The organism is Stenotrophomonas sp. C9D9, from assembly GCF_056491205.1.
This window is the reverse complement of the sequence record NZ_JBSZIF010000002.1, coordinates 225827-281746: the sequence shown is the minus strand read 5'-3', so window position 1 is coordinate 281746 and position 55920 is coordinate 225827. Positions and strand designations below refer to the sequence as shown.

54 protein-coding genes, 4 tRNA genes and 1 pseudogene (2 of these 59 only partly in view) are annotated in these 55920 nt (G+C 67.1%); 30 read left to right on the top strand and 29 right to left on the bottom strand.

The genetic code is table 11. The features are described 5' to 3' along the window. Positions 1–990, top strand: partial view of a molecular chaperone HtpG gene (gene htpG, locus ACXI0D_RS01445; RefSeq protein WP_101765274.1) — the 3' portion only. 903 nt of this gene lie to the left of the window's left edge; 990 of the gene's 1893 nt are visible here — the last part of the coding sequence; its start codon lies off the left edge, out of view; it ends in the stop codon at positions 988–990. 139 nt (positions 991–1129) lie between these two features. Here htpG and ACXI0D_RS01440 read toward each other — a convergent pair whose 3' ends face one another. Next, a complete protein-coding gene (locus tag ACXI0D_RS01440; protein WP_049445474.1) occupies positions 1130–1429 on the bottom strand; it encodes a hypothetical protein in 300 nt (99 codons plus the stop codon). Between the two features lie 129 nt (positions 1430–1558). Here ACXI0D_RS01440 and ftsY point away from each other — a divergent pair, with 129 nt between their 5' ends. The 3 genes from ftsY to ACXI0D_RS01425 all read left to right on the top strand — a co-directional run bounded on the left by ftsY (position 1559) and on the right by ACXI0D_RS01425 (position 4378). Further along, the gene (ftsY, locus tag ACXI0D_RS01435) at positions 1559–2896 is read left to right on the top strand and encodes a signal recognition particle-docking protein FtsY (RefSeq protein ID WP_479642156.1); all 1338 of its coding nucleotides are present in this window, start codon (positions 1559–1561) and stop codon (positions 2894–2896) included. 82 nt (positions 2897–2978) lie between these two features. Further along, positions 2979–4103, top strand: coding sequence for an A/G-specific adenine glycosylase (mutY, locus tag ACXI0D_RS01430; protein ID WP_119007678.1), 1125 nt, complete (start codon positions 2979–2981; stop codon positions 4101–4103). A 5-nt stretch (positions 4104–4108) separates the two neighbouring features. Next, positions 4109–4378 carry an oxidative damage protection protein gene (locus ACXI0D_RS01425; protein ID WP_119007677.1) on the top strand — a complete coding sequence of 90 codons (270 nt, stop codon included), beginning with the start codon at positions 4109–4111 and terminating at the stop codon, positions 4376–4378. 75 nt (positions 4379–4453) lie between these two features. Here the strand turns inward: ACXI0D_RS01425 and ACXI0D_RS01420 are convergent, their stop codons facing one another. From ACXI0D_RS01420 to ACXI0D_RS01375, 10 genes are all read right to left on the bottom strand, one after another. Next, the gene (locus tag ACXI0D_RS01420) at positions 4454–4912 is read right to left on the bottom strand and encodes a DUF6491 family protein (protein WP_119007676.1); all 459 of its coding nucleotides are present in this window, start codon (positions 4910–4912) and stop codon (positions 4454–4456) included. Between the two features lie 107 nt (positions 4913–5019). Beyond that, positions 5020–5733 (bottom strand): lipoprotein-releasing ABC transporter ATP-binding protein LolD, encoded by a 714-nt coding sequence (lolD, locus tag ACXI0D_RS01415; protein ID WP_014036806.1) that lies wholly within the window; start codon positions 5731–5733, stop codon positions 5020–5022. Beyond that, entirely contained in the window at positions 5726–6967 is a 1242-nt protein-coding gene (locus ACXI0D_RS01410; protein WP_014036805.1) for a lipoprotein-releasing ABC transporter permease subunit, read from the bottom strand. The genes lolD and ACXI0D_RS01410 overlap by 8 nt, the downstream gene beginning before the upstream one ends. Before the next feature lie 23 nt (positions 6968–6990). Next, positions 6991–7440 (bottom strand): hypothetical protein, encoded by a 450-nt coding sequence (locus ACXI0D_RS01405; RefSeq protein ID WP_119007675.1) that lies wholly within the window; start codon positions 7438–7440, stop codon positions 6991–6993. Further along, the gene (locus tag ACXI0D_RS01400) at positions 7391–7639 is read right to left on the bottom strand and encodes an FAD assembly factor SdhE (RefSeq protein WP_005409080.1); all 249 of its coding nucleotides are present in this window, start codon (positions 7637–7639) and stop codon (positions 7391–7393) included. The genes ACXI0D_RS01405 and ACXI0D_RS01400 overlap by 50 nt, the downstream gene beginning before the upstream one ends. 98 nt (positions 7640–7737) lie before the next feature. Next, a complete protein-coding gene (locus ACXI0D_RS01395; RefSeq protein ID WP_479642155.1) occupies positions 7738–8523 on the bottom strand; it encodes a succinate dehydrogenase iron-sulfur subunit in 786 nt (261 codons plus the stop codon). A 66-nt stretch (positions 8524–8589) separates the two neighbouring features. Next, positions 8590–10380 (bottom strand): succinate dehydrogenase flavoprotein subunit, encoded by a 1791-nt coding sequence (gene sdhA / locus ACXI0D_RS01390; RefSeq protein ID WP_049445482.1) that lies wholly within the window; start codon positions 10378–10380, stop codon positions 8590–8592. Between the two features lie 31 nt (positions 10381–10411). Continuing rightward, entirely contained in the window at positions 10412–10798 is a 387-nt protein-coding gene (gene sdhD / locus ACXI0D_RS01385; RefSeq protein WP_049400952.1) for a succinate dehydrogenase, hydrophobic membrane anchor protein, read from the bottom strand. Beyond that, positions 10795–11187, bottom strand: coding sequence for a succinate dehydrogenase, cytochrome b556 subunit (gene sdhC, locus ACXI0D_RS01380; RefSeq protein WP_024958620.1), 393 nt, complete (start codon positions 11185–11187; stop codon positions 10795–10797). Before sdhC ends, sdhD begins: the two co-directional genes overlap by 4 nt. A gap of 56 nt (positions 11188–11243) precedes the next feature. Then, on the bottom strand, positions 11244–11414 hold the full coding sequence (locus ACXI0D_RS01375; protein ID WP_005409075.1) for a DUF1674 domain-containing protein: 171 nt from the start codon (positions 11412–11414) through the stop codon (positions 11244–11246). Positions 11415–11453: 39 nt separating this feature from the next. Here ACXI0D_RS01375 and ygfZ point away from each other — a divergent pair, with 39 nt between their 5' ends. Continuing rightward, a complete protein-coding gene (gene ygfZ, locus ACXI0D_RS01370) occupies positions 11454–12329 on the top strand; it encodes a CAF17-like 4Fe-4S cluster assembly/insertion protein YgfZ (protein WP_119007674.1) in 876 nt (291 codons plus the stop codon). A gap of 205 nt (positions 12330–12534) precedes the next feature. Here ygfZ and ACXI0D_RS01365 read toward each other — a convergent pair whose 3' ends face one another. Continuing rightward, on the bottom strand, positions 12535–13617 hold the full coding sequence (locus ACXI0D_RS01365) for an ABC transporter ATP-binding protein (RefSeq protein ID WP_119007673.1): 1083 nt from the start codon (positions 13615–13617) through the stop codon (positions 12535–12537). A gap of 352 nt (positions 13618–13969) precedes the next feature. Between ACXI0D_RS01365 and zwf the strand changes: the two genes are divergently transcribed. The 5 genes from zwf (at position 13970) to eda (ending at position 20005) form a co-directional block, all read left to right on the top strand. Next, the gene (zwf, locus tag ACXI0D_RS01360) at positions 13970–15406 is read left to right on the top strand and encodes a glucose-6-phosphate dehydrogenase (RefSeq protein ID WP_049445486.1); all 1437 of its coding nucleotides are present in this window, start codon (positions 13970–13972) and stop codon (positions 15404–15406) included. Continuing rightward, the gene (glk, locus tag ACXI0D_RS01355) at positions 15403–16410 is read left to right on the top strand and encodes a glucokinase (RefSeq protein ID WP_119007672.1); all 1008 of its coding nucleotides are present in this window, start codon (positions 15403–15405) and stop codon (positions 16408–16410) included. Before zwf ends, glk begins: the two co-directional genes overlap by 4 nt. After that, the gene (gene pgl / locus ACXI0D_RS01350; protein ID WP_049445490.1) at positions 16407–17132 is read left to right on the top strand and encodes a 6-phosphogluconolactonase; all 726 of its coding nucleotides are present in this window, start codon (positions 16407–16409) and stop codon (positions 17130–17132) included. Before glk ends, pgl begins: the two co-directional genes overlap by 4 nt. Before the next feature lie 58 nt (positions 17133–17190). Continuing rightward, positions 17191–19107: a phosphogluconate dehydratase gene (edd, locus tag ACXI0D_RS01345; RefSeq protein WP_049445492.1), complete on the top strand. Its 1917-nt coding sequence runs from the start codon at positions 17191–17193 to the stop codon at positions 19105–19107. Positions 19108–19345: 238 nt separating this feature from the next. After that, a complete protein-coding gene (eda, locus tag ACXI0D_RS01340) occupies positions 19346–20005 on the top strand; it encodes a bifunctional 4-hydroxy-2-oxoglutarate aldolase/2-dehydro-3-deoxy-phosphogluconate aldolase (protein WP_119007671.1) in 660 nt (219 codons plus the stop codon). A gap of 309 nt (positions 20006–20314) precedes the next feature. Here the strand turns inward: eda and ACXI0D_RS01335 are convergent, their stop codons facing one another. From ACXI0D_RS01335 to ispG, 3 genes are all read right to left on the bottom strand, one after another. Beyond that, positions 20315–20962, bottom strand: a complete 648-nt coding sequence (locus tag ACXI0D_RS01335; protein ID WP_005416124.1) for a response regulator — start codon at positions 20960–20962, stop codon at positions 20315–20317. Between the two features lie 201 nt (positions 20963–21163). Then, positions 21164–21913 carry a phosphatase PAP2 family protein gene (locus tag ACXI0D_RS01330; protein ID WP_119007670.1) on the bottom strand — a complete coding sequence of 250 codons (750 nt, stop codon included), beginning with the start codon at positions 21911–21913 and terminating at the stop codon, positions 21164–21166. Next, positions 21894–23159 carry a flavodoxin-dependent (E)-4-hydroxy-3-methylbut-2-enyl-diphosphate synthase gene (gene ispG, locus ACXI0D_RS01325; RefSeq protein WP_087922229.1) on the bottom strand — a complete coding sequence of 422 codons (1266 nt, stop codon included), beginning with the start codon at positions 23157–23159 and terminating at the stop codon, positions 21894–21896. Before ispG ends, ACXI0D_RS01330 begins: the two co-directional genes overlap by 20 nt. A gap of 114 nt (positions 23160–23273) precedes the next feature. Between ispG and ACXI0D_RS01320 the strand changes: the two genes are divergently transcribed. Then, a complete protein-coding gene (locus tag ACXI0D_RS01320; protein WP_119007669.1) occupies positions 23274–24500 on the top strand; it encodes an ATP-binding protein in 1227 nt (408 codons plus the stop codon). After that, the gene (locus ACXI0D_RS01315) at positions 24497–25066 is read left to right on the top strand and encodes a response regulator transcription factor (protein ID WP_049447255.1); all 570 of its coding nucleotides are present in this window, start codon (positions 24497–24499) and stop codon (positions 25064–25066) included. The genes ACXI0D_RS01320 and ACXI0D_RS01315 overlap by 4 nt, the downstream gene beginning before the upstream one ends. A gap of 35 nt (positions 25067–25101) precedes the next feature. On the opposite strand, the gene pgi is transcribed toward ACXI0D_RS01315, so the two are convergent. From pgi to pcnB, 7 genes are all read right to left on the bottom strand, one after another. Then, entirely contained in the window at positions 25102–26616 is a 1515-nt protein-coding gene (gene pgi / locus ACXI0D_RS01310; RefSeq protein WP_119007668.1) for a glucose-6-phosphate isomerase, read from the bottom strand. Further along, positions 26613–26993 carry an aspartate 1-decarboxylase gene (panD, locus tag ACXI0D_RS01305; RefSeq protein WP_006432456.1) on the bottom strand — a complete coding sequence of 127 codons (381 nt, stop codon included), beginning with the start codon at positions 26991–26993 and terminating at the stop codon, positions 26613–26615. Before panD ends, pgi begins: the two co-directional genes overlap by 4 nt. 87 nt (positions 26994–27080) lie before the next feature. Then, complete coding sequence (locus ACXI0D_RS01300) at positions 27081–27578, bottom strand: hypothetical protein (protein WP_049447199.1); 498 nt, start codon at positions 27576–27578, stop codon at positions 27081–27083. 65 nt (positions 27579–27643) lie between these two features. Further along, positions 27644–28483 carry a pantoate--beta-alanine ligase gene (gene panC, locus ACXI0D_RS01295; RefSeq protein WP_479642154.1) on the bottom strand — a complete coding sequence of 280 codons (840 nt, stop codon included), beginning with the start codon at positions 28481–28483 and terminating at the stop codon, positions 27644–27646. Further along, complete coding sequence (gene panB, locus ACXI0D_RS01290) at positions 28480–29295, bottom strand: 3-methyl-2-oxobutanoate hydroxymethyltransferase (protein WP_004153072.1); 816 nt, start codon at positions 29293–29295, stop codon at positions 28480–28482. Before panB ends, panC begins: the two co-directional genes overlap by 4 nt. Positions 29296–29329: 34 nt before the next feature. Then, the gene (gene folK, locus ACXI0D_RS01285) at positions 29330–29815 is read right to left on the bottom strand and encodes a 2-amino-4-hydroxy-6-hydroxymethyldihydropteridine diphosphokinase (RefSeq protein ID WP_014036788.1); all 486 of its coding nucleotides are present in this window, start codon (positions 29813–29815) and stop codon (positions 29330–29332) included. Between the two features lie 3 nt (positions 29816–29818). Beyond that, entirely contained in the window at positions 29819–31198 is a 1380-nt protein-coding gene (gene pcnB, locus ACXI0D_RS01280; protein WP_432591503.1) for a polynucleotide adenylyltransferase PcnB, read from the bottom strand. Between the two features lie 52 nt (positions 31199–31250). Between pcnB and ACXI0D_RS01275 the strand changes: the two genes are divergently transcribed. Then, a tRNA-Glu gene (locus ACXI0D_RS01275) sits at positions 31251–31325 on the top strand. A 526-nt stretch (positions 31326–31851) separates the two neighbouring features. Here the strand turns inward: ACXI0D_RS01275 and ACXI0D_RS01270 are convergent. Next, positions 31852–33276: a sugar porter family MFS transporter gene (locus tag ACXI0D_RS01270; RefSeq protein ID WP_479642153.1), complete on the bottom strand. Its 1425-nt coding sequence runs from the start codon at positions 33274–33276 to the stop codon at positions 31852–31854. 190 nt (positions 33277–33466) lie between these two features. On the opposite strand from ACXI0D_RS01270, the gene fdxA reads away from it, so the two are divergent. Further along, the gene (gene fdxA, locus ACXI0D_RS01265; RefSeq protein WP_005409054.1) at positions 33467–33790 is read left to right on the top strand and encodes a ferredoxin FdxA; all 324 of its coding nucleotides are present in this window, start codon (positions 33467–33469) and stop codon (positions 33788–33790) included. 220 nt (positions 33791–34010) lie between these two features. Here fdxA and ACXI0D_RS01260 read toward each other — a convergent pair whose 3' ends face one another. Further along, entirely contained in the window at positions 34011–34526 is a 516-nt protein-coding gene (locus tag ACXI0D_RS01260; RefSeq protein ID WP_479642152.1) for a hypothetical protein, read from the bottom strand. A 32-nt stretch (positions 34527–34558) separates the two neighbouring features. Beyond that, complete coding sequence (dapA, locus tag ACXI0D_RS01255) at positions 34559–35452, bottom strand: 4-hydroxy-tetrahydrodipicolinate synthase (RefSeq protein WP_479642151.1); 894 nt, start codon at positions 35450–35452, stop codon at positions 34559–34561. 163 nt (positions 35453–35615) lie between these two features. On the opposite strand from dapA, the gene ACXI0D_RS01250 reads away from it, so the two are divergent. From ACXI0D_RS01250 to ACXI0D_RS01205, 10 genes are all read left to right on the top strand, one after another. Further along, entirely contained in the window at positions 35616–36176 is a 561-nt protein-coding gene (locus ACXI0D_RS01250) for a glycine cleavage system transcriptional repressor (protein ID WP_005409051.1), read from the top strand. Between the two features lie 92 nt (positions 36177–36268). After that, positions 36269–36748, top strand: a complete 480-nt coding sequence (locus ACXI0D_RS01245) for a peroxiredoxin (protein WP_479642150.1) — start codon at positions 36269–36271, stop codon at positions 36746–36748. An 84-nt stretch (positions 36749–36832) separates the two neighbouring features. Further along, positions 36833–38233 (top strand): PhoH family protein, encoded by a 1401-nt coding sequence (locus tag ACXI0D_RS01240; protein ID WP_010484287.1) that lies wholly within the window; start codon positions 36833–36835, stop codon positions 38231–38233. Beyond that, positions 38230–38736, top strand: a complete 507-nt coding sequence (locus ACXI0D_RS01235; RefSeq protein ID WP_479642149.1) for a hypothetical protein — start codon at positions 38230–38232, stop codon at positions 38734–38736. The genes ACXI0D_RS01240 and ACXI0D_RS01235 overlap by 4 nt, the downstream gene beginning before the upstream one ends. A 12-nt stretch (positions 38737–38748) precedes the next feature. Next, positions 38749–39417, top strand: a complete 669-nt coding sequence (locus tag ACXI0D_RS01230; RefSeq protein ID WP_049447181.1) for a YoaK family protein — start codon at positions 38749–38751, stop codon at positions 39415–39417. A gap of 64 nt (positions 39418–39481) precedes the next feature. Next, positions 39482–40291, top strand: a complete 810-nt coding sequence (gene thiD / locus ACXI0D_RS01225; protein WP_479642148.1) for a bifunctional hydroxymethylpyrimidine kinase/phosphomethylpyrimidine kinase — start codon at positions 39482–39484, stop codon at positions 40289–40291. Then, positions 40288–41214, top strand: coding sequence for an alpha/beta hydrolase family protein (locus ACXI0D_RS01220; RefSeq protein ID WP_062946277.1), 927 nt, complete (start codon positions 40288–40290; stop codon positions 41212–41214). The genes thiD and ACXI0D_RS01220 overlap by 4 nt, the downstream gene beginning before the upstream one ends. After that, positions 41205–41281 (top strand) — tRNA-Arg (locus ACXI0D_RS01215). Before ACXI0D_RS01220 ends, ACXI0D_RS01215 begins: the two co-directional genes overlap by 10 nt. Before the next feature lie 69 nt (positions 41282–41350). After that, positions 41351–41427, top strand: a tRNA-Arg gene (locus ACXI0D_RS01210). A gap of 32 nt (positions 41428–41459) precedes the next feature. Next, positions 41460–41536: transfer RNA gene (locus tag ACXI0D_RS01205), tRNA-Arg, on the top strand. Between the two features lie 580 nt (positions 41537–42116). Here ACXI0D_RS01205 and ACXI0D_RS01200 read toward each other — a convergent pair. Next, entirely contained in the window at positions 42117–43037 is a 921-nt protein-coding gene (locus tag ACXI0D_RS01200) for a LysR family transcriptional regulator (protein WP_049445626.1), read from the bottom strand. A 140-nt stretch (positions 43038–43177) separates the two neighbouring features. On the opposite strand from ACXI0D_RS01200, the gene ACXI0D_RS01195 reads away from it, so the two are divergent. Next, positions 43178–43879, top strand: coding sequence for a pirin family protein (locus ACXI0D_RS01195; protein ID WP_049445628.1), 702 nt, complete (start codon positions 43178–43180; stop codon positions 43877–43879). 56 nt (positions 43880–43935) lie between these two features. Here the strand turns inward: ACXI0D_RS01195 and ACXI0D_RS01190 are convergent. After that, positions 43936–46139: pseudogene (locus ACXI0D_RS01190) on the bottom strand (TonB-dependent siderophore receptor). Positions 46140–46286: 147 nt separating this feature from the next. Further along, positions 46287–46982: an alpha/beta hydrolase gene (locus tag ACXI0D_RS01185; RefSeq protein WP_049445631.1), complete on the bottom strand. Its 696-nt coding sequence runs from the start codon at positions 46980–46982 to the stop codon at positions 46287–46289. A 184-nt stretch (positions 46983–47166) separates the two neighbouring features. On the opposite strand from ACXI0D_RS01185, the gene ACXI0D_RS01180 reads away from it, so the two are divergent. Beyond that, a complete protein-coding gene (locus ACXI0D_RS01180; protein ID WP_479642147.1) occupies positions 47167–48306 on the top strand; it encodes an MFS transporter in 1140 nt (379 codons plus the stop codon). An 81-nt stretch (positions 48307–48387) separates the two neighbouring features. Here ACXI0D_RS01180 and ACXI0D_RS01175 read toward each other — a convergent pair whose 3' ends face one another. Then, positions 48388–49506: an alpha/beta fold hydrolase gene (locus ACXI0D_RS01175; protein WP_049445635.1), complete on the bottom strand. Its 1119-nt coding sequence runs from the start codon at positions 49504–49506 to the stop codon at positions 48388–48390. A 185-nt stretch (positions 49507–49691) separates the two neighbouring features. Here ACXI0D_RS01175 and ACXI0D_RS01170 point away from each other — a divergent pair, with 185 nt between their 5' ends. The 4 genes from ACXI0D_RS01170 to ACXI0D_RS01155 all read left to right on the top strand — a co-directional run. Beyond that, positions 49692–51038 carry a c-type cytochrome gene (locus ACXI0D_RS01170; RefSeq protein WP_119007662.1) on the top strand — a complete coding sequence of 449 codons (1347 nt, stop codon included), beginning with the start codon at positions 49692–49694 and terminating at the stop codon, positions 51036–51038. Beyond that, a complete protein-coding gene (locus tag ACXI0D_RS01165; RefSeq protein WP_119007661.1) occupies positions 51035–51961 on the top strand; it encodes a c-type cytochrome in 927 nt (308 codons plus the stop codon). Before ACXI0D_RS01170 ends, ACXI0D_RS01165 begins: the two co-directional genes overlap by 4 nt. 115 nt (positions 51962–52076) lie before the next feature. Next, positions 52077–54455 (top strand): TonB-dependent receptor, encoded by a 2379-nt coding sequence (locus ACXI0D_RS01160; protein ID WP_479642146.1) that lies wholly within the window; start codon positions 52077–52079, stop codon positions 54453–54455. An 8-nt stretch (positions 54456–54463) separates the two neighbouring features. Beyond that, positions 54464–55920, top strand: the 5' portion of a protein-coding gene (locus ACXI0D_RS01155) for a phosphocholine-specific phospholipase C (RefSeq protein ID WP_119007659.1). The gene runs 652 nt beyond the window's last position; 1457 of the gene's 2109 nt are visible here — the first part of the coding sequence; it begins with the start codon at positions 54464–54466; its stop codon lies off the right edge, out of view.

Sequence of the window (55920 nt, the reverse complement as noted above, 5' to 3'; positions counted from 1 at the left end):
TACGTGCAGCGCGTGTTCGTGATGGACCAGGCCGAGCAGTTCCTGCCGCTGTACCTGCGTTTCATCAAGGGCGTGGTCGACTCCAACGACCTGTCGCTGAACGTCTCGCGCGAGATCCTGCAGTCCGGCCCGGTCATCGATTCGATGAAGGCGGCGCTGACCAAGCGCTCGCTGGACATGCTGGAGAAGCTGGCCGCCGACAAGCCGGAGCAGTACGCCACGTTCTGGAAGGAATTCGGCCAGGTGCTGAAGGAAGGCCCGGCCGAGGACTACAACAACCGCGAGAAGGTGGCCGGCCTGCTGCGCTTCGCTTCCACCCGTGGCGACGGCGATGCGCAGAGCGTGTCGCTGGCCGATTACCTCGGCCGCATGACCGAAGGCCAGGACAAGATCTACTACCTGACCGGCGAGAGCTACAGCCAGGTACGCAACAGCCCGCACCTGGAAGTGTTCCGCAAGAAGGGCGTGGAAGTGCTGCTGCTGACCGACCGCATCGACGAGTGGCTGATGGGCTACCTGACCGATTTCGACGGCAAGGGCTTCGTCGACATCGCCCGCGGCGACCTCGACCTGGGCGCGCTGGAGAGCGAGGCCGACAAGCAGGAGCAGGAAGCGGCGGCGAAGGACAAGCAGGGCCTGGTCGAGCGCCTGAAGACGGTGCTGGGCGATGACGTGGCCGAAGTGCGCGTCTCGCACCGCCTGACCGATTCGCCGGCGGTGCTGGCCATCGGCGAGCAGGACCTGGGCCTGCAGATGCGCCAGATCCTGGAAGCCAGCGGGCAGAAGGTGCCGGACAGCAAGCCGGTGCTGGAGATCAATCCGGGCCACCCGCTGATTGCCAAGCTCGATGCCGAAGCCGATGGCGCGCGTTTCGACGACCTCGGCCGGGTCCTGTTCGACCAGGCCGCACTGGCCGCTGGTGACAGCCTGAAGGACCCGGGTGCCTACGTGGCGCGCCTGAACAAGCTGCTGCTGGAACTGTCGGCCTGATCGACAGATCGGGTGCCGGGCAAGGCTTGGCGATGCTCTGGTAGGTGCCAACCTTGGTTGGCACTGCTGCCCTGGTAGAGGCCAACCTTGGTTGGCGCCCACCAGGGGCAGCGGTTGGCACCTGCCAAAGCGGTGTTGCTCAGGCTTCCCGATCCAACAGCGAGCCCAGCATCTGGTCGTGGCGGCGGATCACCGCAGCATTGGCAGCGAAGGCCACCACCTCGGCTTTCGCGGCCAGCAGATCACCCAGCGGCGCGGGGGCATTGGCGCCGGTGGACGTCACCGAAGCCTGCACCCCACCCTGCTCGGTGGTATTGCGCTGCAACTGCAGGCGCTGGGCGTCCGGGGTCACCAGGTTGGCCACGTTGTGCGCGGCCACCTGCACGCCCTGCTGGGCCGCACGCATCCCGCTGAGGGCGATTCCCATCACGTTGTCCATGGCGGTCTCCGGGCCGCACGACGCAGCCCTCCGGACCGATTAACGGCCGGTGGGCCGCGACCTTGAGTCCACATCGGCCGGACAGGCCCGAGTGGTAGCATATCCCTCTGATTTCAGCGCCTTTTGCCAATGCTCAGTTTTTTCCGCCGCAAGAAGCCCCAGGATGCCCCCGCAGCGGAGGCACCCAAGACCCAGCACTACTCGGCTGAAGAGCTGGCGGCGGCATTCCCGTCGGCCGCGCCGGTCGAGGACAAGGAACCCGCGCCGGTAGCTGCGCCGGCCGCACCTGCCCTCGTTGAGCCGCCCCCGGCAGCGGTCGCCCCGGTAACGGTCGAGCCCACCCAGGCGGCTCCCGCTCCGGTGGTCCCGGCCGTCCCGGCACCCATTGCCCCGGCCCCGATCGCGCAGATCGACGTCGCCCCTGTCGCTGCGCCGGCCATCGAGCCGATGCCTGCGCCACTGCCGGAACCTGCGCCTGCACCGACCCCAGCAGCGGTCTCCGACGACCTGCCTGCCGCCGCCTCGGTCGATGCCGCCCCGGCGCCTGCCGGCAAGCCCGGCTGGCGCGAACGCTTGCGCAACAGCGTCATCGCGCGCAGCTTCGGCGGCCTGTTCTCGCGCAATCCCAAGCTCGATGACGACCTGCTGGACGAGCTGGAAACCGCGCTGATCACCGCCGACGTCGGCGTGGGCGCCACCACCGACCTGGTCGAGGGCCTGCGCAAGCGCATGAAGTCGCGCGAGTTCGCCGACGCCAATGCACTACTGGCCGCGCTGCGCGCCGAGCTGATCGCGATCCTGCAGCCGGTCGCCAAGCCGCTGGTGATCGACCGCAATGCCAAGCCCTTCGTGGTGCTCACTGTCGGCGTCAACGGCGTCGGCAAGACCACCACCATTGGCAAGCTGGCCAAGCGCTTCAAGGATGACGGCCACAGCCTGATGCTGGCCGCCGGCGATACCTTCCGCGCCGCCGCCGTGGCCCAGCTGCAGGCCTGGGGCGAGCGCAACGGCGTGGCCGTGGTCGCGCAGGGCCAGAACGCGGACGCCGCCTCGGTGGCATTCGATGCACTGCAGGCCGGCAAGGCCCGCGGCACCTCGGTGCTGATCGCCGACACCGCCGGCCGCCTGCACACCCAGTCAGGCCTGATGAACGAGCTGTGCAAGATCCGCCGCGTGCTCGGCAAGATCGATCCCACCGCGCCGCACGAAGTGCTGATGGTGATCGACGGCACCACCGGCCAGAACGCGCTGTCGCAGCTGCGCCAGTTCAATGCCGCGGTGAACGTGACCGGCCTGGTAGTGACCAAGCTGGACGGCACGGCCAAGGGCGGCGTGGTGTTCGCACTGGCCCGCGAGTTCGGCATTCCGATTCGTTTCGCCGGCATCGGCGAGCGCCCGGAAGACCTGCGCGTGTTCGATCCGGAAGCCTTCGTCGACGCCCTGCTGCCCGAAGCACTGGGCGCCTGATACACCGTGCAGCCACGCATGGCGTGGCTCTACTGCAATCCGGTAGAGCCACCCCACGGGTGGCTGCCTCTCTGGAATTCCAATGCCCCGCCAGCCGCACGCCAGCGCCGAGACTGCAGAACGGGACGGTTTCGTCGCCCGCCTGCTGCACTGGTTCGACGACCACGGCCGCCACGACCTGCCCTGGCAGCACCCGCGCAGCCCCTATCGGGTCTGGCTGTCGGAAATCATGCTGCAGCAGACCCAGGTGGCCACGGTCATCCCGTACTTCCAGCGGTTCCTGCAGCACTTCCCGACCCTGCCCGACCTCGCCGCCGCCAGCAATGACGCGGTGATGGCGCAGTGGGCCGGGCTCGGCTACTACGCCCGCGCACGCAACCTGCATGCCGCCGCGAAGCGCTGCGTGGAACTGCACGACGGCGATCTGCCACGTGACTTCGATGCACTGCATGCACTGCCCGGCATTGGCCGCAGCACCGCAGGTGCGATCCTCAGCCAGGCCTGGAACGACCCGTTCGCGATCCTCGATGGCAACGTCAAGCGCGTGCTCAGCCGTTACCACGGCATCGACGGCTTTCCCGGCCTGCCGGCCATCGAGAAACAGTTGTGGGCCATTGCCGAGGCGCACGTGGCGCAGGTGCCGGCCGGGCGCATGGCCGACTACACCCAGGCACAGATGGACCTGGGTGCGACGGTGTGCAGCCGCGCCAGGCCAGCCTGCGTGATCTGCCCGCTGCAGGACGCGTGCGTGGCGCGCCGCGAAGGCCGCACCGCTGAACTACCCACGCCCAAGCCCAGCAAGACCCTGCCCGAGCGCGAAGCAGTGGCCCTGCTGCTGCGCGATGCCCAGCAGCGCGTACTGCTGCAGAAGCGGCCGGACACCGGCATCTGGGCGCAGCTGTGGACGCTGCCGCAGGCCGACGCCGGCAGCGAGCTGCAGGACTGGTTCGACGTGCACGTTGAAGGCTCCCTGGAAGACGCCGAAGAGCTGCCGGTGCTGCAGCACACCTTCAGCCACTACAAGCTGCACCTGCAGGTACTCTCGCGGCAGGTACACGGCCTGCGCGTGGAAGAACCCACGCTGCGCTGGGTCGCCACCGACGAGCTTCCCGCGCTGGGCCTGCCGGCCCCCATCCGCAAGCTGCTCGATGGCGCCGCGATCAAGGCGCCGAAACGAACGTCCAAGAAACCCCGCAACCACGAGTGAGTACCATGTCCCGAACCGTCTTCTGCCAGTACGAACAACGCGATGCCGAGGGCCTGGACTTCGTGCCCTACCCCGGCGAACTGGGCCAGCGCATCTTCAACAACATCGGCAAGCAGGCCTGGGCTGCGTGGCTGGCGCACCAGACCATGCTGATCAACGAGAACCGCCTGTCGCCGCGCACCCCGGAACATCGCGCGTTCCTTGAAGGCGAACTGGTCAAGTTCCTGTTCGAGAAGGACGCGGAAAAGCCAGCCGGCTTCACCCCGGAAACCTGACAACAAAACGGGGACGGAGGGGATTAAGTCGTTTGTGGCACAAACGACTTAATCCCCTCCGTCCCCTTTTTTTGATCATTTGGCCGGGGCGGTTTCCGCCTCGCGCTCCTGCACCTGCGCCTGGCGCAGCTCCTGCTCGGAAGTGCGCAACGCCTTCACGTCCAGCTTGCGGATGCTGTTGATGAAGCACGGCATGCGCGGGCCACCGGTCGGGTCGCGCACCAGCACCTTGTCAAAACGCGACGACACCCGGCCCATGCTGCTGGTCAGCCCGATGGCGGTGGCGTAGGACAGGTCTGGACACGGGCCACTCAGTTCCAGCAGGTAAGCCTCGCTCGGCCGGGTCCAGACCGCCAGGGCGCTGTCACCCAGCTCGGTCCAGCCATTGAGGTTGCCGAAGAACTGCATGTCGTTCTGCGGCGCGCCGGCGTGGGCACGGTACAGATCCAGCTTCTCGGTACTGCTGAGCCGGCCGGTGGTCGCGCAGGCGGCCAGCGCCAGGCAGAGTCCGGCGATCAGGATCGGGGTCTTCATGGCGATCTCCTCGGGGAACCTGCTTCGATCATGCGCCGGCCGATGTGCGGCCGGCGCGATGGCAGGTAAACCCGTTCAGGCGCCGGGAGGCGGCCGTTGCCGGCCGCTCAGACGTCGGCGTGGGCCAGTGCGTGCAGGCGCCCTTCGCGCAGCTCCAGCACCCGGTCCAGGCGCCGCGCCAGGCTGCGGTCGTGGGTGACCAGCACCAGGCTGGTATGGCGCGCGCGGTTGAGTTCCAGCATCAGCTCGAACACGGTGCCCGCGGTGCGGTCATCCAGGTTTCCGGTGGGCTCGTCGCCGAGCACGCAGGCCGGATGATTGACCAGCGCACGCGCCACTGCGGCACGTTGGCGTTCGCCGCCGGACAGCTCGCCCGGCTTGTGGTCCAGGCGATGGCCGAGGCCGACCGCTTCCAGCAGCGTGGTGGCCCGGCTGCTCGCTTCGGCCACGGCGGTGCCGGCCAGCAGCACCGGCATCATCACGTTTTCCAGCGCGGTGAACTCAGGCAGCAGGTGGTGGAACTGGTAGACGAAGCCCAGCGCCTGGTTGCGCAGCAGGCCACGCGCAGTGTCCGACAGCGCCGACATGCGCTGGCCGGTCACGTAGACCTCGCCCGCAGTCGGAATGTCGAGGCCACCCAGCAGGTGCAGCAGCGTGCTCTTGCCGGCACCGGAAGCACCGATGATCGCCACGGTTTCGCCGGCGGTCACGGTCAGGTCCAGGCCATCGAACACCGGGGTCTGCATGCGCCCTTCGGCGTAGGTCTTGCCCAGTGCTTCGGCGCGGATCACTTCATCGCCGCGGTTGAAGACCTTATTCATAACGCAGGGCCTCCGCCGGCTGGGTGCGTGCTGCCCGCCAGGCGGGATAGAGGGTGGCCAGGAAGCTCATCAGCAGCGCGACCACGGTGATCGCCACCACGTCGCCGGTCTGCATGTCGGTCGGCAGGCCGGTGATGTAGTAGACGTCCTCCGGCAGCAGCTTGACGTTGAACACGCTTTCGATCGCGCCGAGGATGCGTTCCAGGTTGAGGGTCAGGGTGATGCCGCCGATCAGGCCGGCCAGGGTGCCGAAGATGCCGATCAGCGAACCCTGCACCATGAACACCTGCATCACCCCGCCCGGGGTCAGGCCCAGCGTGCGCAGGATGGCGATGTCGGCCTGCTTGTCGGTGACCAGCATCACCTGCGAGGACACCAGGTTGAACGCGCCCATGGCGATGATCAGCGACAGCAGGATGCCCATCACCACCTTCTCCATGCGCAGCGAGTGGTAGAGGTTGGCGTTCTGCTGGGTCCAGTCACTCACCCGGTACGCGCCGCCAAGGCTCTGCGCCAGGTCCACGCCCACTTCCAGCGAGCGGTCCATGTCGTGCAGTTTCAGGCGCACGCCGGTGGCGCCGTCGCTGCGCAGCACGCGCTCCAGGTCCTGCATGTTGGCAAAGCCGACGCCGCGGTCGACCTCGTTGTAGCCCGCCTCGAAGATGCCGCTGACGGTGAAGCGTTTCATTCGTGGTACCGCGCCGGCAGGCGTGCCCTGCACTTCGGCGAAGGTCACCAGCACCTGGTCGCCCACGTCCACGCCCAGCCAGATCGCCAGTTCCTTGCCCAGCAGCAGGTTGAAGCTGCCCGGCGTGAGGCTGTCATAGCTGCCCTTGGTGACCTTCTTGTCGATCACAGACACCTTCGGCTCCAGCGCCGGATCGATGCCCTGGATGATCGCGCCCTGCACGCGCGGGCCGCTGATCATCGACTGGATCTCGATGTACGGCGCGGCACCGGCCACGCGCGGATCCTTGCGGGCGATGTCGACCACGCGCATCCAGTCCGGCATCGGCTCGCCGTCGCGGCTGATGGTGGTGTGGGCGGTCATCTGCAGCAGGCGGCTGCGGATTTCCTTCTGGAAACCGCTCATCACCGCCAGGGTGGTGATCAGCACCGTGACGCCGAGCGCGATGCCCAGGATCGATGCCATCGAGATGAAGGAGATGAAGCCGTTGCGGCGCTTGGCGCGCAGGTAGCGCAGGCCAATGGCCACGGGAATGGGTTTGAACATGCAGGCACGCCGGTCAATTCAGCTTATGGTGCCATCGTACGGGGCCGACGGGAAACGGCACGTGCGGCCACGGCCAGTCGCAGTTCACGTCGCTGCCCGGAATCCAGCACATCGGGCCAGAACAGCAGGCGTTGGCGGCGCCGTTCCTCACGCCAGAGCAACAGCAGCCACGGCCCGCGCACGACGAGTTGTGGTGCATCGGCGTCCTGCCCGGCCACCTGCAGCGGCTCGGGCGGTACCGGCAGAAGCACCGGCACGCGTGGCCTGCGCTGGCGCCAGGCCAGTTCGGCCAGGCCCACGCACCAGGCCAGCACCACCGCGGGCATCAGCAGCCGTGAAGGCAGATCCGATGCGCGCAGCAGCAAGGGCGCAGCCAGCAGCACCGCCAACTGGGCGGCGGCCTGCAGCCGCGAGGGGCGCCACTCAAGGCTTGAGGGCGAGGATCTTCTGCATGAGGGGGATCGCGTGCGCATGCGGGCAGGCCTCGTAGCCCATGAACCAGCGCCACAACTTATCGTCCTCGCAGTCGAGCAGGAACAGGAAAACCTCGCGCTCTTCGGTCGGCGCAGTGCTCCACTCGTGGTCCAGGTAACGGCCGAACAGCTGATCCAGCTCACGCATGCCGCGGCGGCAGCGCCAGCGCAGCTTCTTCAGCAGAACATCTTCTTCCATCGTGTTTCTCCAGATACAGCAAAGCCACGCATGGCGTGGCTCTGCTGGGGTGGCAAAGCCACGCGTGGCGTAGCTCTACCGGGTACAGCCGGGCCCGATCAGGCGCGGCGTTCCATCATCAGCTTCTTGATCTCGGCGATCGCCAGCGCCGGGTTCAGGCCCTTCGGGCAGGTCCGGGCGCAGTTCATGATGGTGTGGCAGCGGTACAGCTTGAACGGATCTTCCAGATCGTCCAGGCGCGCACCGGTGTCCTCATCGCGCGAGTCGATGATCCAGCGGTAGGCCTGCAGCAGGATCGCCGGGCCCAGGTAACGCTCGCCGTTCCACCAGTAGCTCGGGCAGCTGGTCGAGCAGCAGGCGCACAGGATGCACTCGTACAGGCCATCCAGCTTCTTGCGGTCTTCCGGCGACTGCAGGCGCTCACGGTCCGGCGGTGCCGGAGTCTGGGTGCGGATCCACGGCTTGATCGAGGCGTACTGCGCGTAGAAGTGGGTCAGGTCCGGAACCAGATCCTTGACCACGTTCATGTGCGGCAGCGGGTAGATCGGCACTTCCTTCTTGCGGCAGTCCGAGATGGCTCGGGTGCAGGCCAGGGTGTTGGTGCCGTCGATGTTCATCGCGCACGAACCACAGATACCTTCGCGGCACGAGCGGCGGAAGGTCAGGGTCGGGTCGATCTCGTTCTTGATCTTGATCAGGGCGTCCAGGACCATCGGGCCGCAGGCGTCCAGATCGACTTCATAGGTATCGGTGCGCGGGTTGCTGTCGTCGTCCGGACTCCAGCGGTAGATCTTGAAGGTGCGCACGTTCTTGCCGCCGTTCTTGACGGGGAAGTGCTTGCCCTTCGTGATCTTGGAATTCTTGGGGAGTGAAAACTCGGCCATGGCTGCTCTCGTTGGCTCAGGCGGCCCGCGCCCGTGGGCGCGGATTGCATGGTAGGCGGGGTCGGATCAGTACACGCGCGGCTTCGGCGGCACCACGGACACGTCGTCGGTCAACGTGTACATGTGCACCGGACGGTAGTCGAAGCTGCACTTGCCCTTCTCGTCGACGCTGACCAGGGTGTGCTTCTGCCAGTTGACGTCGTCGCGGTCCGGATAGTCCTCGTGCGCATGCGCGCCGCGGCTCTCCTTGCGCTGTTCGGCCGAGTTGATCGTCGCCACCGCGTTGAGCAGCAGGTTGTTCAGCTCGTAGGTCTCGATCAGGTCCGAGTTCCAGACCAGCGAACGGTCGGAGACCTTCACGTCCTGGAACGAGTCGAAGATCTTGTCCATCTTCTCGCAGCCTTCCTTCAGCGTCTGGCTGGTGCGGAAGACCGCCGCGTCGGCCTGCATGGTGCGCTGCATGCGATCGCGGATGACCGAGGTCGGGGTATCGCCGTTGGCGTGGCGCAGCTTGTCCAGCAGGCCCAGCGCCTTGTCGCAGGCATCGGCCGGCAGCGGCTTGTGCGAAGCGCCCGGCTTGATGGTCTCGGCGCAGCGGTTGGCCACCGCACGGCCGAACACCACCAGGTCCAGCAGCGAGTTCGAGCCCAGGCGGTTGGCGCCGTGCACGGACACGCAGGCCGCTTCACCGATGGCGTACAGGCCCGGCACCACCGCATCCGGGTTGTCGCCGACCTTGCGCACGACTTCGCCGTGGTAGTTGGTCGGGATGCCACCCATGTTGTAGTGCACGGTCGGGATGACCGGGATCGGCTGCTTGTGCACGTCGACCCCGGCGAAGATGCGGGCGCTCTCGGCGATGCCCGGCAGCTTCTCGTCGATCACGCCCGGGCCCAGGTGGGTCAGGTCGAGCAGGATGTGGTCCTTGTGCTCGCCGACGCCGCGGCCTTCTCGGATCTCGATGGTCATCGAACGGCTGACCACGTCGCGCGAGGCCAGGTCCTTGTAGTGCGGTGCGTAGCGCTCCATGAAGCGCTCGCCGCTGCTGTTGCGCAGGATGCCGCCTTCACCGCGGACACCCTCGGTGATCAGGCAGCCGGCGCCGTAGATGCCGGTCGGGTGGAACTGCACGAACTCCATGTCCTGCATGGCGATGCCGGCACGCATGGCCAGGCCGCCACCGTCGCCGGTGCAGGTGTGCGCCGAGGTGGCGCTGAAGTAGGCACGGCCGTAACCGCCGGTGGCCAGCACCACGCCCTGGGCGCGGAACAGGTGCAGGGTGCCGTCGGACATGTCCAGCGCCAGCACACCGCGGCAGGCGCCTTCGTCATCGAAGATCAGGTCGAGTGCGAAGTACTCGATCATGAAGCGCGCATCGTGCTTCAGCGACTGCTGGTACAGGGTGTGCAGCATCGCGTGGCCGGTACGGTCGGCCGCCGCGCAGGTACGCTGCGCCGCCGGGCCTTCGCCGTACTTGGTGGTCATGCCACCGAACGGACGCTGGTAGATCTTGCCTTCGGCGGTGCGCGAGAACGGCACGCCGTAGTGTTCGAGCTCGATGATGGCCGGGATGGCCTCACGGCACATGTATTCGATGGCGTCCTGGTCGCCCAGCCAGTCCGAACCCTTGATGGTGTCGAAGAAGTGGTAGCGCCAGTCGTCCTCGCCCATGTTGGCGAGTGCGGCCGAGATACCGCCCTGGGCGGCAACGGTGTGCGAACGGGTCGGGAAGACCTTGGTCAGGCACACGGTCTGCAGGCCCTTGGCGGCCAGGCCGAACGTGGCGCGCAGGCCGGCGCCGCCGGCGCCGACCACGACCATGTCGTACTTGTGTTCGGTGATCTTGTAAGCGGACATCTAATCTGGATTCCTGTGTTGGTGCCTGGGCTCAGGCAACGCCGAGGGCGATGCGGCCCACCGCAAACACACTGACGATCATGCCGAGCACGGCGACGAACTTCACCGCGGTCTGCAGCACCAGGGCCAGCAGCGATTCGTGGATGTAGTCTTCCAGCACGACCTGCATGCCGAGCTGCGCGTGCCAGAACATGGCGATCAGCAGGCCGATCAGCGGCACGGCGTTCCACGGCTTGGCCACGGCGGCGGCGGCGGTCGCGTAGTCCGAGCCCAGCAGGCCCAGCACGAAGACCAGGAACCAGATGCCCAGTGCCACCAGGGCGGCGGCGGTCAAGCGCTGGTGCACGAAGTGCTCGGTGCCGGTCTTGGCCGAGCCAAGGCCGCGCACGTTCTTCAACGGGGTACGGAACTTGCTCACGCGGCACCTCCGAACATCACATAGGCCCACACCAGCAGGGTGATCACCAGGCTGCCGATGACCGACAGCCAGCTGCTGCGGATGAAGGCGGGGATGCTGAAGCCGATGGCGAAGTCCTGCACCACATGGCGGATGCCATTGCACAGGTGATAGGCGAACGACCATGTCCACGCGAACAGGAACACGCGGCCATACCAGGCCCCGGCATGGCCGGTGAAGCAGTTCCAGGATTCGGGCCCCATCATCAGGGCCAGCAGGCCGGCGGCGATGATGAGGGCACCAACAGACAGAAAGACGCCAGTGGCTCGATGCAGGATCGAGGTGGCCATCTGAATCTGCCAGCGATACACCTGAAGGTGCGGGGAAAGTGGGCGTTGTCTGGTCGCCATTCGCTGGGCTCGTTGTCTCGGCTGGGCGGCACGCGGCCGCGTTGGCTCAATGCTGATCAGAAATCGATGCAGCGTCCGTTTTTCTCCCAATCGCCATACCGCACCGGATCAAGTCCGCCGCGGCCGCCGAATTCTTCTGCTTTTTCCTGTTCCACGGGCACGGGTGCCGCGGGGACCAGCGGGGCTTCAGATTCGTCGTCGGGAGTGGGGGTTGTTTGGCCTATCATGTTCGGTCTCGCAACGCACAAATTTTAGACCTCGTTCACGTGCCTGACAACCTGCCCCCTGCTTTCGTCGGATATCCGCGCCTGCCCGGCCACCAGCTGCTGAGCCTGCAAGGCCCGGATGCGGCTGTCTTTGCCCACGCCCAGTTCAGCAGCGATGTCACCGCCCTGCCCCTGCAGCACTGGCAGTGGAGTGCCTGGCTGAGCGCCAAGGGCCGCACCCTGGCGGTGTTCCAGCTGCTTCGGCTGGCCGACGACCACGTGATGCTGGTACTGGCCGACGGCGATGCCGATGCGATTGCGTCGCAACTGCAGCGCTTCGTGTTCCGCCGCAAGGTGAAGGTGCAGGTGCGCAGCGATCTGGCGGTGGCCGGCGCGTTCACCGCACCCGAGGCCGCCAGCGGCGCCGCCATTGCGCAGACCGCAGGAGACGGCTGGGAGCTGGACCTGGGCAGCGATGCCCTGCCGCGCACCCTGCGTATCGGCAGCGCCGATGCCTTCGCCGCCGGCAGCGAAGCTGATGAGGCCGCCTTCACCCTGGCCTGGCGCCAGGCCGACCTGCGCTACGGCCTGCCGCGGCTGGACGAAAGCCAGCGCGAAGTGTGGACCCCGCAGCAGCTCGGCCTGGACCGCCTGAACGGCTACAGCGTGAAGAAGGGCTGCTATCCGGGCCAGGAAATCGTCGCCCGCACCCACTTCCTCGGCAAGGCCAAGCGTGCGGTGCAACTGCTGCATACCGCAGCACCGGCACGGGCCGGCGATGGCGTACAGCAGGACGGCGCGGCACTGGGCACGATCGCCTGCGTGGCCGGCGACCTGGCGCTGGCGGTGCTGCCGCTGGAGGCCAGCGACGCCGATCTGCAGGTGAGTGATGCCAGCGCGCAGCGCGTGCCGCTGCTGGACGGACTGGCGCGCTGAACCCGGCGGGAAACCGCATCTGGTGGGTGCGGACCTTGGTCCGCACTGCTTCTGCCGGCATCCCATCCACGCCTGGCGTGGATCTACTGAACCCGGTGGGTGCGGACCGTTGGTCCGCACGCCTTCGGCGAATGAATGGTAGTGCCAGCCGCTGGCCGGCAACCACGCATGGTTGAGGTTGCCGGCCAGCGGCCGGCACTACCCGCTACAGCCGCTCGCTGGTTTCCGGATTGAAGAAATGCAGACCCTGCGGGTGGATCGCCACGCGGATCTGCTCGCCCACCGCCGGCAGCGCCTGCGGCGCCACGCGCATGGTCAGCGCATGCTGGCCACTGCTCAGGTTGACGAAGATCTCGTTGCCGACCGGTTCGATGCCTTCGATGCGCGCGGTGAACGCATGCGCATCATCGGCAGCCGCCGGTTGCAGGTGTTCCGGACGCACGCCCACCGCGATCGGCTTCTGCAGCCATGCCGGATCGATCGTGGCCTGGCCCAGCGGTGCGCGCCATTCGCCGTCGACCACGGTCACGCCGCCGGCATCGCCCTGCAGCGTGCCACGCAGCACGTTCATCGCCGGGCTGCCGAGGAAACCGGCCACGAACAGGTTGGCCGGGCGGTCGTACAGCGCCATCGGCGTATCGATCTGCTGGATGATGCCGTCCTTCAGCACCACGATGCGCTGGCCCAGGGTCATCGCTTCGACCTGGTCGTGCGTCACGTAGATCATGGTGGTGCCCAGCTTGCGGTGCAGCTGCGCGATTTCGGTACGCACGCTGTGGCGCAGCTTGGCATCCAGGTTGGACAGCGGCTCGTCGAGCAGGAACACCGCCGGCTCGCGCACCAGTGCGCGACCCAGCGCAACACGCTGGCGCTGGCCACCGGACATCGCCTTGGGCAGCTTGTCCATCATCTCGGTCAGGCCCAGCGTCTGCGCCGCCTCGGCGATGCGCTTGTCAATGGTCGCCTTGTCATGACCGCGCAGCTTCAGCCCAAAGGCCAGGTTCTCGGCCACGGTCATGTGCGGGTACAGCGCATAGCTCTGGAACACCATCGCGATGTCGCGGTCCTTCGGCGCAACATCGTTGACCACGCGATCACCGATGGTCAGCGTGCCGCCGCTGATCTCCTCCAGGCCAGCCACCATCCGCAGCAGGGTCGACTTGCCACAGCCGGACGGGCCGACCAGCACCATCAGCTCGCCATCGGCGACCTCGAAGCTGGCGTCCTTCACCGCGACCTGGCCGTTGTCATAGACCTTGCGCACACCCTGCAACTGCACTTTTGCCATATCACCTATCCGGTCCGCCCGAAGCCGGGCTGTCTTTTGGGACTGCCTCGGCCCTCCCGATGGCAGTGATGATTGCGCGCCTGCCGCATGACGGCGAGCACTGCAATCGAATACAGTTGCCCATTCTGCCATGTAAACGTTTTCACGTGGCACTATCCGATGATCGGTGCGCACCGATCTGCGTCGGCGGTTGAACGAAGGTTCCGCCGAGGTAGTGGTTTCGAATGGAACGGTCTTCCGGTACCCCGGAGAACGCCCCTGACGAGCCTCGGACAGGCAGTTGCGCGGATGTCCCCCGAACCCAGCCATGAAGCGATTGACAACGATGTCACCCGGATCTGAAACTCGAGCGATGCACGACACCCTCTTCCTGTTCGGTGCCACAGGTGATCTGGCCCAGCGCTACCTGTTCCCTTCGCTGCTTCGCCTGCTTGGCGACGGCCTGCTGCCGGAGGACTTCCGCATCCGCGCACTGGCCCTGTCCGGGCATGACACCGAAGCCTTCCATGACATCCTGCGGCCGCGCCTGCAGCAGGCCATGCCGATGGCCACGCAGGACGACATCAGCGCCCTGCTGCGCCGCATCGACTACCGTTCGGTGGACCTGCGCGACGTCGACTCGGTTGCCGCCGCGGTCGCCGACCTGGTGCACCGCAAGTGCGTCAGCTACCTGGCCATCCCGCCGGGCCTGTACATCTCCACCTGCGAAGGCCTGGCCAAGGGCGGCGCCCTCGCCGCGCCGGCACGCCTGATGCTGGAAAAGCCGATCGGCAGCGACAGCGAGAGCGCCGAGGAAATCATCAGCACCATCGGCCAGTGGATCGACGAGGACCGTGTGTTCCGCCTCGACCATTACCTGGGCAAGGCGGCGGTGCAGAACCTGATCGCACTGCGCTTCGGCAACACGCTGCTGGAAGCGGTGTGGAACCGCAACTACATCGAATCGGTGCACATCCTGGTGGCCGAGAGCGAAGGCGTGGATGGCCGCGATGCCTATTACGCCCGCTCCGGCGCGCTGCGCGACATGGTGCAGAGCCACATCCTGCAGCTGCTGTGCATGGTGGCGATGGAACCGCCGGCCTCGCTGGAAGCCGACCGCATCCGCGACGAGAAGGTCAAGGTGCTGCGCGCCCTGCGTCCGCTCGATGCCAAGCACGCCGCGCGTGACAGCATCCGTGGCCGCTACACCGCCGGCACCATCAACGGCCAGCCGGCCCAGGCCTACCAGCCGCCGGAAGGCAGCGACGTGGAAACCTTCGCCGGTGTCACCGCGCATATCGACAACTGGCGCTGGAGCGGCGTGCCGTTCCACCTGGTCACCGGCAAGCGCCTGCCCGAGCGCACCACCCGCGTGGTGGTCACGCTGAAGCCGGTCACCCACTGGCTGTTCGAGCGCCCGCAGCGCGCGCAGGCCGCACCGAACCGCCTGGTGTTCCAGCTGCAGCCGCAGGAAAACATCGAACTGGGCCTGATGAGCAGCCTGGCCGGCCCGGAATGGGGCGCGCTGGAACTGCATCCGCTGGAACTGGAACTGTCGGTGCCAACCGGCCTGCACCGCCGCATCGCCTACGAGCGCCTGTTCCTGGATGCGTTCAACGGCAACCACACGCTGTTCGTGCGCGATGACGAAGTGCGTGCTGCCTGGGCCTGGATCGACAGCGTGGCCGATGCCTGGAAGGACGCCAAGCTGCCGCTGGAACCCTACCCCGCCGGCCAATGGGGCCCGGCCAACGCAGGCGAGTTCCTGCCGCAGGGCGTGGACGCGCCGGACAGCGGAGCGTCGGCATGAGTGCCAGCTCGCAGCCGGTGCTGGTCGCCGACATCGGTGGCACCAACGCCCGCTTCGCCCTGGCCGACACGTCGCTGGACGCACCGCTGCTGAAGGACAGCATCCGCGAGTACGCGGTGGCGGAGTTCCCGTCGCTGGGTGATGCCGCGCGCCACCATCTGGAACAGATCGGCGCCACGGCAAGCCGCGGCGTGTTCGCGGTGGCCGGTCGCGTGGATGGAGACGAAGCACGCATCACCAACCATCCGTGGGTGATCTCGCGCAGCCGCACCGCCGCCATGCTCGGGTTTGACGAGTTGCACCTGATCAACGACTTCGCCGCACAGGCGATGGCGATTTCACTGCTGCAGCCCGATGACGTGGTCCAGGTCGGCGGCGCCGCCTGGGTGCCGGGCAAGCCGGGCCAGCCACGCAACTATGCGGTGATCGGGCCGGGTACGGGCCTGGGTGTCGGCGGCCTGATCCTGCGCCACGGGCGCTGCTACCCGCTGGAAACCGAAGGCGGCCATGTCAGCTTCCCGCCAGGAACCCCGGAGGAGATCCGCATCCTTGAGATCCTGTCCGAACAGTTCGGCCGCGTCTCCAATGAGCGCCTGATCTGTGGCCCCGGGCTGGTCAACATCCATCGCGCCGTGTGCGAGATGGCCGGCATCGATCCGGGCCAGCTGCAGCCGGTGGACGTGACTGCCCGCGCCCTGCACGGTGATCCGCAGGCGATGCGCACCGTCGATGTGTTCTGCGCCGTGTTCGGCGCCATTGCTGGCGATCTGGTACTGACCCAGGGCGCGTGGGACGGCGTGTTCCTGACCGGCGGACTGACCCCGAAGATGCTCGATTCGCTGCAGCACTCCGGTTTCCGCCAACGCTTCGAGCACAAGGGACGCTTCTCCTCGATCATGGCGCGCGTGCCCTCGTTGGCGGTGATGCATCCCCACGCCGGATTGCTGGGCGCCGCCGCCTATGCCACCGACGCCGAACGTGACGCACCTGGAGTTGCCGCATGAGCCCCACCACCTTCCACGACGACCGCATCGAGTTCATCAACCACGGCGATGCCGATGGCTGGATCGAAGCGGTAGCCGCCGAGATGGCGCAGACCCTCAACCACGACATCAACGAAGTGGGCCGTGCCCGCATCCTGCTGTCCGGTGGCACCACGCCGGCACCGGTCTACCAGGCCCTGGCCGAACTGGACGTGCACTGGGACCGGGTGGAAGTGAGCCTGGCCGACGAGCGCTGGCTGTCGCCGCAGGATCGCGACAGCAATGCCTGGCTGGTGCGCGAACACCTGCTGAAGCGCGCCGAGGGCGCCCATTTCGATCCGCTGGTGCGGATCGGCAAGCCCCTGCCCGAATGCGTGTACACCGCCAACCTGCAGGCGCAGCACAGCCAGCCGCCGAGCCTGGTGGCACTGGGCATGGGCAACGACGGCCACACCGCCTCGCTGTTCCCGGGCTCGAAGGACCTGGCCCGCGCACTGGAAAGCACCCTGCCCTACGCGGCGCTGGATGCCACCGGCTGCCCCGGCGCGAACCAGTGGCCGCTGCGCATCACCCTGACCCCGCATGGCCTGCGCCAGTGCCGCCAGCGCCTGCTGCTGCTGCGCGGCAAGCAGAAGCTGCAGGTGCTGCGCCAGGCGCTGGACAGCAACGACGCCCAGCAGTATCCGATCCTCAATGCGATCAACCTGGAAGGCGCGCGCCTGCGCGTCCACTGGGCTGATTGATGTCGGCGGCGGCGCCGTGCCGCCGCTTGCCTCTCGCCACCTCGAACGCCGGTAGCCAATGAGCCTCCATCCGCAACTGCAAGCCATCACTGAGCGCGTCATCCGCCGCAGCGCCGCTTCGCGCGCCGCTTACCTGGCCGCGATCGACGCCTCCCTGCGTGAGGGCCCGTTCCGCAGCCGCCTGAGCTGCGGCAACCTTGCCCACGGGTTCGCCGCCTGTGGCGGTACCGACAAGAGCCGCCTGCGCGGCGGCGTGACGCCGAACCTCGGCATCATCACCGCCTATAACGACATGTTGTCTGCGCACCAGCCGTTCGAGACCTATCCCGAGCAGATCCGCGAGATCGCCCGCGAGCTGGGCGCCACCGCACAGGTGGCCGGCGGCGTGCCGGCGATGTGCGACGGCGTCACCCAGGGCCGCGGCGGCATGGAACTGTCGCTGTTCTCGCGCGATGTGATCGCGCAGGCCACCGCGATCGGGCTCAGCCATGACATGTTCGACACCACCGTCTACCTCGGTGTGTGCGACAAGATCGTGCCGGGCCTGCTGATCGGTGCGCTGGCCTTCGGCCATCTGCCGGCGGTGTTCGTGCCTGCCGGTCCGATGACCCCGGGCATCCCGAACAAGCAGAAAGCCGAAGTGCGCGAGCGCTACGCTGCCGGCGAAGCCACCCGCGAAGAACTGCTGGAAGCGGAGTCCGCGTCGTACCACGGCGCCGGCACCTGCACCTTCTACGGCACTGCCAATTCCAACCAGGTGCTGCTGGAAGCGATGGGCGTGCAGCTGCCGGGCGCGTCGTTCGTCAATCCGGGCACGCCGCTGCGCGACGCCCTCACCCGTGAAGCCACCGAGCGCGCGCTCGACATCACCGCACTGGGCGACGACTTCCGCCCGCTGGGCCGGATCATCGACGAGCGCGCGATCATCAACGCGGTCATCGCGCTGATGGCCACCGGCGGATCGACCAACCACACCATCCACTGGATCGCGGTGGCGCGCGCAGCCGGCATCGTGCTGACCTGGGACGACTTCGACGAACTGTCGCAGCTGATTCCGCTGCTGGCCCGCGTCTACCCGAATGGCGACGCCGACGTGAACCGCTTCGCGGCCGCTGGCGGCCCGGCCTTCGTGTTCGGCGAGCTGATCAAAGCGGGCCTGATGCACGGCGACCTGGTCAGCGTGGCGCGCGGCGGCATGGCCGACTACGCCCGCGAACCGCAGCTGCGCGATGGTCAGCTGGTCTACCTGCCGGGCCTGGAACACAGCGCCGATGACGAAGTGGTGCGCGGCGTCGACAACCCGTTCGAACACCAGGGCGGCCTGCGCCTGCTGCGCGGCAACCTGGGCAAGTCGCTGATCAAGCTGTCGGCGGTGAAGCCGCAGTACCGCACGATCGAGGCACCGGCGGTGGTGGTCGATGCGCCGCAGGTGCTGAACAAGCTGCATGCCGGCGGCCTGTTGCCCGAGCATTTCGTGGCGGTGGTGCGTTACCAGGGCCCGCGTGCGAACGGCATGCCCGAACTGCATTCGCTGGCGCCACTTCTGGGGCTGCTGCAGAACCAGGGCCGGCGCGTGGCACTGGTCACCGACGGCCGCCTGTCCGGCGCCTCGGGCAAGATTCCGGCGGCGATCCATGTGACGCCGGAAGCGGCGCGGGGTGGTCCGCTGGCCAAGGTCCGCGAAGGTGACATGATCCGCCTCGACGGTGAGGCCGGCACGCTGGAAGTGCTGGTGGACGCGGCCGAATGGACCGCACGCTCGCTGGCGCCGAACACCGCGCCTGCCGCGCATGACCTGGGCCGCAACCTGTTCGCGATCAACCGTCGCGTGGTGGGCCCGGCCGACCAGGGTGCGATTTCGATTTCGTGCGGGCCGGCGGCGGCCGATGGCGGGCCGTGGGAGTACGACGCGGAGTACGAGTTGGGGCACGATGCCGCGGCGGCGGCGGCGCCGCATGAGGCGAAGGACGCCTGAGGGGTGAAGGGCGTTGCGGGTGTGCGTTGGCGGTGAGTGTGCTGGTGACGGCGGAGGGCAGGCCGTCGCCAGGACACGCCGTGAATACATCCCTGTAGGCTCGGTCGCGCCATCCATGGCGCGAACGGTCCTGACGACGGCCTGCCCTCCGCCGCATCACTCTCTCCGGCGCATCGACGCCGCGAAGTGATCACTGAAAATCAAATTCAAACGCAGAAGCAAAGGCAGAAGCAGAGCTATGGGTATCGAACAACATCAGGTGAAGGCGGCGGAGCTGTTGCATGCGGCGGGCATCCTGCCGGTGGTGACGATTCATACGCTGGACCAGGCGCGTGCGGTCAGCGCGGCGCTGCTGGAAGGTGGTTTGCCGGCGATCGAGCTGACGCTGCGCACACCGGTGGCGATGGAAGCGCTGGCGATGCTCAAGCGCGAGCTGCCGGACGTGGTGGTGGGTGCGGGCACGGTGCTGACCGTGGAGCAGATGCAGCAGTCCATCGATGCGGGTGCGGATTTCCTGGTGACCCCGGGTACGCCGCCGGCGCTGGCCGATGCGCTGGCCGCCGCCCCGCTGCCGGTGGTGCCAGGCGCGGCCACGCTGACCGAGCTGCTGTCGCTGTATGCGCGCGGCTTCCGCGTGTGCAAGCTGTTCCCGGCCACGGCCGTGGGCGGGCTGGCGATGATCAAGGGCCTGGCCGGCCCGGTCGCCGACCTCAAGCTGTGCCCGACCGGCGGCATCACCGAAAACACCGCCGCCGAGTACCTTGAGCAGAAGAACGTGGTCTGCATCGGCGGTTCGTGGATGGTGCCGGGCAACTGGATCGCCGACGGTGCCTGGGACAAGGTCCGCGCCAGCGCCGCCGACGCCGCGAAGATCATCAAGCGCGTACGCAGCCACTAAACCCGGCGAGCTGTAGAGCCGAGCCCACGCTCGGCTCCGGCATCATCAGGGGTCAGAGCCCTTTCCCACCGGGAAAGGGATCCGACCCCGCGCGACCCGCTCCTGCTCTTCCTTCTTCATTCCGCGGTGGACGCGCACGGAACCTGTCCGTGGCCCTGCGGAGGGATTGCGCAGGGGCGTAAGCGCCATGGATAGCGCGCCCGAGCCTCCAGGGATGGATTCACGGCGTCCCCTGCGCAATCCTTCCGCAGGGCCAACCCCACGAATCCTGCCGCACACCGCGAGGGGCTCAGCCGTTGGCCGAATCCCTCACAGCGGCCGTGCCGGATCCACCAGCCCATACTGGCTGGCCATGCGCGCCAGCGCGATGTTGTCGTGGATCCCCATCTTCTCGAACAGCCGCGCCTTGTGCGTGTTCACCGTCTTCGCGCTCAGGCTCAAGCGCCGCGCGATGTCTTCCTGGCGCAGGCCCTGGGTCAGCAGCAACGCCACTTCCAGCTCGCGCGGCGACAGGCTGTCGAACGGCGAGCCATTGCCTTCCACAGTCGACAAGGCCAGGTTCTGCGCGATGCTGGTGCCCAGATAGCGACGGCCCATGGCCACGTCGCGCACCGCACGGAGCAGCTCCTGCGCATCGCAGCCCTTGCCGATGTAGCCGGCAGCCCCGGCTTCCAGCAAGCGCTTCGGCAGCGGCCCGTCTTCCAGCACCGATACGATCACCACGCGGGTGTTGCGGTGACTGCGGACGATGCGCTCGGTCACTTCCATGCCACTCACGCCGGGCAGGTGCAGGTCGCACAGCACCACGTCCGGCAGCAGCTGACGGACATCGCGCAGCGCGTCTTCACCGGTCTCGGCTTCGCCCACCACCTCGATGTCGGTCTCCCCCGACAGGATCATCTTCATCCCGGTGCGGACCAGCGCGTGGTCATCCACCAGGTAGACTCGAATCGTCATTCACGTACCTCTTCGCATGCGGCCATTGCAGGTCAAGCTAGGCAGGGCGCCGATACCCCTGCAAGCGCGTTCGAGATGCGACCCAGGCATTCTGCCTTGCGCATCACAGTACCGCGCGTTGTGCTTGCCCCCTGTCTTGCAGAACCTGCTGCAACGAAACAACTGATCTATTACGTAGACGCCCCGGAGGGGTCATCCACGTCAATCCCCCTGTGATGATGCTTCGCTGGCCGTCGCTGGCGGCGAATCCTGACGTCGCCAAGGATGCCGGCGACTGAACATGACCAGATAGCACCCTACCACCCAAACCAGCGCGGCACACCACCCGGCCAGGATGTCGGAGGGGTAATGCACCCCCAGATAGACCCGGGAGACGCTGACCAGCAGGCTGAACGAGGGCGCCAGCACGAGCACCGGCCAGCGCCAGCGGGTATTCCAGGCCAGCAGCACCAGGGTCACGGCCAGGGTCATCGAGCCCATCGCGTGGCCACTGGGAAAGCTGAACGTCGATTCCGGCGCGATCGATTCCCACAGGCTGGGGCGCTGGCGCTGGAAGAAATGCTTGCTGCCCATGTTCAGCAGCGCCGAGCCGACGAAGCTGACCGCCACGAACGTGGCCTCGCGCCAACGCCGGTAGCCCAGCAGCACGCCGATGATCAGCACGTCGGCCGGAATCAGGAACCATTCGTAGCCCAGTCTGGAAATGAGCACGAAGAAGCGGTCCAGCAGCGGTGAATGCAGGCCATGCATCTGCCACAGCAGCGGCGCATCGAAATGGAACGATTCAAACTCGTGCACTTCGTCGGCTAGGGCGACGAAACCCGCCAACGGCAGCAGCACGCCACCGAACAGCAGCACCAGGCGCCAGGCATTGCGCGCCATCCAGTGGCGGAAACCGGAGGCGGACTCCGGCGCAGCGAGGATCGCGGGCTTATCCGGCGCTTCGGACATATTTGTGTTCGACGTAGTCGTCGATCAGGGCGACGAATTCCTGGGCGATGTTCTCGCCACGCAGGGTCACCTTCTTCTCGCCATCGACGAACACGGGCGCGGCCGGGGTTTCACCGGTGCCCGGCAACGAAATACCAATGTTGGCGTGCCGCGACTCACCCGGCCCGTTGACGATGCAGCCCATCACCGCCAGGGTCATGTTCTCCGCACCCGGGTGGTGGATCTTCCACAGCGGCATCTTCTCGCGCACATGGTTCTGCACCACCTTGGCCAGTTCCTGGAAGAACTCGGAGGTGGTGCGACCACAGCCCGGGCAGGCCGTGACCAGCGGCGTGAAGGCGCGCTGGCCGGTGGTCTGCAGCAGTTCCTGGGCGACGATCACTTCCTGCGTGCGCGACTGGCCCGGCTCCGGGGTCAGCGAGATGCGGATGGTGTCACCGATGCCTTCCTGCAGCAGCACGCTCAACGCCGCCGACGAGGCGACGATGCCCTTGCTGCCGATACCGGCCTCGGTCAGGCCCAGGTGCAGGGCAAAATCGGAGCGCTGGGCCAGGTCGCGGTACACCGCGATCAGCTCCTGCACGCCACTGACCTTGGCCGACAGCACGATGCGGTCGCGCGGCAGGCCGAGTTCCACCGCCTGCTCGGCCGAATCCAGCGCCGAGCGGATCAGCGCTTCGCGCAGCACGCGACCGGCATCCCAGGGCTGCTCGCGCAGGTTGTTCTCGTCCATCAGCTTCGCCGCCAGGGCCTGGTCCAGCGAGCCCCAGTTGGCGCCGATGCGCACCGGCTTGTTGTAGCGGATCGCGAACTCGATCAGCTGGGCGAACTGCAGGTCCTTCTTCTTGCCGAAGCCGACGTTGCCCGGGTTGATGCGGTACTTGGCCAGCGCTTCGGCACACGCCGGTTCGGCGGTCAGCAGCTGGTGGCCGTTGTAATGGAAGTCGCCGATCAGCGGCACGTCGATGCCCATCATCGCCAGCTTGTCGACGATGCGCGGGATCGCCGCAGCGGCTTCCACGGTATTGACGGTCAACCGCACCATTTCCGAACCGGCCCGCCACAGCTCGGCCACCTGCTTCACGCTGGAGGCCACGTCGGACGTGTCGGTGTTGGTCATCGACTGCACCACCACCGGCTTGCCTCCGCCTACGGTGACCCCGCCGATCTGCACGGCATGGGTCTGGCGGCGGGGCCAGGAGGTGGCATCGGAGGGAGGAGTCGGGCGGGTGACGGCGTCGTGCATGGGCGCATTCTACCGCCCGCCCCCGCATTCCGGGTGACTCGCATTCAGCCGGTGGCACGGCTGCGGCCTATTGTCGCAGGCACGGCCGCCCGTGAACGCATACGATGAGCGTGAATGACCGGTCCCGACGCCCCGTTTCTCCGTACCCTGTGCAGCCTGCGCTGGCTTGCCGTAGGCGGCCAGGCCGCCACCATCCTGGTCGCCACCTGGGTGCTGGGCCTGCCATTGCCGCAGCTGCCGCTGTGGGCAGGCGTGGCGGTGCTGACTCTGTTCAACATCTATACCCAGCTGCGCCCGGAAGCGGCCGACACCGCGCCGCTGACCGCATTCGGCCACATCCTGGTGGACGTGATCATCCTGACCTGGATGGTCGGCTGGAGCGGCGGCATGGCCAACCCGTTCAGTTCACTGTTCCTGATCCTGATCGCACTGGCCGCGTTCGCCCTGCCCCTGCGCTGGGCACTGGCGGTGGCGCTGGCCTGCCTGCTCGGCTACGCCGCCAGCGGCATCTTCGGCCAGCCATTGCCGGACGGTTATTTCCGCGCGCAGGATCTCAATCGCTGGGGCGTGGTCGCCAACTTCCTGATTTCCGCCGCGGTGGTGCTGGCCTTCTCCACCCGGCTGGCGCTGGCCCTGCGGGAGCGCGAACTGGAACTGTCGGCACTGCGCGAGCGCTTCGCCCGCAACGAGGGCATCGTCGCGCTGGCCACCCATGCCGCCTCGGTGGCGCATGAACTGAACACGCCGCTGGCGACGATGACCCTGCTCGCCGACGACGTCGCCGAGCGCAGCGAAGAGCCGGAAGTGCGCGAGGACATGGAAACCCTGCGCGAGCTGCTGGTGCAGTGCCGGGAGCGCGTGCTGGCGCTGGCTGCTCCGGCCTCGGCCGACGCACCGGGCCGCAGCCACTCCAGCGCCCAGCAGGTGCTGGAGCAATGGCGCCTGGTGCGGCCGACCATCGACCTCCACCGCAACGACGATGCGCCGCTGCGGCTGCCGCTCGACCCGGGCGTGGGCCATCTGCTGATGGTCCTGCTCAACAACGCTGCCGATGCCGGCGAGAAGGCCGGCCGGCCACGTGTGGACCTGGACCTGCGCATCGAAGGCGACGACCTGATCGGCGAAGTCCGCGACTACGGCCATGGCTTCGACGCCCGTGCCGCCGTGCTGCCGGGCAAGCTGTTCGGCAGCAGCAAGAGCGAGGGCATGGGCGTCGGCCTGGCCCTGTCCCATGCCACCATCGAACGCCTCGACGGCGAGATGTGGATGCGCCCGGCCCAGGGGGCCGGCAGCCGCGTCGGCTTCCGCCTGCCGCTGGCCCCACGCGAGGACACCCCATGAGCCTTCACCATTCCACCCAGGGCCTGCTGGTCGACGACGACGAGCTGTACCTGCGTACCCTGCAACGCAGCCTGGCCCGCAAGGGGCTTGAAACGCAGACCGCACAGGATGCCGCCAGTGCGCTGGCGCTGGCCCGCCAGCATCCACCGGCGTTCGCGCTGATCGACCTGAAGCTGGGCAGCGATTCCGGCCTGGCACTGATCCAGCCGCTGCGCGCGCTGCGCGCGGACATGCGGATCCTGCTGGTGACCGGCTACGCCAGCATCGCCACCGCGGTGGAGGCGATCAAGCTGGGTGCGGATGATTACCTGCCGAAGCCGGCCACGGTGCCGATGATCCTGCGCGCCCTCGGCGAGGAAGACGACGGCCCGGCCGACGATGGCGAAATGGAAGTGCCCGATGCGATGACGCCGATCAGCCGCCTGCAGTGGGAACACATCCAGCAGGCGATGCACGAGACCGGCGGTAATGTGTCAGCGGCCGCGCGCCTGCTCGGCATGCACCGGCGCTCGCTGCAGCGCAAGCTGGCCAAGCGGCCGAGCCCGGAGCGCGACCCGAGCCGGTGACGTGGTAGTGCCGGCCGCTGGCCGGCACCAGAACCTCAGCCCTTCAACTGCGCCAGGATCTCGCGGGTCATCGGATCGGCAATCGCCACATCCTCGCCCTGCAGCGCCGGCAGCAGGCCACTGGCCAGCTGCTTGCCCAGCTCGACACCGAACTGGTCGAACGCGTTGATGTTCCAGATCACCGACTGCACGTACACGGCGTGTTCGTACATGGCGATCAGCGCACCCAGCGCCTGCGGGGTCAGCGCGTCGAGCAGGATCAGCGTGCTCGGGCGGCCGCCCGGGTAATCACGGTGCGGATCATCGCTGCTCTGGCCATTGGCCAGTGCCTCGGTCTGTGCGAGCAGGTTGGCCAGCAGGGCCTGGTGATTGATCGTGTAGGGATCATCGTTGTGCACGCAGCCGATGAAGTCGGCCGGAACGATGCTGGTGCCCTGGTGCAGCGCCTGGAAGAAGCTGTGCTGCACATCGGTGCCCGCCCCGCCCCACCACACCGGCACGGTGTCGGTGGTGACCGGCGCACCATCACGCTGCACGCGCTTGCCCAGGCTCTCCATCACCAGCTGCTGCAGGTAGGCCGGCAGCAGCGCCAGGCGCTGGTCGTAGGTCATCACCGCATGCGTGGCATGGCCCAGCACGTTGCGGTTCCAGATGTCGGTCAGGCCGTGCAGCACCGGCAGGTTGCGCTCCAGCGGTGCATCCAGCGCGTGCGCATCCATCTGCGCGGCGCCTTCCAGTAGCTGCTCGAAGCGCTCGAAGCCGATCGCCAGCGCGATCGGGAAACCGACCGCCGACCACAGCGAATAACGGCCACCCACCCAGTCCCACATCGGCAGCACGCGATCGGCAGCGATCGCGAACGCCTTGGCGGCACGTTCCGGATTGGCGCTGACGGCATACAGGCGCTCGCTGCCGCCCAGCCAGTCGTGCAGGATCTGGCCGTTGAGCAGCGTTTCCTGGGTGCCGAAGGTCTTGGAGATCAGGATGCCGGCGGTCTTGGCCGGATCCAGCGTGGCCAGCGTGCGCTGCATGGCGGCGCCGTCCACGTTCGACACGAAATGCACGCGCAGGCGCGCACCGGTGACCGGGCGCAGCGCGTCGGCGACCAGGCGTGGGCCAAGGTCGGAACCACCGATGCCGACACTGACCACATCGGTCACGCCACTGTCTTCCAGCGCGCGCACCAGCACGCCCATGCGCTGGCGGATCGCGCGCGCGGTGGCATAGGCCTCGGCCGCCACCGGCGCATCGACCACATCGCCACGCAGCGCGGTATGCAGCGCGGCGCGCCCTTCGGTCAGGTTAACCTGCTCGCCGCGGAACAGGCGCGTGATGGCGCCGCCGACATCACGCTCGGCAGCCAGCGCCAACAGCGCCTGCAACGCCGCGGCATCGTACTTCTGCCGGGCGAAATTGACATACAACGGACCGACCCGCAGCGCCAGGTCCTGTACACGGCCGGGTTCGGCGGCGAGCAGGCTGGGAATGCTTGCGCCCTTCAGGCGCTGGGCGTGGGAATGCAGCGAGTCGAATCCGTTGTTCGTTGTCATGCGGCCTGGGTCGGGATCGTGTCGTTGGTGTGGGTGATCTGGTTGTTGCCATCAACGTACACCAGCTTCGGCTTGAAGCTGTCAGCTTCCTGCTCGGTCATGCTGGCGAACGCGGCGATGATGATGATGTCACCGACCTGCACGTGGCGCGCGGCGCCACCGTTGAGCGAGACAACGCCGCTGCCTGCTTCGGCGCGGATGGCGTAGGTCGAGAAACGCGCACCGTTGGTCACGTCCCAGATGTGCACCTGCTCGAACTCGCGGATGCCGGTGGCAGCCAGCAGGTTGTCATCGATGGCGATCGAGCCTTCGTAGTTCAGCTCGGAATGGGTGACGGTGGCGCGGTGGATCTTGGTCTTGAGCAGGGACAGGTGCATGGGGGCGCTGCAACGGCAAAGGAAAGAGCGGATTCTAGCACCCGCTTGGCCGTCATCAGGGGGCTGCAGCAGGACGCTGAAGGCCGTTCAGGCGCCCTCGCCCGGCAGCGCTGGCGGCATGGGGCCAACGCTACCTGCCAGCGACAGGCGGAACACCGCATGGAACGCCCAGCCGGCCACCGCACCGAAGCCCCCGGCAGCCAGCACTGACAGGCCATAGCTGATCACGTCGAAGGTGTCGATGTAGCGCAGGCGCTGCAGCAGCGGGCCGCTGTCGTCGCCCGGCCAGGCACAGGTGGCCATGGCCAGCGCGCCCAGGCCGAACCCCACAAGGACGAAACCGACCCGGCGCAGGCGCTGCTGAGACTGCAGGATCAGCGCCATCGGCAACAGCACGGCAATGGCATTGCAGACCGCCAGTACGAACATCAGCCCGCCACCGATCAGGGCCGGCACCGGCGTACGCCCGAGGTCCAATGCGAACAGCAGGCCGCCGAACAGCTGCGCCGGCAGCATGCCGGCAGCCAGTACAGCGAAGATCGAGGCCTGGGCAAGGCGGCCGGCGTCAGTGGTGCGGGGTGTCATGTCCAGTCTCCCGTCCGTGGGATGTGAGAGGCGCCCATTGCGGGCGCCCCGGAGCCGCATGCGGCTCAGAACTCCAGGTTGTCGATCAGGCGGGTGGTGCCCAGCCGCGCGGCAATCAGCGCCACGCGGCCACCGCCGTCGAAGGTCGGCTCGGCCAGTTCCGGAGTGCGCAGCACGGCGTAGTCGACCTGGAAACCGGCGGCCTGCAGCGCAGCGGTGGCATCGGCCTCGATGCGCTCGCGCACCTGCCCGGCGACGTAGCCCTCGCGCATCCCCAGCAGGGTGCGGTGGAGGGTGGTCGCGACCGGGCGCTGTTCGGCGCTCAGGTACTGGTTGCGCGAACTCTTGGCCAGGCCATCCTCGTCCCGCACGATCTCCGCACCGACGATCTGGATCGGGAACGACAGCTCGGCCACCATCTGCTTGATCACGGCAAGCTGCTGGTAGTCCTTGCGGCCGAACACGGCCACGTCCGGCTGCACCTGCAGGAACAGGCGCGCCACCACCGTGCACACGCCATCGAAGTGTCCCGGGCGGCTGGCGCCTTCCAGTACTTCACTGACACCCGGCGCGTGCATGCGCGTGGTCCTGTCCACGCCCAGCGGATACATCGCCTCGACGCTGGGCAGCCACACCGCATCGCAGCCGACCTGTTCCAGCCCGGCCACGTCGGCCTCGGGCGTGCGCGGGTAGCGGCTGAAATCCTCGTTGGGGCCGAACTGGGTCGGGTTGACGAAGATGCTCGCCACCACCTTGTCGGCGTACTGGCGGGCCAGGGTCACCAGCGAATGGTGGCCCCCATGCAGGTTGCCCATGGTCGGCACCAGCGCCACGCGCAGCCCCTCGCGCTTCCACTGGGCGATCTGCTCGCGCAGTGCGCCGAGCTCGTTGAAGGTCTGGATCATTGGGCGTAGGCGTGCTGTTCGTCGGGGAAGCTGCCGTCGCGCACCGCGTCGGCATAGGCGCGGGTGGCACCGGCCACCGAGCCACCTTCGGCAAGGAAATCCTTGACGAACTTGGGACGGCGATGGCCACTGTCCAGGCCAAGGAAATCGTGCAGCACCAGCACCTGGCCATCGCACTGCGGGCCCGCACCAATGCCGATGGTCGGCACATCCACCGCAGCGGTCACTTCGGCAGCGACCGGGGTCGGCACGCATTCGAGCACCATGATGCTGGCGCCGGCGGCGGCCACGGCCCTGGCATCTTCCACCAGCTGGCGCGCGGCATCGCCACGGCCCTGGATCTTGAAGCCGCCCAGTCGCAGCACCGACTGCGGGGTCAGGCCCAGATGCGCGCAGACCGGGATCTCGCGCTCCACCAGGTAGCGGATGATGTCGACCTTGAAGCCGGCACCTTCGATCTTGACCATCTCGGCACCGGCCTGCAGCAGTTGCAACGAGGCATCCAGCGCGCGCTCCGGGGTGGCGTCGGCGCCGAACGGCAGGTCGGCCACCAGCAGCGCACGCTGCAGCACGCGGGCCACGGCGCGGGTGTGGTAGACCATGTCCGCCACGGTTACCGGCAGGGTCGAATCATGGCCCTGCACGACCATGCCCAGCGAGTCGCCGATCAGGATCAGGTCAACGCCGTTGGCGTCGAAAGTGCGGGCGAAGCCGGCGTCGTAGGCGGTCAACATGACCAGCTTCTGGCCATTGCGCTTGGCCTCGGCCAGGGCGGGAACGGTCCAGGGCTTGCTGTCTGCGTGGGTGCTCATGTGCTGATAACCGGGGGAGATAACCCGGTCATTATCACCCTATCGGCGCGATCCCGCAGGCATCGACCCGCATCACTGCATCCTGCACGCGTCCATGGCCAGGAATTGTCAGTTCCGGCGCGATTTCGGCCAGCGGCACCAACACGAAGGCACGCTCGTGCAGGTACGGATGCGGCACCTGCAGGCCGGGCTGATCGAGTACCTGCATGCCATACAGCAGCAGGTCCAGGTCCAGCGCGCGCGGCCCCCAGTGCATCGCCGGATCGCGCACGCGGCCAAAACCCTGCTCCAGTGCCAGCATCGCCTGCAGCAGCTCATCGGCCGGCAGCGTCGTTTCGACCGAGGCCACCGCATTGACGAACGGCGGCTGGTCTTCATTGCCCCAGGCCGGCGTTGCATAAAGCCGCGAGGCCTGGCGCAGGCGGGTCCCGGGCAGGCCGTCCAGCGCGGCAATCGCCGCGCCGACGGTGGCGGCCGCGTCACCAAGGTTGGCGCCGAGGCCGATCCAGGCAAGGGTCATCGCTTACTCGCCCGCTGCACCGGCCGTGGCACCGGGACGGCGACGGCGACGACGGCGCTTGCGCGGCGCCCCGCTCTCGTCATCGCCGTCTTCACTGTGCATCGCATCCAGCGACGACTCCAGCTCACGACCGGACTGCGCCTGCGCTTCGCGCCAGAACTCGACATCGGCAGCATGTTCGGACGAAGCCACCTGACGCAGGCTGAGGAAATCGAACGCGGCACGGAAGCGCGGATGGGTCAGGGTACGGAACACGCGCTTGCGCTGGCGCGAGCTGAAGCGCGACTGCAGCAGCCAGATTTCCTGCATCGGCAGCGAGAAGCGGCGCGGCAGCGCGATGGTGCTCAACTGCTGCACGGTGACGCGGTCGGCGGCGCGGCGCTGCGCCTCTTCCGGTGCCACGCCCTGCTTGAGCAGGGTCGCCTGTGCGCGGCAGAAGGCCGGCCACAGCAGCAGCGCGAACAGGAACGCCGGCGACACCGGTTCGTCGTTGGCCACCCGTGCATCGGTATTGGCCAGGCCCTCGACCAGCATGCGGCGCAACGCGCCGGTGCGGTTGGCCTTCAGCGCCTTGGCGCTTTCCGGGAACAGCACGTCGAGCAGGCCGTAACGCTCAAGGCCTTCGAAGCTGGCCACGCCATGCCCGGACAGGAACAGCTTGAGCACTTCCTCGAACAGGCGCGCCGGCGCGGCTTCGTTGAGCAGGCCGGCCAGGTGCGGGATCGGTGCGGCAGTGCCCTCTTCGATCTGGAAGCCGAGCTTGGCCGCCAGGCGCACCGCACGCAGCATGCGCACCGGATCTTCGCGGTAACGCTGCTCGGGGTCGCCGATCAGCTTCATCAGGCGCGCCTGCACGTCCTCGAAGCCGCCGGTGTAGTCGCGCACCGAGAAGTCCTCGATGGCGTAGTACAGGGCGTTGCAGGTGAAGTCGCGGCGGATGGCGTCGTCTTCGATGGTGCCGTACACGTTGTCGCGCACGAGCATGCCGTTTTCCATCTCACGGTCGCCGCTGCCGTCATCGCTGTTGGCACGGAAGGTGGCGACTTCGATGATCTCGCGGCCGAACACCACATGGGCGAGGCGGAACCGGCGGCCGATCAGGCGGCAGTTGCGGAACAGCTGCTTGACCTGTTCGGGCGTGGCGTCGGTGGCCACGTCGAAATCCTTGGGTTGGCCATTGACCAGCAGATCGCGCACCGCGCCGCCGACAAGGTAGGCGCCGAAGCCGGCATCGCGCAGGCGATAAAGCACGCGCAGGGCGTTCGGGCTGATGTCCTTGCGGGAGATCGTGTGCTGGTCGCGCGGGATGACGCGCAGGCTGAACGGTGATGTAGCAGAGGAAATGATGTTGGCGCTTCCGGTTGAAGTTTCGGGATTGCCCAATGGCATCGAGGTGCATATACTAGCGCTCCTGCCTCGGCAGCGACACAGTTACGCTCCCTTCGTCTAGTGGTTAGGACGTGGCCCTCTCAAGGCTAAAACAGGGGTTCGAGTCCCCTAGGGAGCGCCAGTCGCCGCAGCAGGAACCGAAAAAGCCCGCCTCGTGCGGGCTTTTCTGTTTTCCGGGATTGCAGTGACTGCGGTCGGGTTGGTCGCATCGGCGCTTCCCTGCAATCGGCTTGAGCCGGTGGGGTCACCCAGGGCAGGACACGCCGTGAACCCATCCATGGGGGCTCGATGGCGCCTTGCTCGCGTGCGCTGTCCTGCGCACACGGCAAGACCGGGGTTGGGCTCCTGCCCAACCCGTCGGGCGCATGCGCCCACCCCATGGCGCCAACGGTCCCGCCCTGGGTGACCCCACCGGCTCCGGACGGTTTCCCGCGAACCCCGGCAACAACCGACCAGCGCTTCGCCGCGTCCGCACGCACCATGAAACTGTCAGGAGGGGGCAGGCCGCCCTCTCCAGGACCGTTGGCGCCATGGATGGCGCCATCGAGCACCATGGATGGGCTTTTGCGTGTCCTGGAGAGGGCGGCCTGCCCCCTCAAACTCGGGACAACCAGGCGCCAACGGAATGCAACCGAAGCCAGGCGACGTCAGCCTTCCATCTGCTCCAGCTCCTTGCCCTTGGTCTCGCGCACGCAGCGGACCACGAAGAAGATCGAGAGGATCGCGGCGACCGCGTAGATGCCATAGGCGCCAGCCAGGCCGATGCCGGCCAGCAGCATCGGGAAGGTCACGGTGATCGCGAAGTTCGAGGTCCACTGCGCGGCACCTGCCACGGCCAGCGCCGGGCCGCGGATCTGGTTGGGGAACATCTCGCCCAGCATCACCCACATCACCGGGCCCCAGGACATGTTGAAGAACACCACGTAGACGTTGGCCGCAACCAGCGCCAGCCGCCCCATGCCATCGGACAGCTGCAGGCGGCCATCAACCAGGCTGCCGCTGGCAAACGCCACCACCATCAGCACCAGCGCCACCGACATGCCGACCGAGCCGACCCACAGCAGCGGCTTGCGACCGATGCGGTCGATCAGCAGTACCGTCAGCAGGCAAGCGCCGATGCTCAGTGCGCCGGACAACACATTGATCAGCAGCGCATCGCTTTCGGAGAAGCCCACCGCCTGCCACAGCACCGCGCCGTAGTAGAACACCACATTGATGCCGACCAGCTGCTGGAACATGGCCAGGCCGATGCCCACCCAGAGGATCGGGCGCAGCTTGCCGGTGACCTTGTCGCGCAGATCACTGAAGCGCGGCTTGTGCTGGTCCTGGGCCAGGCTGGCCTCGATCTCGGCCTGCTTGGCCGTGGCAGCGACCTCGCCATACAGCCGCGACAGCACCGCCCTCGCCTGCGCCTGACGGCCCTTGAGCACCAGGAAACGCGGGCTTTCCGGGATCACCAGCAACAGCAGCAGGAACAACCCCGACGGCAGCGCCTGCATCCAGAACATCCAGCGCCAGGCCTCATGGCCCAGCCACAAGGGCTCGGTCGAGGCGCCGGCGGCGCGGGCCAGCAGGTAATTGCTGAGGAAGGCCGCGAACAGGCCGCAGATGATCGCCATCTGCTGCACCGTGGCCAGTCGGCCGCGATAGCGCGCCGAGGCGACTTCGGCGATGTAGGCCGGCGACATCACGCTGGCCGCCCCCACCGCGAAGCCGCCCAGCACGCGGGCCGCGATGAACAGCCAGGAAGCATGGGCGGCACCGGCGCCCAGCGCCGAGACCAGGAACATCAGCGCGGACACGATCAGGACACCACGGCGCCCCAGGCGGTCGCCCAGCCAGCCGGCCAGGAATGCACCGATCGCGCAGCCCAGCAGCATCGAGGCGACCTCGAAACCCAGCGCCGCCTCGCTGGAGTTGAAGGCCTGGCGCAGGCCATCGACCGTGCCGTTGATGACACCACTGTCGAAGCCGAACAGGAATCCACCGAGCGTGGCCACGCAACTGATCAGGACGATGAACGCCGTGTTTTCACCACCGTGGGAGGCGGTGCCGGACTGGGCTTGGGACATGGATGATCCTGCTGGGAAGGGAGCCCGGCCACCAGGACCGGTTGCCGCGCAGCGTCGCACAGGCCCTGCCGTGCCGCCAATGACCGCCACGGCCGCGCCTGCCAGACGCCCGTTTTCCGTCCCGCGCCGACACCGGGGGCCAACCTGTTCTAGAATTGGCGGGTTCAGGAATCGATCCACCCCCAAGCCCATGCCCTTTGTCGTCACCGAAAACTGCATCAAGTGCAAACACACCGATTGCGTGGAAGTGTGCCCCGTGGATTGCTTCCACGAAGGCCCGAACTTCCTGGTGATCGACCCGGATGAGTGCATCGACTGCACCCTCTGCGAGCCGGAGTGCCCGGTCAATGCAATCTTCCCGGAGGACGATGTTCCTGCGGGCCAGGAGGGCTTCGTTGCCCTCAACGCCGAGCTGGCGAAGGAGTGGCCGGTGCTGACCGTGCGCAAGGACCCACCCGCCGACGCCGGCGAATGGGACGGCAAGCCGGACAAGCTGAAGCTGCTGGAGCGCTGAGAAGCGCCCGCTGCGGCAACGAAAAAGGGCGCCCATGGCGCCCTTTTTCGTTGCTCGGCAGATACCAACCGCGCGATCCGGTAGGTGCCAACCGCGCGATCCGGTAGGTGCCAACCGCAAGATCCGGTAGGTGCCAACCTTGGTTGGCACAGAAGCGCCGACCAAGGTCGGCCTCTACCTGGGCAGGTGCGGATATGGACCGCACCCACCGGACCGGCCCTTACTGGGCCAGCTTCGCCTTCAGCGCGGCGATCAGCTTCACCGGCGCTTCGGCGGTGGCCGGCAGGCCACGCGGGTCGACCGCCGAGATGTAGGCGCCGGCATCGACCGCCACCACGCGGACCAGGAAGTTGCTGCCTTCGTAGGCCACGTCGTACGAGCCCAGCAGCTGCGCGCGGCTGGCGATGGTCACGCCTTCCACGCCTTCCAGTGCGGTACCGACCTTGGCGAAGGCTTCATCCTTGCCACCGGCAATGGTGAAACCGGTGTTGCCCACCGCCGGCGCTGCGGCGACCGGCGCGGCCGGCTTGGTGGCCGAGGCCAGTGTCGGCACCTTGGAGTCGGTGGTGGCGTTGGGCAGGTTCAGGTCCGGCGGCACTTCCAGCGGACGCATTTCCGGGGCCAGGGCGTAGTCGCCCTTCACGCCACGCTTGAAGCAGCCGGTGGTGCCGGCGGCGACCGCCACAGCAAGCAGGGCGTAGGACAGCACGCGGACGGTGGAAACGGATTGACGCATGTGAATCTCCTGGGTCAGACCAAGACGGAAGGTCAGTGGCTGGAAAGGGCTTCGAGGGCGGCGATGTCGCCGGCAAGATGGTCGGCCGCCGGGTGATGTGCTGCCGACAGCGGCAGCAGCGGCAGGCGCAGGTCATTACCGATGCCGATGCGGCGCAGCAGCGCCTTGACCGGGATCGGATTGGGTTCGACGCCACAGAAATCATGGAACGGATGCAGGCGCGCATCCCAGGACTCGGTGGCTTCGTGGTCGTGCGCGGCGGCCAGCTCGCACATCCGGCGATAGGCGCCCGGCAGAACGTTGGAACCGACCGAGATCAGGCCATCGATGCCGGCCCGGATCGAACGCGCCGCGGTGCCGTCGTCGCCACTGAGCACCGCGAACTTCGGGCTGCGCAGTGCCAGCAGCGCCTGCACCCGGCCGGTGTCACCCACCGCTTCCTTGATGCCGACGATATTGGGGTGGCCGGCCAGCTCGGCCACGGTCTCCGGCTGCATGTCGCAGCCGGTACGACAGGGCACGTTGTACAGCACGACCGGCAGCCCGCCCTGGTCGGCAACCGCGCGATAGTGCGCGATCAGGCCGGCCTGGGTCGGCCGCACGTACGGCGGGGTGACCACCAGCGCGTGGCTGGCGCCAAGCGCGGCGGCACGGCGGGTCTGTTCGATGGTCTTGGCGGTGCCCGACAAGCCGGTACCGGCCATGACCGGGATGCGGCCGCCGATGCGCTCGACCGCGCTGGCCAGCAGCAGGTCGTACTCGGCATCGGTCAGGGTCGCCGCTTCGCCGGTCGAGCCAGCCACGACAACGCCATGGACGCCACCCTCCAGTTGCAGGTGCAGCAGGCGCTGCCAACCATCGGGATCGAGGGCGCCGTCGGCCCGGAACGGGGTCGCCAGCGCGGTGATGAGGCCGGAAAGGGACAAGGACGTGCTGCTCTTGGCTGGGAAGGGAAACGCCCGCCACGAAAGGCTGGGGGCGACCTGAATGTTACTTGCGGCGCGAAAGCACGGGCAAGTATGCTGGACACCGGTGGATCCCCGCCTCTGGCGGGCATTCAGACTAACGCATGCATTACCCGGAATCGCCTTGACCGACACCACCCCGCGCCCCGCGCCGAGCGAAAACCACCTCCTGATCAACGCCTATACGACGCATCCGGAGTCCCCCCTGCTGTCCGTCACCCGCCGCATCGCCGACAGCGGTTGCAACCTGGTGGACGCACGCCTGGCCACGGTCGGCCGCGATGTCTCGGTCACCGCCCTGGCCACCGGCTCCTGGGACTCGGTGGCCAAGCTGGAGGCGATGCTGACCCGGCTGGAGCGCGAAGAGGGCCTGAAGCTGGTCTGGTACCGCACCGCCGCCAAGCAGGCGCAGTCCAACCTGCTGCCGTACATCGTCGAAGTGATCGCCGCCGACAAGCCGGGCATCCTGTTCCAGCTGGCCGACTTCTTCGACCGCCAGGGCATCACCATCGAGAACCTGCAGAGCACGCGCTACCGCGCCATGCAGACCGGTGCGGAAATGTTCAGTGCACAGGTCACCATCGGCGTGCCGGCCAACATGCACATCGCCGCGCTGCGCGACGATTTCCTTGAGTTCTGCGACCACCTGAACCTGGACGCGATCATGGACCCGATGAAGTTCTGAATGAATTCCTGATTTTTTCGCGCGCCTCTCACGGGCGCGTGGCGTTTCATGCAATTGTCTTGGAAAGAACCCAGGCTCGACAGAAGGACCTCATGAACAACGGCGATACCCTGGACAGCACCACCCTCTCCCTGCCACTGGCGCTGTCCGGTGGCGACCAGGCCACCCTCGGCGACTACGCCGGCCACTGGCTGGTGCTGTACTTCTACCCCAAGGACAGCACCCCCGGCTGCACCACCGAAGGCCTCGACTTCAACGCGCTGCTGCCGAAGTTCAAGAAGGCCGGCGCGGTCGTGCTGGGCGTCTCGCGCGATTCGGTGAAGTCGCACGACAATTTCTGTGCCAAGCAGGGCTTCGGCTTCCCGCTGGTCAGCGATGGCGACGAAGCGCTGTGCAGTGCCTTCGACGTGATCAAGATGAAGAACATGTACGGCAAGCAGGTACGTGGCATCGAACGCAGCACCTTCCTGATTTCCCCCGACAGCCGCATCGTGCAGTCCTGGCGCAAGGTCAAGGTTGCCGGCCATGCCGATGCCGTTCTCGCCGAACTGAAGGCCTCCCAGTCCAAGTGAGTCCCACTGCCTACTGTGTCTGCCATCACCCTGCCCTGCAGCAGGCCGTGGTGGTTTTTCCCTGTCCGTAACCAGGAATCGACGATGACCCGAGGCAAGCGCATCTACGTGCTGGATACCAACGTGCTGATGCACGATCCCACCGCGCTGTTCAAATTCGAGGAGCACGACGTTTACCTGCCCATGCAGGTGATCGAGGAGCTGGACAACGGCAAGAAGGGCACCTCCGAAGCGAGCCGCAACGCCCGCCAGGTGAGCCGCTTCCTCAACGAGCTGGTGCAGGAATCCGGCCTGGACAACCTGGCCGACGGCATTCCGCTGCAGCGACCCAATGGCCTGCAGCTGCGCGGCAAGCAGAGCGCCGGCAAGCTGCGCTTCCAGACCAGCCATTTCGACGCCGGCAAGAGCTTCGGCAAGGTCATTCCGGACAACGCCATCCTCGGCGCGATCCTGGCCCTGAAGGAAGAAACCCCGGACCTGCCGGTGGTGTTCGTCTCCAAGGACATCAACCTGCGGATCAAGGCCGCCATCGCCGGCATCGTGTCCGAGGACTACGAGAACGACCGCGCGCTGGACGATTTCAGCCTGCTCTACACCGGCGCCACCGAACTGCCGGAAGACTTCTGGAAGCGCCACGGCGACGACCTGCGCAGCTGGAGTGACAAGGGCCGCACGCATTACGAAATTCTCGCGCAGGATGGCGAGGAGTGGTACCCGAACCAGTACGTCTACCTGCCCGGCGAAGATGAAGTCGAGCTGCGCGTCAGCCGCGTGGTCGGCGACGGCAAGGTGGTGCTGTCGCTGGTCGATGATTTCCGCCACGGCAGCCACGCCGTGTGGGGCATCAGCGCACGCAACCGCGAGCAGAACTTCGCCCTCAACGCACTGATGGATCCGGAGATCGACTTCGTCACGCTGCTGGGCACCGCCGGCACCGGCAAGACCCTGCTGGCGCTGGCCGCCGGCCTGGCGCAGACGATGGACCAGCAGCGCTACCGCGAGATCATCATGACCCGCGCCACGGTCAGCGTCGGCGAGGACATCGGCTTCCTGCCCGGCACCGAGGAAGAGAAGATGACGCCGTGGATGGGCGCACTGACCGACAACCTGGAAGTGCTCACGCACAACCAGGAAGGCGGCACCTGGGGGCGCCAGGCGACCAACGACCTGCTCGCCAGCCGCATCAAGATCCGCTCGATGAACTTCATGCGGGGCCGCACCTTCCTGTCGCGCTACCTGATCCTGGACGAGGCGCAGAACCTCACCCCCAAGCAGATGAAGACGCTGATCACCCGTGCCGGCCCCGGTACCAAGATCGTCTGCCTGGGCAACGTCGAGCAGATCGACACCCCGTACCTGACCGAAACCACCTCGGGCCTGACCTACGCGGTGGATCGCTTCAAGAACTGGCCGCATAGTGCGCACATCACCCTGCGCCGAGGCGAACGCTCACGCCTGGCCGATTACGCCTCGGAGGTGTTGTGAACCGCTGCACCCGCCTGCTGCTGTCCACGGCTGCGATCGCGCTCGCAGCCGCCCTGGGTGCCTGCACCACCACGCGCGGCCCGGCCAGCGTGCCGACCGCCGAGCGTACCGGCCAGTCCTGGGTGGTCACCCGCCCGATCATTGCCGCGCAGGTGCTCGACACCTGCTCGCGGCCCAGCCCCGGCCGCGAGGCCGGGCGGGTCAGCGGCTACTGGGCGCCCAGCCGGCAACAGGTCGACCAGCTGGAAGCGAAACTGTCTTCGCTGGAAGCCCAGGTGCCGAAGGTGCTCGACTTTGACCGCCAGTACGTCGGCATCGAAAGCGCAGGCCAACGGCTGATCTACATCAACGCCTTCCACCTGCCCGACGACAGCGGCATCAATCCGGCCCGCGAAGCGATCCGCGTCTGCGATGGCGGCGCGCAGTTCTGGGGCGCGGTGTTCGACCCGGCCAGCAACACCTTCAGCGAGCTGCAGTTCAACGGCGGCCTCGGCGGGCCCTGAGCGGCACCGCCGATGGGAATACGCCTGCCCACCTGGGTCTGGATCGGTGCGGTCGCGCTCTCGTGCGTGGCCGGCATGGTCAACGTGGTCGGCTTCCTCGGCTTCGAGCACCAGGCGGTCAGCCACATGACCGGCAGTACCAGCCAGCTCGGCATGGCACTGGCCCAGGGTGACTGGCGCGCGGTTGGCCACCTGTGGGGCCTGCTGATCGCGTTCTCGCTGGGGGCAATGCTCAGCGGCCTGCTGATCCAGGACAGCACCCTGCAGCTGGGCCGCCGCTACGGCGTGGCACTGGCGCTGGAATCGGCTCTGTTGCTGGTGGCCATTCCGCTGTTCGAACGGCACCAGATCTGGGGCGCCCTGGCCGCCGCCATGGCCTGCGGCCTGCAGAATGCAATGGCCACCACCTTCAGTGGCGCGGTGGTGCGCACCACCCACCTCAGCGGCATGTTCACCGATCTCGGCATCGGCCTCGGCCACCTGCTGCGCGGACTGCCGTTGCAGGTGCGACGACTGACCCTCAGCGGACTGATCATCAGCGGCTTCCTCGCCGGCGGCATGATCGGCGCCTGGCTGTTCATGCGCTGGCAGTACGACGCCCTGCTCGCCCCGGCCCTGCTGACGGGCCTGACCGGGCTGGGCTATGTGCTGTACCAGCAATGGGCGCGATGGCGGCATTGAATCAAGGACATCCACGCATGGCGTGGATCTACCTTCCCCAGCGGGACCACGGCACAATCGCTGGATGAGCCCGACCACTCCCGTATCCGCCCTCACCATCGCCGGCTCCGACTCCGGCGGCGGCGCCGGCATCCAGGCCGACCTGAAGGCCTTTGCAGCGCATCGCGTGCACGGCCTCTCCGCGATCGCCGCACTGACCGCACAGAACACCCGAGGCGTCATCGCCGTGCATGTGCCGCCGATCGATTTCCTGCGCGCGCAACTGGACGCCTGCTTCGACGACTTCGATATCCACGCGGTGAAGCTCGGCATGCTGGCCAACGCCGAGGTGATCAACACCGTTGCCGACGCACTGGAAAAGCATCGCCCGCCGCACGTGGTGCTGGACCCGGTGATGGTGGCCACCAGCGGCGCACGCCTGCTGGAAGACAGCGCCCTGCAGGCGATGCGCGAGCGCCTGATCCCGCTGGCCACGCTGATCACCCCGAATACGCCGGAAGCAGAGCTGCTGGTCGGACGCAAGATCGGCAACGGCGATGACGCGGAGCGCGCCGCTTCCGCCCTGCTCGACCTGGGCGCCGGCGCGGTGCTGCTGAAAGGTGGCCACCTGCAGGAAGGCAACCGCGTGATCGACCGCTACTTCGACGGCGTCAGCAGCGAAGAATTCATCCACGCCCGCCTGCCACTGGATGCACATGGCACCGGCTGCACGCTGGCCTCGGCCATCGCCGCGCAGCTGTGCAACGGCCTGAGCCTGGCCAACGCCTGCGAAGCCGGCATCGACTACGTTGCACGCGGCCTGCAGCAGGGCTACGCGCCTGGCCGCAGCGAGGTGCTGGTGCTCGATCACTTCGGCGCGGCACCGCACGCATGAGCCTCGCACCGGACGTCATTGCCGTGCAGTGCACTGATGGCCATCGCTACGAGGTGATCGCCTGCGTGCCCGCACAGCCCATCGCGCGCCTGCTGTGGCTACCAGCGCTGGGCGTGGCCGCGCGCCACTACCTGCCGCTGGCGCAGGCGCTGGCGGCGAAGGGCGTGGCGGTGTACCTGCATGAGTGGCGCGGCAACGGCAGCAGCTCACTGCGCCCATCGCACACGCAGGACTGGGGCTATCGCGAAGTACTGGAGCAGGATCTGCCGACCAGCCAGGCGGTGCTTGTCGCGGCGGATGATGAAGCCGGCGCCCTGCCCTGGATCATCGGTGGCCACAGCCTCGGCGGTCAGCTGGCCTGCGTGCATGCCGGCCGCAACCCGCAGCACTTCAACCGCTTGTGGTTGGCGGCCAGCGGCTCACCGTTCTGGCGTGGCTTCCCGCCACCGCGCGGCTGGCTGCTGCCGCTGGTCTACCGCTTCCTGCCGTGGATCGCGCAGCGCCAGGGCGTGCTGCATGGTCGGCGCCTCGGCTTCGGCGGCACCGAAGCTCGCGGACTGATCGCCGACTGGGCGCGCGTGGGCCTGAACAACCACTACGCCGCGGCCGGCATGGACGAAGACCTCGATGCGCAGATGGCGCGCGTGCATGGCAGCGCGCAGGCGGTGCTGATGGAGCACGACTGGTTGGCACCGACCGGATCGATGCAGGCGTTGCTGGCGAAGCTGCCGAATGTGGACGCACAGCTGCGCGTGTTGTCCGCGCAGGAGCTGGGCACGCGCGCCGATCATTTCGCCTGGCTGAAGGCCCCGGACGCCGTGGCTGACAGCTTTTTCATTCAGTTGGATGAAAATTTTCACAAAACTGTTGACGGTGCGCGCCGACATCCGCATAATTCCGCTCCTGTCGCAGGGCGCCCGTAGCTCAGTTGGATAGAGTACCTGGCTACGAACCAGGCGGTCGGGAGTTCGAATCTCTCCGGGCGCACCACTCGACAGGTTTCCAGCATCCGCCGCTGGAAATGCAGTAAAATCAGGCAGTAAGTTGATTGTGTACCGCGCGCCCGTAGCTCAGTTGGATAGAGTACCTGGCTACGAACCAGGCGGTCGGGAGTTCGAATCTCTCCGGGCGCACCATACACAGTCAGCACAACAAGTTTATGTAATTGGCGCCCGTAGCTCAGTTGGATAGAGTACCTGGCTACGAACCAGGCGGTCGGGAGTTCGAATCTCTCCGGGCGCACCATTACACCGAAACAGCAGGCCTCGGCCTGCTGTTTTTTTATGTGTGTTTTTCGGCAGGGCTGCGCCCTGCACCTGCAGATGCTTCAAGCCAAGGCAACGGCAACAGCAAAAGCTGGCATTCCGTGGGTTGGCGGGGCGGTGTCGGAGTGCGGGGACGCCGCAAGTACGTCCATGTAGGCTTGGCAGCCGCATCCATGCGGCTGACACCCCGCACTCCGACACCGCCCCACCCCTGACAGATTCTCGCGATCTGATGGATCCACGCCATGCATGGATGACTCCATCGGAATCGAATGATTCGACAATTGATCGAAGAGCATCCACGCATGGCGTGGATCTACCGTGTCGACCAAGGTCGACACCTACCAACAGCACCGGGAAACTGTCGAAGGCGGGGTGGGTCCGGTTGCGGGAGTGTCCGCGGCATGGATGCCGCGGCCAAGCCCCCATGGACGGGTTTACGGCGTCTCCCGCAACCGGACCCACCCCGCCTCCCCAGAGGAAACCAGCTTCTGCTGTTGCTGTTGCTGTTGCTGTTGCTCCAGCCCGTAGCGGGTGCAGGGCGCAGCCCTGCCAAACACCTACCCCCTGGCCATTGCCTGCCACCACTGCGACAGCAGCTCCGGCCTGCGCAGGCGCTCGCGCCACCAGCGCAGTGCCGCGCCATCCTCGCCGGTGCGCCAGGCCAGCCAGAACGTTTCCTCCGGCTTGTGTTCCTCCACCTCGCGGATCACCAGCTGGCCACGCGCCACCGCCGCGCGCGCACACGGCTCGGGCAGGAAGCCGAATCCCACGCCTTCGCACTGCAGCTTCAATTTGCTGGCCATGTCGGGCACCGTCAGCATCTCCTGCCCCATCAACAACCCCACCGTGCGCGGCAGCAGCCTACGCGCCGAATCGGAAACGGCAATCGCGCAGTGCTCGACCAGCTGCTCGCGACCGAGCACGCCCGGTACGTTGGCCAACGGATGATCCGGTGCGACGGCGAACACGAACTCCACCGTGCCCAGCGGCTCGACCACATAACCACCGCCACTGGGGCCCTCGCCCGGCGCACCCACCAGCAGGTCGGCACGGCGGTCCAGCAGGGCCTCCCAGGTGCCGGACAGGGCCTCGCCGATCAGCCGCAGCCGGGTCGGCGCCTCCGCCTCACGAAACGCAGCGATGTCCGGACCGAGCAGCCAGGTCGGGAACACCGAGTCCACCGCCAGGGTCAGTTCGGTCTCCCAGCCCGACGCCACCCGGCGCACCCGCAGCTCCAGCTCGCGGGCCGCGCGCAGCAGATGCCGGCCCTCATCCAGCAGGGCGCGCCCGGCCTCGGTCGGCTCGGCACGCGGGCCGACCCGGTCGAACAGCTGGACACCGAGGTCCTCCTCCAGCTTGGCCACGGTGTAGGAAATGGTCGAGGGCACCTTGTGCAGGGCCTTGCCGGCGCCGGCGAACGAGCCGCGGCGGTCGATGGCGTCCAGGATCTGCAGGGCATCGAGGCTGAGCTTGAGCATTCGAATTTTTCGATGATGACTGTCAAAACTATCCGTTTTTCAAACCCTGGGCGCAAGCGGATACTTCTCTCCAACGGGGAAACACAGCGGCTACCAGCCCACCCCGCCCCATCGAAACCATCGAACAAGGAGATTCCATCATGCTGCAGATCCGCAAGAGCGCTACCCGTGGCCTGGCCGAGCATGGCTGGCTGTCCTCGCGCCATACCTTCTCCTTCGCCAACTACTACGACCCCCGCTACGTCAGCTTCGGCCCGCTGCGGGTGATCAACGAAGACAAGGTGATCGGCGGCCAGGGCTTCGGCACCCACAGCCACAGCAACATGGAGATCGTGTCCTATGTGCTGGGCGGCGCGCTGGAGCACAAGGACTCGATGGGCACCGGCTCGGTGCTGCGCTACGGCGACGTGCAGCGCATGAGCGCCGGCAGCGGTGTCAGCCACAGCGAGTTCAATCACTCCGCCGACGAGACCGTGCACTTCCTGCAGATCTGGATCTTCCCGGACACCGAGAACATCACGCCGTCCTACGAGGAGACCCACTTCGCCCCGGAAGCCAAGCGCGGCCAGCTGCGCCTGATTGCTTCGCCGGACGGTGCCGATGGTTCGCTGCGCATCCACCAGGATGCCCGCATCTTCGCCACCATCCTCGACGGCGGCCAGAAGCTGCACCACGCGCTCGGCAACGGACGTGGCGCCTATGTGCAGGTAGCCCGCGGCCAGCTGCAGGTCAATGGCATCACCCTGGAAGCCGGTGATGCGCTGCAGGTCAGCGACGAAGCGCAGCTGACCCTGGAAAACGGCAACGACGCCGAAGTGCTGGTGTTCGACCTGCCGCTGTAACCGCAGCGCCCGCGATGCCATGACGCACCGCGGGCGTTTTCGTGCAGCGCCTGGCGTCAGAACCTGTACGTCATCGCCAACCGCACATTGCGCGGCTCACCCCAGGTGTAGGTGCTGTACCAGCTGAAGATCGTGTAGTAGCGCTTGTCCAGCAGGTTGTTGACGTTGAGCGTGGCCGACAGGCGATCGTTGAATTCATAGCGCGCCATCGCATCGAGCAGCCAATAAGGCTGGGTGCGATGCACCACCTTGGCCTGCGTGGCCGGGTTGGTGATCTCGCCGAAGGTGGAATCCTGCCAGCGCGCGCCACCGCCCAGCGTCAGCCCCTTCCAGTCGCCGCGCAGGCGGTAGCTGGTGTGCAGGCTGAACTGGTTTTCCGGCTCCAGCGTGGTCACCTTGCCACCGGCCTGGCGCGCGATCTTGTGCGAGAACCCACCCTGCACCTGCCAGCCCTCGGCCAGCTGGCCAGACATTTCCAGCTCGTAACCCTTGGTACGCACCCCCATCAGGGCGCGATAGGCATCCTGACCATCCGGTGTCTTGCCACCGGTGGGCTGGGCAAAGTTGTCCTGGTCAAGCTGGAACAACGCCGCACTGGCATTGAGGCGACCATCGAAGAACTCAGCCTTCAGGCCCACCTCGTAGCTGCGGCCTTCCAGCGGATCCAGCGCCTTGCCCTGCTCGTCGCGCTGCCCCTGCGGTTTGAAGATGGTGCTGTAGCTGGCGTACACCGAGTAGTGCTCACCCAGGTCGTAGACCACACCGGCATACGGCACATAGACGCCGGTCTCGCGCGTGTCCGGCGAGCGGTAGCTGGCCAGGCGGCTGCCGACGATCAACTTCAACGGATCGGCCACGTCGAAACGGCCGACCACGTACAGGCCGTTCTCACGCGTCACTTCGTTGTTGCTGTAGCTGCGCTGCCACTCCGGCTCGGGAATGTCGCCCTGCCATGCGCGGTAGTCGGGTACTTCCGTCGGGTAGCCAGGCTGCGGCGAGTAACCGGTATTGGTCCAGCGCTTGCGCGAAGCACTGCCGCCCACCACCAGCTCATGCTCGCGGCCAAACAGGCCGAAATGACCGCTCAGATAGAAGTCGGCAGCGTTGCTGACGGTCTTGCCGACATACTTGCCCAGCCACAGCGACACGCCTTCGCCAGTGACCGGATCAGGATTTCCACCCGCCGCCCCGGCCAGCGCGGCGTCATAGCCGTTGACCTGGTGGTTGAGCTGCAGCTTGGCGACCCAATCGTTGTCGAAGGTGTGCTCCAGCGTGGCAAAGCCGGTACGCACATACTGGCGCCAGCCACTCCAACGGGTGCCGTTGTTGAACGAGCGCGGCATGTCATTGAAGCTGCCCGCACTGTCCAGCAGCGGAATGCCGCCCCAGGTCGAGCCCTTCGGATCGCTGTCCATCGCATCGCCCCCCACGGTCAGCAGGGTGCGCTCGCCCAGATCGGCCTCCAGCACGGCGTAACCGACCTTCTGGTGCGCTGGTAGTGGTCGAGGTTGGAATGCTTGTCCTGCCACGCACCGACCGCGCGGCCGCGCACACGCCCATCGGCGGTCAATGGGCCACCCACATCGATCTCGGCACGATAGTCGTCCCAGCGGCCGACACCCAGCGTCGCACTGCCGGCGAAGTCCTTGCCCGGCTTCTTGCGCACCAGGTTGATGGTCGCGCCTGGATCGCCCATGCCGGTCAGCAGGCCGGTGGCCCCCTTGAGCACTTCGATGCGGTCATAGATCGCGGTATCGCTGAGCGTGTTGCCCGCCGAATAGGCCGAGTCACGCGACATCGGGATGCCGTCGTACTGGAAGTTCTGCACGGCAAATCCACGTGCGTAGTACTCGGTACGCTCGCTGTCGTAGGTGACGATGCTGATACCCGGGGTCACCCGCATGACGTCATCGATGCCGTTCAGGCCGAAGTCGTCCATCTGTGCGCGGGTAATGACGCTGATGCTCTGTGGCGTCTGGCGCGGCGTCAGCACCAGGCGGGTGGCGGTGGCGATGGTACCAGGCGTGTACGCGCCGCTGCCCTCGGTGATGGTGCCGAGCAGGTTGGCGGTGACCTGGACGGTCTGCAGCGTCTGCGATGCCGGCGTGCGGGGGGCCTTGTCCGGTTCGGTGGTGGACTGCGCGGCTGCGATGCCGCTGCTGGTCAGTGCGGTGATCAGCAGGCCCTGGGCAAGCGCCTGCGGCAACGCACGGCGACGTGGCAATGGGGACGAAATACGGGCATCAGGCACAGACAGCACGACGGGACCTCCACGATCGGGTGGGATCCTCTGGCGGCGGCTGGAGGGAAGACGGGGACGCGGCCGGATGGCCGCAGGCGCAGGAGTGTACTCCCCTGCGCCCCGGCTGTCGTGCGATGTGCTTTGGTGCGGCGCGCTGCCGCAGGCTCAGCCGCCGATGGCGGCGCAGGCCTCCAGGATCAGCGCGGTCACTTCCTTCGGCTGCGAGGCCAGCGAGGCATGGCTGGCATCCAGTTCCAGCAGTCGCTTGGGCTGCATCCTTGCGGCCATGGCCTTCTGGTTCTCCGGCGCGATCATGCGGTCGTGGCGGGACAGCTGGTACCAGCTCGGCCTGTGCTTCCACGCCGGGTCGCTGACCGCGTCACCAAAGGTGCTGGCCAGCGGCGCCTTCTGGGTCACTGCCATCACCCGGCCTTCGTCGGCGCTCAGGTCCTGGCAGAAGCTCTCATGGAACTTGTCCGCACGCAGCCACAGGTAGCCATCGCTGTCCGGTGCGAGGTTCGGCGCCGCCTCCGGCAGGTGCTGCTGGGTGATGCCTCCCGGGCTCTCGCCGGCATCGGGTGCGAAGGCAGCGATGTAGACCAGGGCCTTCACGTTGTCCTCGTTGCCGGCCTGGCTGATCACCGCGCCACCATAGGAGTGGCCAACCAGCACCACCGGTCCATCGATCTGCCGGATCATCTTCTGCGTGCGTCCTGCATCATCGGCCAACGACGTGAGCGGCAACTCCACCGCCTGCACACGGTCATGACCATTGCGATGCAGTTCCAGGATCACCTTGGCCCAATGTGCGGCCCCGCCCCAGAATCCATGGACGAGGAGGATGGTGGGTGTCGTGCTCATGTACAGGTCTCCGGCAGCGGCCGGCGGAATGCCGACCGTGCAGCCACTGTCCGTGTGCAGCGTTAATCGCTGGTGACGCAATCGGGCCACTGCAATCGTATGCGTCGTTCGATGTCATGCACGGCACTTGCCGACTCTGCCTGAAAACGTTTTCATACTGATTCCCCGGAGCCTCGCATCACGCATGACGCCCTCATCCCCACGTGCCCAGCAGCACGCTACCCGTGCCGCTTTCTTCATTCCCGGATTCGCCACCGCTGCGTGGGCGCCGATGGTGCCCTACGCCAAGGCCAAGGCTGGGCTGTCCGACGCAAGTCTCGGCGCGGTGCTGCTGTGTCTTGGGCTGGGTTCGTTGCTGGCGATGCCACTGGCAGGTGCGCTGACCGGGCGGCTGGGCTGCCGTCGGGTGATGGTGATCACCTGCGCGATGATGCTGTGCGCTCTGCCCTTGCTGGTGCTGGCGCCCTCGCCGGTGGCGCTGGGCGCGGCACTGTTCGTGTTCGGCGCCGGCGTCGGTGCACTGGATTGTGCGATGAACATGCAGGCGGTGGCGGTCGAGCGCGACGCCGGGCGCGCGATGATGTCGGGCTTCCACGCCTTCTACAGCATCGGTGGATTCGTCGGCGCCGGCTGCATGACCGGGCTACTGATCCTCGGCACGTCGCTGTGGCTGGCCGCGCTGGTTTCGGTGGCCGCTCTGCTGCTGGTGGCCGTGCTGTCGGCGCCGCATTGGCGTCCGCAACGGATCCTGCACGAAGGACCTCTGCTGGCGCTGCCGCATGGCGTGGTGCTGTTCATCGGCGTGCTGGCCTTCGTGGTGTTCCTTGCCGAGGGCTCGATGCTGGACTGGAGTGCGGTGTTCCTGGCTGAAGTGCGGCAGGTACCGCGCGACCAGGCCGGGGCCGGCTTCGCGTTGTTCACGCTGGCGATGACCGCGATGCGCCTGTTTGGCGACGGTATCGTCGAGCGCCTCGGACGCACCCGCACCCTGGTCATCGGCGGCATCACCGCCGCAGCAGGCTTCACCTTGGCCACGCTGGTGCCCTCGTTCCCGGTGGCGCTGGCCGGCTACGTGCTGGTCGGGCTGGGCTGCGCCAACATCGTGCCGGCGCTGTTCTCGATGGCGGGCCAGCAGCGGGTGATGCCGGAGAGCATCGCCATCACCGCGGTCACCACGCTGGGCTATGCCGGCATCCTCGCCGGTCCGGCGGCGATCGGCGCACTGGCACATGCCACCAGCCTCGGTTTCGCCTTCCTGTACGTGGCCGCGCTGCTGCTCGGCGTCGCGGCGTCTGCGCGCTCATTGGCACGACGCGTGGCCTGACAGAAAAAGGGGACGGAGGGGATTAAGTCGATTCTGCCCCGGGTGTGCTGCAAACGACTTAATCCCCTCCGTCCCCTTTTCTCAGCTGCGTGTCAGCCACTCGGCCTGGGCCGGCAGCTGCGGTGCCGGGCACGCGCTCTGCGGATGGTGCTCGTCGCGCGCCATCCAGTCATCGACCACCCCGGCCAGCAGGTCCAGCCGCAACGGCAGGGTGATGTGGTCTTCGCCGCGCATTTCGATGTAGTGCGCGCGCGGGTTGGCCTGCGCGAGCTCGCGGCCCTGGCTGACCGGAATGTGCTGGTCGCCCTGCCCGTGCAGCAGCAGTACGCAGGCGCGGGTATCGGCCAGCGCGCGCGCCACGTCCACGCGGTCCAGATCGACGTCGATGCGGCGGCTGGCGGCGGCGATCACCTGGTTGATGTCCTGGCCGCCGTAGCGCCAGCGCGCGTACGACGCCACCGCCTGCGCCTTCAGGCCTTCCGGCTGCAGCCCCATCAGGTGCGGGATCATGGTGCGGATCGCCACGCCGGCATTGGCGAACGATTCCATCGCCACCACGCCTTCCACCTGGTCGCCGAGCTTGTCGGCGGTGAACACTGCGGTGGCCGCGCCGTACGATACACCGAACAGGTACAGCGGCCCGGTCACCTCGCCACGTGCACGCAGCTCACCGATTACATCGACCACGTCATCCGATTCATAGGTGCCATAGCCGGACGGACCGGCGCCGGACTGGCCATGGTTGCGCAGGTCGAGGGTGATCACGCGATAGCCGGATTCGGCTAGCTGCAGCGACCACGGCAGCATCGAATCGCCATTCATCATCCAGCCGTGCAGCAGCACCACGGTGCCGCGCGGCGCCTGCGCATGGAACGGCTGCGGCACGGCCAGGCTCAGGCCGGTATCCAGCGGCAGGCCGTTCTCGTGGCGCTGCGGCAGGTAGTGGTAACGCGCGCCGTAGTCGCCCGGATCGAACACACGCCAGAAGATCGGCACGCCATCACGGCCCGGCGCGAAGCCATGGCGGTTGGGCAGTTCGGCGATGGCCGCAGCGATGCGCGGACGATCGAGCAGGGTCGATACGCCACCCGGCGCGATCAGCCGATCGGCGAGCGAGGTGGATGCGGCATTGATCGAGGAGGAGCATGCAGCCAGCCACAGGCCGGCGCACGCCAGCAACAACAGCAGCAGGCGCTTCATATCACGTCATAGGGGTGAATCAGACAGGTTGGGACGTTAACGCCCCAATAGTCCGGCCATCTATCGCGCGTGGATGACGGCTTGATGACAACGCAGGAACGATTCAGCTTGGTGTACAAGCTGTATCCGTTCAGTCATTGATCCGGATCAATGAACGCGCGCGCGGGATTGCCCACAGTGCCGCCATGCGCACCTCGTTCAAGCTCGCCATTGCCCTGGCCGCCACGCTGGCCGCCGCCTACGGCATCGCCCGCAGCACGCCCTACTGGTTCGCACCGCGGCAGACCGCGCAGGTCGACATCCACGATCCGGCGCTGATCGCGCAGGGGCAGTACCTGTCGCGTGCCGCCGACTGCGCGGCCTGCCACACCGCGCCAGGCGGCAAGCCCTTCGCCGGTGGCCTGGGCATGCAGACGCCGATGGGCACGATCTATTCGACCAACATCACGCCCGATCCGGACACCGGCATTGGTGCCTACGACTACGCCGATTTCGAACGCGCGGTGCGCCGCGGCTTCCGTCACGATGGCCAGCCGCTGTATCCGGCGATGCCGTATGCCTCGTACGTGATCGCCAGCGATGCCGAGATCAAGGCGCTGTACGCCTATTTCATGGGCTCGGTGCAGCCGGTGAAGCAAAGCAACGCCGACAGCACGATTCCGTGGCCGGCCAACATGCGCTGGCCACTGGCCTGGTGGCAGCTGCTGTTCGCGCGACCACGCAGCTTCAGTCCCGATCCGTCGCTGGATGCCGGCCAGCAGCGTGGCGCCGAACTGGTGGAAGGCCTGGCCCACTGCGGTGCCTGCCACACGCCACGTGGCCTGGCATTCCAGGAAAAGGCGATGGCCGATGATGGCAGCCGCCAGTTCCTGTCCGGCTCGGTGCTCGAAGGCTGGTATGCGAAGAACCTGCGCAACGAGTCGACCGGCCTGGCCAGCTGGAGCGAGGGCGAGATCGTCGACTTCCTGCGCACCGGACGCACCGATCGCTCGGCGGCCTTCGGCGGCATGGCCGATGTGGTCGAGCACAGCACGCAGTACCTGTCCGACGCTGACCTGCTGGCGATGGCGCGCTACCTGAAGCAGCTGCCGGCGCGTGAGGGCCGCAGCGCACAGTGGTCGCCGGGGACCGACACCACCACCGCAGCACTGCGCAATGGCGACTACCGCGTGGCCGGTTCGCTGGCCTATACCGAGCACTGCCAGGCCTGCCACCGCGCCGATGGCCGCGGCATGCCCCGCGTCTACCCGGCCCTGGCCGGCAACTCGATCGTATTCGCCGATGATCCCAGTTCGTTGGTACAGGTGACCCTGATCGGCGGCCGCACGCCGCATACCCCGCACGACCGCATGGCCTTCACCATGCCCGGTTTCGAGCAGCTGTCGAACGCGCAGCTGGCACAGATCCTGACCTTCATCCGCAGCAGCTGGGGCAACCAGGCCAGCGCAGTGAGCGAGGTCGAGGTGGCGCGCATGCGCCGGGTGGTGCGTGACAAGCCGGTGCACTACGTTCCGCAGGAGGCCGCACGATGAAACGTTCGCGCAGACGTTCCCGCCTGCTGTTCGGTAGTGCGATCACCGTGGTGCTGCTAGCCGGTGCGGGCACCCTAGCCTATCGTCACCTGCATCCGGACCTGGATGCCGCCGTAGCCAGCACGATCGACATCCTCGATGCGCAGGGCAAGGTGATCGGGCATTACCACGCGCCCAGCGCCGAAGAGATCGCCGGGCTGGGCAACGCCGAATCGGTGATGCTTGGACGCCGCATCCTCAACGAGACCGCGCGCCTGCTGCCGGACAACGTCGGCAACGATCTGAACTGTAATTCGTGCCACATGGCCGAGGGCAAGCGGCCGTTCGGCAACCACTACTTCAACACCGGTGGTGGCGCCTATCCGCGCTACATGCCGCGGCCGGGCAAGGTGATCGGGCTGGCCGAACGCATCAATGGCTGCCTGCAGCGTTCGATGAACGGCAAGCCGCTGCCAAAGGACGCGCCGCAGATGCGCGCGATGCTCGACTACATGGCGTGGCTGAGCAGTCCCGTGCCAGACGGTGCAAAGGTGGCCGCCCCCAGCGAGGGCCCCATCGACAGCACGCTGACGCCGGACCCGATCCGTGGCCAGGCGCTGTACGCCGTGCAGTGCGCGGCCTGCCATGGCGACAACGGCGAAGGCCGGCGCGACGCCAGCGGTGACATCGCCTTCCCGCCGCTGTGGGGCGACCACAGCTTCAACATCGGCGCCGGCATGGCGCGCCTGTACAAGGCAGCCGGTTTCATCAAGCACAACATGCCGCCGGCGGTGACCCGCGAGCCGCCGCTGGGGCAGCAGGTGATGCCCGACCAGGATGCGGTGGACATCGCCGGCTATTTCATCAACCAGCCCCGGCCGGACTTCGCCAACAAGAGCAAGGACTGGCCGCGCGACCCGAAACCCAAGGACGCACGGTACTGAAGCAAGTGGCGGGTGCCGACCGTCGCACAACACGATTCCTGCATCATCACGTCATGCCGATGTCATTGGCGTTGCCGACACTCCGGGGCTTCCCTCCTCTGAAGGTCCGGTCTCGATGCGAACGTCTGCGTGCTTTCCCCGTGTCTCGCTGCTTGCCCTGCTGATCGCCCCCGCACTGGACGCCCTGGCCGAAGCACCGCAGGGCGATGCCGCTGAAGCGCGCAGCAGTGAGGCCCGCACCCTCGACCAGGTGCAGGTGATCGGCCAGGCCACCAGCTACGCCAAGACCTCGGTGCGCGCGGAAACGCTGAACCGCCAGACGGTGATGAGCAGCGTCAACGACGCGCTCAATGAAGTGCCCGGCGTGGTGGTCAGCGAAGCTGATGCCACCGGCTCGTCGGTGTGGGGCACGCAGATCAGCATGCGTGGCTTCGTCACCAACCGCGACACCCAGCAGATCGGCACGACCATCGACGGCCTGCCCAACGGCGGTTCGGGTTACGGCGGCGGCTCGCTGGCCAACCGCTACATCGACACGCTCGACCTGGAAACGGTGGAAGTCAGCCAGGGCACTGCCGATATCTCCTCGCGCTCGAACGAAGCGCTGGGTGGCACGCTCAACTTCCTCACCAGCGATCCGCTGCAGGACAGCCGCCTGCGCTTCGTGGTCGGTGCCGGTGACAACGAAGCGCGCAAGTACTACGTGCGCTACGACACCGGCCTGCTCGGCGGCCATACCCGCGCCTGGATGAGTGCCTCTTCGGCGCGCGTGCATGACTGGATCGATGGCAGCGGCAAGACCAGCAGCGATCACATCGCCGGCAAGTTCATCACCGAGCTGGACCGCTGGACGCTGACCGGCTACCTGTCCTACAACGATGCCGACGAGCCGGAGTACACCAGCGTCTCGCCGAAGGGCTTCGCCACCAACCCGGACCGCGACAACCTGGTTGGTACCCTCACCGGCATCCCCTATCTGGACCAGAACTACCGTTCCGGCTCGCGTGCGCTGCGCGAGAACACCTTCGGCTACCTGCGCGCGGCCTTCGACGGCGGCAACGGCTTCAAGGCCTCGGTGGCGGCCTACGGGCACCGTATGGAAGGTCGTGGCGACTGGCTGCCACCGTACCTGGCACAGGTCAGCGATGATGGTGCCGGCCGCCCCGAGTCGGAGTACATCGGTGGAAAGACCGTGTATGGCGGCAGCAACCGCGGCCAGATCTTCTTCGTCAATCCCGACGGCAGCGTCGCGCAGCGCCTGGCCAGCTGCACGCCGCGGCTGGGCTTCACTGCCGAATACGATCCGAACTGCTATGCCGGCAACGTGCTGGGCGCGCAGTCGTATCGCCACACCCACTACGACAATGACCGCATGGGCGTGACCGCCGACGTCGAGTGGCGGCAGACCTTCGGTGCGGTCGACAACACGATCCGCGGCGGCCTGTGGGTGGAGAAGCTGGACCGCTCGGCCCGTCGCGACTGGCACCGCCTGCTCAACGTCGGCCAGGACATCGCCTTCGACCACCAGCCTTACTGGGTGCAGTTCGAGGACAAGTACAAGGTCGACGAGCAGATGTATTACGTCGAGGACGTGGCCCGCTTCGGGCCGTTCAGGGCGCGCCTGGGCGTGAAGCAGTTCTTCGTCGACCAGTCGCGCCGCCGCGTGATCGGTGCCAGCGAGCACGTCAAATCCGATTCCAAGTCCGATCCGCTGCTGTCCACCGGCTTCACCTGGGCACCCGGCGTGGAAGGCATGGAGCTGTTCGCTGGCTTCTCGCAGAACTTCGCCGCCATTCCCTCCGGCGTGCTCGGCGAGACCGACCCGCAACGCTTCCGCAACGTCGAGCCGGAAACCGCCGACAACATCGAAGTGGGCATGCGCATCAGCCGCTGGCCGCTGACCGCCTCGGTCACCCTGTACAACATCAAGTTCGACAACCGCATCGTCTACCTGCCGGCCGGTTTCGTCAGCGGCATCGACTACCTCGGCGAGACCGACGGTGTCTACGAGAACTTCGGCGGCGTGGAAAGCAACGGCCTGGAGGCGGCGTTCGGCTATGGCTGGGACAACGGCTGGCGCCTCAACGCCGCCTATACCTACAACCGCTCCAAGTACCTGGGCAGTGGCGATGCCGCACGTGATACCCAGTTGGGCATCGTCGACGGCGCCAAGGTGATCGGCCAGCCCGAACAGACCCTGGTGCTGTCGGCGGACTGGCAGGGTGAGAACTGGAACTTCGGCCTGTCCGGTCGCTACCTGGGCACGCGCTACCTCGATGCCGCCAACGTCAACAAGCTGCCTTCGGCCACCGTGTTCAACGCCAATATCGGCTTCGACCTGCAGGGCCTGTCGCCGCGCCTGAAAGGCATGGGCGCCAACCTGGTGGTGAGCAATCTGACCGACAAGCGGTATCTTGCAGGGGTGGACGGCCGCGACAACGCCTTCATCGGCGCCCCGCGCACCGTCGGCATCTCCTTCCGTGTGGACCTGTGAGTGAGCCCGTGACCGATATCGGCCGACGCCGGTTGTTGCAGGCCGGCGTTGCCGCTGGCCTTTCCCCGCTGCTGCCCAGCATCGCCCGGGCCGCAGCGATCGCCCCCGCCGCGCAGACGCGCAGCCTCGAAGACCTGCAGCACATCGTGGTGTTCATGCAGGAGAACCGTTCGTTCGACCACTACTTCGGCACGCTGCCGGGGGTACGGGGTTTCGGCGATCGCTTCGTCGCTCCGGCGCAGGCACTGCAGGCCGGCGGCCGCGCGCGCAGCCTGTGGCTGCAACCCGATGCCAGCGGCAAGCGCGCGATCGCGCCGTTCCCGCTGGATACCGCTGCGCACTTCGGCTACATGCGCGTGGAAGGCACGCCGCACACCTGGCCGGATGCACAGCGGGCCTGGGACCACGGGCGCATGGGGCAATGGCCGAAAGCCAAGCAGAACCACTCGATGGGCTACTTCCAGCGCAGCGACCTGCCCTTCCAGTTCGCCCTGGCCGATGCCTTCACCATCTGCGACGCCTACCACTGCGCGATGCAGGCCGGCACCAACCCGAACCGGGTGTTCCTGTGGACCGGCCACAATGATGCACACGCGCGTGCTGGTGGCCCGGTGATCGCCAACTCGCACGACAACTTTCCCGAGCACGGCGGGCACCCGGCGTCGTACCGCTGGACCAGCTATGTCGAACGCCTGCAGAAGGCGGGCGTGTCCTGGCAGATCTACCAGGACATGGCCGACAACTTCACCGACAACCCGCTGGCCGGCTTCGAGGCTTTCCGCCAGGCCTACCGCGCTGCGCCGGGGCATGACCCGCAGCTGCGCGCACGCGGGGTCAGCACGCGTGGCCTGGCGCAGCTGCGCCAGGACGTGGTCGATGGACGCCTGCCGCAGGTCAGCTTCATCATCGCCGACGCGGCCGGCAGCGAGCATCCCGGCCCCTCCAGCCCGGCCCAGGGCGCGGCCTATACCGCACGCGTGCTGGATGCACTGACCGCCGATCCGGAGGTGTGGAGCCGCACCGCCCTGCTGCTCATGTTCGACGAGAACGACGGCTTCTTCGACCACATGCCGCCGCCGGCACCGCCTTCACCCGTGGACGGGGGGTGGGCCGGCGCCTCATCGGTCAGTACCGAAGGCGAGTACCACCGCCATCCGGCACCGGGCGACGAGAAGTACGATGCCGCCGAACTGCGCGGCCGCCCCTATGGGCTGGGCCCGCGCGTGCCGCTGTACGTGATTTCGCCGTGGAGCCGCGGTGGCTGGGTCGATTCGCAGGTGTACGACCACACCTCGGTCGTGCGCCTGATCGAACGCCGCTTCGGCGTGGCCGCACCGGACATCTCGCCCTGGCGCCGTGCGGTCTGCGGCGACCTGAGCAACGCCTTCGACTTCGCCCAGCGCGATACCCGTCCGTTCGTACGTGGCCTGCCCGATGTGAGCGCGGTGGCCGCACGTGCCGCCGC

Bases quoted from the DNA above. Each gene is read 5' to 3' on its own strand.
- ACXI0D_RS01440 (WP_049445474.1), bottom strand. From the start codon at position 1,429: ATGGACAACGTGATGGGAATCGCCCTCAGCGGGATGCGTGCGGCCCAG.
- ftsY (WP_479642156.1), top strand. From the start codon at position 1,559: ATGCTCAGTTTTTTCCGCCGCAAGAAGCCCCAGGATGCCCCCGCAGCG.
- mutY (WP_119007678.1), top strand. From the start codon at position 2,979: ATGCCCCGCCAGCCGCACGCCAGCGCCGAGACTGCAGAACGGGACGGT.
- ACXI0D_RS01425 (WP_119007677.1), top strand. From the start codon at position 4,109: ATGTCCCGAACCGTCTTCTGCCAGTACGAACAACGCGATGCCGAGGGC.
- ACXI0D_RS01420 (WP_119007676.1), bottom strand. From the start codon at position 4,912: ATGAAGACCCCGATCCTGATCGCCGGACTCTGCCTGGCGCTGGCCGCC.
- lolD (WP_014036806.1), bottom strand. From the start codon at position 5,733: ATGAATAAGGTCTTCAACCGCGGCGATGAAGTGATCCGCGCCGAAGCA.
- ACXI0D_RS01410 (WP_014036805.1), bottom strand. From the start codon at position 6,967: ATGTTCAAACCCATTCCCGTGGCCATTGGCCTGCGCTACCTGCGCGCC.
- ACXI0D_RS01405 (WP_119007675.1), bottom strand. From the start codon at position 7,440: ATGCGCACGCGATCCCCCTCATGCAGAAGATCCTCGCCCTCAAGCCTT.
- ACXI0D_RS01400 (WP_005409080.1), bottom strand. From the start codon at position 7,639: ATGGAAGAAGATGTTCTGCTGAAGAAGCTGCGCTGGCGCTGCCGCCGC.
- ACXI0D_RS01395 (WP_479642155.1), bottom strand. From the start codon at position 8,523: ATGGCCGAGTTTTCACTCCCCAAGAATTCCAAGATCACGAAGGGCAAG.
- sdhA (WP_049445482.1), bottom strand. From the start codon at position 10,380: ATGTCCGCTTACAAGATCACCGAACACAAGTACGACATGGTCGTGGTC.
- sdhC (WP_024958620.1), bottom strand. From the start codon at position 11,187: ATGGCGACCAGACAACGCCCACTTTCCCCGCACCTTCAGGTGTATCGC.
- ACXI0D_RS01375 (WP_005409075.1), bottom strand. From the start codon at position 11,414: ATGATAGGCCAAACAACCCCCACTCCCGACGACGAATCTGAAGCCCCG.
- ACXI0D_RS01365 (WP_119007673.1), bottom strand. From the start codon at position 13,617: ATGGCAAAAGTGCAGTTGCAGGGTGTGCGCAAGGTCTATGACAACGGC.
- zwf (WP_049445486.1), top strand. From the start codon at position 13,970: ATGCACGACACCCTCTTCCTGTTCGGTGCCACAGGTGATCTGGCCCAG.
- glk (WP_119007672.1), top strand. From the start codon at position 15,403: ATGAGTGCCAGCTCGCAGCCGGTGCTGGTCGCCGACATCGGTGGCACC.
- pgl (WP_049445490.1), top strand. From the start codon at position 16,407: ATGAGCCCCACCACCTTCCACGACGACCGCATCGAGTTCATCAACCAC.
- edd (WP_049445492.1), top strand. From the start codon at position 17,191: ATGAGCCTCCATCCGCAACTGCAAGCCATCACTGAGCGCGTCATCCGC.
- eda (WP_119007671.1), top strand. From the start codon at position 19,346: ATGGGTATCGAACAACATCAGGTGAAGGCGGCGGAGCTGTTGCATGCG.
- ACXI0D_RS01335 (WP_005416124.1), bottom strand. From the start codon at position 20,962: ATGACGATTCGAGTCTACCTGGTGGATGACCACGCGCTGGTCCGCACC.
- ACXI0D_RS01330 (WP_119007670.1), bottom strand. From the start codon at position 21,913: ATGTCCGAAGCGCCGGATAAGCCCGCGATCCTCGCTGCGCCGGAGTCC.
- ispG (WP_087922229.1), bottom strand. From the start codon at position 23,159: ATGCACGACGCCGTCACCCGCCCGACTCCTCCCTCCGATGCCACCTCC.
- ACXI0D_RS01320 (WP_119007669.1), top strand. From the start codon at position 23,274: ATGACCGGTCCCGACGCCCCGTTTCTCCGTACCCTGTGCAGCCTGCGC.
- ACXI0D_RS01315 (WP_049447255.1), top strand. From the start codon at position 24,497: ATGAGCCTTCACCATTCCACCCAGGGCCTGCTGGTCGACGACGACGAG.
- pgi (WP_119007668.1), bottom strand. From the start codon at position 26,616: ATGACAACGAACAACGGATTCGACTCGCTGCATTCCCACGCCCAGCGC.
- panD (WP_006432456.1), bottom strand. From the start codon at position 26,993: ATGCACCTGTCCCTGCTCAAGACCAAGATCCACCGCGCCACCGTCACC.
- ACXI0D_RS01300 (WP_049447199.1), bottom strand. From the start codon at position 27,578: ATGACACCCCGCACCACTGACGCCGGCCGCCTTGCCCAGGCCTCGATC.
- panC (WP_479642154.1), bottom strand. From the start codon at position 28,483: ATGATCCAGACCTTCAACGAGCTCGGCGCACTGCGCGAGCAGATCGCC.
- panB (WP_004153072.1), bottom strand. From the start codon at position 29,295: ATGAGCACCCACGCAGACAGCAAGCCCTGGACCGTTCCCGCCCTGGCC.
- folK (WP_014036788.1), bottom strand. From the start codon at position 29,815: ATGACCCTTGCCTGGATCGGCCTCGGCGCCAACCTTGGTGACGCGGCC.
- ACXI0D_RS01270 (WP_479642153.1), bottom strand. From the start codon at position 33,276: ATGTCCCAAGCCCAGTCCGGCACCGCCTCCCACGGTGGTGAAAACACG.
- fdxA (WP_005409054.1), top strand. From the start codon at position 33,467: ATGCCCTTTGTCGTCACCGAAAACTGCATCAAGTGCAAACACACCGAT.
- ACXI0D_RS01260 (WP_479642152.1), bottom strand. From the start codon at position 34,526: ATGCGTCAATCCGTTTCCACCGTCCGCGTGCTGTCCTACGCCCTGCTT.
- ACXI0D_RS01245 (WP_479642150.1), top strand. From the start codon at position 36,269: ATGAACAACGGCGATACCCTGGACAGCACCACCCTCTCCCTGCCACTG.
- ACXI0D_RS01240 (WP_010484287.1), top strand. From the start codon at position 36,833: ATGACCCGAGGCAAGCGCATCTACGTGCTGGATACCAACGTGCTGATG.
- ACXI0D_RS01230 (WP_049447181.1), top strand. From the start codon at position 38,749: ATGGGAATACGCCTGCCCACCTGGGTCTGGATCGGTGCGGTCGCGCTC.
- thiD (WP_479642148.1), top strand. From the start codon at position 39,482: ATGAGCCCGACCACTCCCGTATCCGCCCTCACCATCGCCGGCTCCGAC.
- ACXI0D_RS01220 (WP_062946277.1), top strand. From the start codon at position 40,288: ATGAGCCTCGCACCGGACGTCATTGCCGTGCAGTGCACTGATGGCCAT.
- ACXI0D_RS01200 (WP_049445626.1), bottom strand. From the start codon at position 43,037: ATGCTCAAGCTCAGCCTCGATGCCCTGCAGATCCTGGACGCCATCGAC.
- ACXI0D_RS01195 (WP_049445628.1), top strand. From the start codon at position 43,178: ATGCTGCAGATCCGCAAGAGCGCTACCCGTGGCCTGGCCGAGCATGGC.
- ACXI0D_RS01185 (WP_049445631.1), bottom strand. From the start codon at position 46,982: ATGAGCACGACACCCACCATCCTCCTCGTCCATGGATTCTGGGGCGGG.
- ACXI0D_RS01180 (WP_479642147.1), top strand. From the start codon at position 47,167: ATGACGCCCTCATCCCCACGTGCCCAGCAGCACGCTACCCGTGCCGCT.
- ACXI0D_RS01175 (WP_049445635.1), bottom strand. From the start codon at position 49,506: ATGAAGCGCCTGCTGCTGTTGTTGCTGGCGTGCGCCGGCCTGTGGCTG.
- ACXI0D_RS01170 (WP_119007662.1), top strand. From the start codon at position 49,692: ATGCGCACCTCGTTCAAGCTCGCCATTGCCCTGGCCGCCACGCTGGCC.
- ACXI0D_RS01165 (WP_119007661.1), top strand. From the start codon at position 51,035: ATGAAACGTTCGCGCAGACGTTCCCGCCTGCTGTTCGGTAGTGCGATC.
- ACXI0D_RS01160 (WP_479642146.1), top strand. From the start codon at position 52,077: ATGCGAACGTCTGCGTGCTTTCCCCGTGTCTCGCTGCTTGCCCTGCTG.